54 protein-coding genes and 1 pseudogene (1 of these 55 cut by a window edge) are annotated in these 55,813 nt (G+C 72.3%); 19 read left to right on the top strand and 36 right to left on the bottom strand.

Annotated elements, in window-relative coordinates; all coding sequences use genetic code 11:
* The 5 genes and pseudogenes from ABWI04_RS16395 to sodX form a co-directional block, all read right to left on the bottom strand.
* A pseudogene (locus ABWI04_RS16395) lies at positions 1-430 on the bottom strand (hypothetical protein); the annotation flags it as partial.
* Between the two features lie 80 nt (positions 431-510).
* Positions 511-981, bottom strand: coding sequence for a hypothetical protein (locus ABWI04_RS16400; protein WP_345183260.1), 471 nt, complete (start codon positions 979-981; stop codon positions 511-513).
* Between the two features lie 79 nt (positions 982-1,060).
* Positions 1,061-2,080 (bottom strand): ABC-2 membrane transporter-related protein, encoded by a 1,020-nt coding sequence (locus tag ABWI04_RS16405; RefSeq protein WP_345183262.1) that lies wholly within the window; start codon positions 2,078-2,080, stop codon positions 1,061-1,063.
* A complete protein-coding gene (locus ABWI04_RS16410) occupies positions 2,077-2,967 on the bottom strand; it encodes an ABC transporter ATP-binding protein (RefSeq protein WP_353832922.1) in 891 nt (296 codons plus the stop codon). The genes ABWI04_RS16405 and ABWI04_RS16410 overlap by 4 nt, the downstream gene beginning before the upstream one ends.
* Positions 2,968-3,084: 117 nt before the next feature.
* Positions 3,085-3,471, bottom strand: a complete 387-nt coding sequence (gene sodX, locus ABWI04_RS16415) for a nickel-type superoxide dismutase maturation protease (protein ID WP_353832923.1) — start codon at positions 3,469-3,471, stop codon at positions 3,085-3,087.
* A gap of 180 nt (positions 3,472-3,651) precedes the next feature.
* Here sodX and sodN point away from each other — a divergent pair, with 180 nt between their 5' ends.
* Positions 3,652-4,053 (top strand): superoxide dismutase, Ni, encoded by a 402-nt coding sequence (sodN, locus tag ABWI04_RS16420; protein ID WP_345183267.1) that lies wholly within the window; start codon positions 3,652-3,654, stop codon positions 4,051-4,053.
* A gap of 65 nt (positions 4,054-4,118) precedes the next feature.
* On the opposite strand, the gene ABWI04_RS16425 is transcribed toward sodN, so the two are convergent.
* The 12 genes from ABWI04_RS16425 to ABWI04_RS16480 all read right to left on the bottom strand — a co-directional run bounded on the left by ABWI04_RS16425 (position 4,119) and on the right by ABWI04_RS16480 (position 17,920).
* The gene (locus ABWI04_RS16425) at positions 4,119-4,598 is read right to left on the bottom strand and encodes a GNAT family N-acetyltransferase (protein ID WP_353832924.1); all 480 of its coding nucleotides are present in this window, start codon (positions 4,596-4,598) and stop codon (positions 4,119-4,121) included.
* A gap of 10 nt (positions 4,599-4,608) precedes the next feature.
* Complete coding sequence (locus ABWI04_RS16430) at positions 4,609-5,844, bottom strand: enolase C-terminal domain-like protein (RefSeq protein ID WP_345183271.1); 1,236 nt, start codon at positions 5,842-5,844, stop codon at positions 4,609-4,611.
* Between the two features lie 17 nt (positions 5,845-5,861).
* Positions 5,862-8,948, bottom strand: a complete 3,087-nt coding sequence (locus ABWI04_RS16435) for a glycoside hydrolase family 38 N-terminal domain-containing protein (protein ID WP_353832925.1) — start codon at positions 8,946-8,948, stop codon at positions 5,862-5,864.
* Positions 8,949-8,980: 32 nt separating this feature from the next.
* Entirely contained in the window at positions 8,981-9,811 is an 831-nt protein-coding gene (locus tag ABWI04_RS16440; protein ID WP_345183275.1) for a carbohydrate ABC transporter permease, read from the bottom strand.
* Entirely contained in the window at positions 9,808-10,776 is a 969-nt protein-coding gene (locus ABWI04_RS16445) for a carbohydrate ABC transporter permease (protein WP_353832926.1), read from the bottom strand. The genes ABWI04_RS16440 and ABWI04_RS16445 overlap by 4 nt, the downstream gene beginning before the upstream one ends.
* A 3-nt stretch (positions 10,777-10,779) precedes the next feature.
* The gene (locus ABWI04_RS16450) at positions 10,780-12,039 is read right to left on the bottom strand and encodes an ABC transporter substrate-binding protein (protein ID WP_353832927.1); all 1,260 of its coding nucleotides are present in this window, start codon (positions 12,037-12,039) and stop codon (positions 10,780-10,782) included.
* A 113-nt stretch (positions 12,040-12,152) separates the two neighbouring features.
* Entirely contained in the window at positions 12,153-12,857 is a 705-nt protein-coding gene (locus tag ABWI04_RS16455) for a FadR/GntR family transcriptional regulator (RefSeq protein ID WP_345183281.1), read from the bottom strand.
* 34 nt (positions 12,858-12,891) lie between these two features.
* Positions 12,892-13,821: an alpha/beta hydrolase gene (locus ABWI04_RS16460; protein WP_345183284.1), complete on the bottom strand. Its 930-nt coding sequence runs from the start codon at positions 13,819-13,821 to the stop codon at positions 12,892-12,894.
* 110 nt (positions 13,822-13,931) lie between these two features.
* Entirely contained in the window at positions 13,932-15,236 is a 1,305-nt protein-coding gene (locus ABWI04_RS16465; protein WP_353832928.1) for a DUF5005 domain-containing protein, read from the bottom strand.
* An 82-nt stretch (positions 15,237-15,318) separates the two neighbouring features.
* The gene (locus ABWI04_RS16470; protein ID WP_353832929.1) at positions 15,319-16,119 is read right to left on the bottom strand and encodes an SDR family NAD(P)-dependent oxidoreductase; all 801 of its coding nucleotides are present in this window, start codon (positions 16,117-16,119) and stop codon (positions 15,319-15,321) included.
* Positions 16,116-17,156 carry a DUF4432 family protein gene (locus ABWI04_RS16475; RefSeq protein ID WP_353832930.1) on the bottom strand — a complete coding sequence of 347 codons (1,041 nt, stop codon included), beginning with the start codon at positions 17,154-17,156 and terminating at the stop codon, positions 16,116-16,118. The genes ABWI04_RS16470 and ABWI04_RS16475 overlap by 4 nt, the downstream gene beginning before the upstream one ends.
* Positions 17,156-17,920, bottom strand: coding sequence for a phytanoyl-CoA dioxygenase family protein (locus tag ABWI04_RS16480; protein ID WP_353832931.1), 765 nt, complete (start codon positions 17,918-17,920; stop codon positions 17,156-17,158). Before ABWI04_RS16480 ends, ABWI04_RS16475 begins: the two co-directional genes overlap by 1 nt.
* Positions 17,921-18,003: 83 nt before the next feature.
* On the opposite strand from ABWI04_RS16480, the gene ABWI04_RS16485 reads away from it, so the two are divergent.
* The 3 genes from ABWI04_RS16485 (at position 18,004) to ABWI04_RS16495 (ending at position 20,613) form a co-directional block, all read left to right on the top strand.
* Positions 18,004-18,948 (top strand): sugar kinase, encoded by a 945-nt coding sequence (locus ABWI04_RS16485; RefSeq protein WP_345183295.1) that lies wholly within the window; start codon positions 18,004-18,006, stop codon positions 18,946-18,948.
* 409 nt (positions 18,949-19,357) lie between these two features.
* Complete coding sequence (locus ABWI04_RS16490) at positions 19,358-19,786, top strand: ATP-binding protein (RefSeq protein ID WP_345183298.1); 429 nt, start codon at positions 19,358-19,360, stop codon at positions 19,784-19,786.
* A 116-nt stretch (positions 19,787-19,902) separates the two neighbouring features.
* On the top strand, positions 19,903-20,613 hold the full coding sequence (locus tag ABWI04_RS16495) for an RNA polymerase sigma factor SigF (protein ID WP_345183373.1): 711 nt from the start codon (positions 19,903-19,905) through the stop codon (positions 20,611-20,613).
* A 58-nt stretch (positions 20,614-20,671) separates the two neighbouring features.
* Here the strand turns inward: ABWI04_RS16495 and ABWI04_RS16500 are convergent, their stop codons facing one another.
* Positions 20,672-21,190, bottom strand: a complete 519-nt coding sequence (locus ABWI04_RS16500) for a hypothetical protein (RefSeq protein ID WP_353832932.1) — start codon at positions 21,188-21,190, stop codon at positions 20,672-20,674.
* A gap of 89 nt (positions 21,191-21,279) precedes the next feature.
* Here ABWI04_RS16500 and ABWI04_RS16505 point away from each other — a divergent pair, with 89 nt between their 5' ends.
* Together ABWI04_RS16505 and ABWI04_RS16510 are read left to right on the top strand one after the other, a co-directional pair.
* Complete coding sequence (locus tag ABWI04_RS16505) at positions 21,280-22,221, top strand: diacylglycerol/lipid kinase family protein (RefSeq protein ID WP_345183302.1); 942 nt, start codon at positions 21,280-21,282, stop codon at positions 22,219-22,221.
* Positions 22,222-22,513: 292 nt separating this feature from the next.
* Positions 22,514-22,762, top strand: a complete 249-nt coding sequence (locus tag ABWI04_RS16510) for a WhiB family transcriptional regulator (protein ID WP_345183304.1) — start codon at positions 22,514-22,516, stop codon at positions 22,760-22,762.
* A 200-nt stretch (positions 22,763-22,962) separates the two neighbouring features.
* Here ABWI04_RS16510 and ABWI04_RS16515 read toward each other — a convergent pair whose 3' ends face one another.
* The gene (locus ABWI04_RS16515) at positions 22,963-24,630 is read right to left on the bottom strand and encodes a GAF domain-containing sensor histidine kinase (RefSeq protein WP_353832933.1); all 1,668 of its coding nucleotides are present in this window, start codon (positions 24,628-24,630) and stop codon (positions 22,963-22,965) included.
* A gap of 68 nt (positions 24,631-24,698) precedes the next feature.
* Here ABWI04_RS16515 and ABWI04_RS16520 point away from each other — a divergent pair, with 68 nt between their 5' ends.
* Both ABWI04_RS16520 and ABWI04_RS16525 read left to right on the top strand, forming a co-directional pair.
* Positions 24,699-25,877, top strand: a complete 1,179-nt coding sequence (locus tag ABWI04_RS16520) for an 8-amino-7-oxononanoate synthase (RefSeq protein ID WP_502913132.1) — start codon at positions 24,699-24,701, stop codon at positions 25,875-25,877.
* Positions 25,878-25,973: 96 nt separating this feature from the next.
* Positions 25,974-26,717 carry a GntR family transcriptional regulator gene (locus tag ABWI04_RS16525; RefSeq protein WP_345183375.1) on the top strand — a complete coding sequence of 248 codons (744 nt, stop codon included), beginning with the start codon at positions 25,974-25,976 and terminating at the stop codon, positions 26,715-26,717.
* 19 nt (positions 26,718-26,736) lie between these two features.
* Here the strand turns inward: ABWI04_RS16525 and bioB are convergent, their stop codons facing one another.
* Together bioB and bioD are read right to left on the bottom strand one after the other, a co-directional pair.
* Positions 26,737-27,732 carry a biotin synthase BioB gene (gene bioB / locus ABWI04_RS16530; protein ID WP_345183309.1) on the bottom strand — a complete coding sequence of 332 codons (996 nt, stop codon included), beginning with the start codon at positions 27,730-27,732 and terminating at the stop codon, positions 26,737-26,739.
* Positions 27,729-28,460: a dethiobiotin synthase gene (gene bioD, locus ABWI04_RS16535; RefSeq protein ID WP_345183311.1), complete on the bottom strand. Its 732-nt coding sequence runs from the start codon at positions 28,458-28,460 to the stop codon at positions 27,729-27,731. The genes bioB and bioD overlap by 4 nt, the downstream gene beginning before the upstream one ends.
* A 94-nt stretch (positions 28,461-28,554) precedes the next feature.
* Here bioD and ABWI04_RS16540 point away from each other — a divergent pair, with 94 nt between their 5' ends.
* Complete coding sequence (locus tag ABWI04_RS16540) at positions 28,555-29,334, top strand: hypothetical protein (protein ID WP_353832935.1); 780 nt, start codon at positions 28,555-28,557, stop codon at positions 29,332-29,334.
* A complete protein-coding gene (locus ABWI04_RS16545; protein ID WP_345183316.1) occupies positions 29,331-29,873 on the top strand; it encodes a GNAT family N-acetyltransferase in 543 nt (180 codons plus the stop codon). The genes ABWI04_RS16540 and ABWI04_RS16545 overlap by 4 nt, the downstream gene beginning before the upstream one ends.
* 118 nt (positions 29,874-29,991) lie before the next feature.
* Here the strand turns inward: ABWI04_RS16545 and bsaP are convergent, their stop codons facing one another.
* Positions 29,992-30,180 (bottom strand): biotin synthase auxiliary protein BsaP, encoded by a 189-nt coding sequence (gene bsaP / locus ABWI04_RS16550; RefSeq protein ID WP_345183320.1) that lies wholly within the window; start codon positions 30,178-30,180, stop codon positions 29,992-29,994.
* Positions 30,181-30,213: 33 nt separating this feature from the next.
* The gene (locus tag ABWI04_RS16555; protein WP_353832936.1) at positions 30,214-31,560 is read right to left on the bottom strand and encodes an acetyl-CoA carboxylase biotin carboxylase subunit; all 1,347 of its coding nucleotides are present in this window, start codon (positions 31,558-31,560) and stop codon (positions 30,214-30,216) included.
* 583 nt (positions 31,561-32,143) lie between these two features.
* Between ABWI04_RS16555 and ABWI04_RS42810 the strand changes: the two genes are divergently transcribed.
* Positions 32,144-32,461 (top strand): DoxX family protein, encoded by a 318-nt coding sequence (locus ABWI04_RS42810; protein ID WP_449717840.1) that lies wholly within the window; start codon positions 32,144-32,146, stop codon positions 32,459-32,461.
* 47 nt (positions 32,462-32,508) lie between these two features.
* On the opposite strand, the gene fusA is transcribed toward ABWI04_RS42810, so the two are convergent.
* Both fusA and ABWI04_RS16570 read right to left on the bottom strand, forming a co-directional pair.
* On the bottom strand, positions 32,509-34,557 hold the full coding sequence (fusA, locus tag ABWI04_RS16565) for an elongation factor G (RefSeq protein ID WP_353832937.1): 2,049 nt from the start codon (positions 34,555-34,557) through the stop codon (positions 32,509-32,511).
* Between the two features lie 109 nt (positions 34,558-34,666).
* On the bottom strand, positions 34,667-35,287 hold the full coding sequence (locus tag ABWI04_RS16570; protein ID WP_345183328.1) for a GntR family transcriptional regulator: 621 nt from the start codon (positions 35,285-35,287) through the stop codon (positions 34,667-34,669).
* A gap of 80 nt (positions 35,288-35,367) precedes the next feature.
* Here ABWI04_RS16570 and ABWI04_RS16575 point away from each other — a divergent pair, with 80 nt between their 5' ends.
* Positions 35,368-36,138, top strand: coding sequence for a DUF1932 domain-containing protein (locus tag ABWI04_RS16575; RefSeq protein ID WP_353832938.1), 771 nt, complete (start codon positions 35,368-35,370; stop codon positions 36,136-36,138).
* On the opposite strand, the gene ABWI04_RS16580 is transcribed toward ABWI04_RS16575, so the two are convergent.
* On the bottom strand, positions 36,135-37,196 hold the full coding sequence (locus tag ABWI04_RS16580; RefSeq protein ID WP_353832939.1) for an FUSC family protein: 1,062 nt from the start codon (positions 37,194-37,196) through the stop codon (positions 36,135-36,137). The genes ABWI04_RS16575 and ABWI04_RS16580 overlap by 4 nt on opposite strands.
* Before the next feature lie 202 nt (positions 37,197-37,398).
* Here ABWI04_RS16580 and ABWI04_RS16585 point away from each other — a divergent pair, with 202 nt between their 5' ends.
* Positions 37,399-38,094 carry a TetR/AcrR family transcriptional regulator gene (locus tag ABWI04_RS16585; RefSeq protein WP_345183334.1) on the top strand — a complete coding sequence of 232 codons (696 nt, stop codon included), beginning with the start codon at positions 37,399-37,401 and terminating at the stop codon, positions 38,092-38,094.
* A 16-nt stretch (positions 38,095-38,110) separates the two neighbouring features.
* Here ABWI04_RS16585 and ABWI04_RS16590 read toward each other — a convergent pair whose 3' ends face one another.
* From ABWI04_RS16590 to ABWI04_RS16620, 7 genes are all read right to left on the bottom strand, one after another.
* Positions 38,111-38,917, bottom strand: a complete 807-nt coding sequence (locus ABWI04_RS16590; protein ID WP_353832940.1) for a VOC family protein — start codon at positions 38,915-38,917, stop codon at positions 38,111-38,113.
* A gap of 169 nt (positions 38,918-39,086) precedes the next feature.
* Positions 39,087-39,893, bottom strand: coding sequence for a VOC family protein (locus tag ABWI04_RS16595; protein ID WP_353832941.1), 807 nt, complete (start codon positions 39,891-39,893; stop codon positions 39,087-39,089).
* 75 nt (positions 39,894-39,968) lie between these two features.
* Complete coding sequence (locus ABWI04_RS16600; RefSeq protein ID WP_345183340.1) at positions 39,969-40,565, bottom strand: hypothetical protein; 597 nt, start codon at positions 40,563-40,565, stop codon at positions 39,969-39,971.
* 31 nt (positions 40,566-40,596) lie between these two features.
* Positions 40,597-41,850 carry an alpha/beta hydrolase gene (locus ABWI04_RS16605; RefSeq protein ID WP_345183342.1) on the bottom strand — a complete coding sequence of 418 codons (1,254 nt, stop codon included), beginning with the start codon at positions 41,848-41,850 and terminating at the stop codon, positions 40,597-40,599.
* A 145-nt stretch (positions 41,851-41,995) separates the two neighbouring features.
* Positions 41,996-43,543: an FAD-binding oxidoreductase gene (locus ABWI04_RS16610; protein WP_353832942.1), complete on the bottom strand. Its 1,548-nt coding sequence runs from the start codon at positions 43,541-43,543 to the stop codon at positions 41,996-41,998.
* A gap of 257 nt (positions 43,544-43,800) precedes the next feature.
* Positions 43,801-44,733, bottom strand: coding sequence for a DMT family transporter (locus ABWI04_RS16615; protein WP_345183346.1), 933 nt, complete (start codon positions 44,731-44,733; stop codon positions 43,801-43,803).
* 313 nt (positions 44,734-45,046) lie between these two features.
* The gene (locus tag ABWI04_RS16620) at positions 45,047-45,985 is read right to left on the bottom strand and encodes a helix-turn-helix domain-containing protein (RefSeq protein WP_345183348.1); all 939 of its coding nucleotides are present in this window, start codon (positions 45,983-45,985) and stop codon (positions 45,047-45,049) included.
* 129 nt (positions 45,986-46,114) lie between these two features.
* Here ABWI04_RS16620 and ABWI04_RS16625 point away from each other — a divergent pair, with 129 nt between their 5' ends.
* Positions 46,115-48,391 (top strand): PA domain-containing protein, encoded by a 2,277-nt coding sequence (locus ABWI04_RS16625; protein ID WP_345183350.1) that lies wholly within the window; start codon positions 46,115-46,117, stop codon positions 48,389-48,391.
* Between the two features lie 93 nt (positions 48,392-48,484).
* Here ABWI04_RS16625 and ABWI04_RS16630 read toward each other — a convergent pair whose 3' ends face one another.
* On the bottom strand, positions 48,485-48,976 hold the full coding sequence (locus ABWI04_RS16630; RefSeq protein ID WP_345183352.1) for a PraA/PraB family alkane oxidation protein activator: 492 nt from the start codon (positions 48,974-48,976) through the stop codon (positions 48,485-48,487).
* Positions 48,977-49,680: 704 nt separating this feature from the next.
* Here ABWI04_RS16630 and ABWI04_RS16635 point away from each other — a divergent pair.
* Positions 49,681-50,958, top strand: a complete 1,278-nt coding sequence (locus tag ABWI04_RS16635) for a M14 family metallopeptidase (RefSeq protein ID WP_345183354.1) — start codon at positions 49,681-49,683, stop codon at positions 50,956-50,958.
* 47 nt (positions 50,959-51,005) lie between these two features.
* Here the strand turns inward: ABWI04_RS16635 and ABWI04_RS16640 are convergent, their stop codons facing one another.
* Both ABWI04_RS16640 and ABWI04_RS16645 read right to left on the bottom strand, forming a co-directional pair.
* Positions 51,006-51,974 carry a TIGR03557 family F420-dependent LLM class oxidoreductase gene (locus ABWI04_RS16640; RefSeq protein ID WP_353832943.1) on the bottom strand — a complete coding sequence of 323 codons (969 nt, stop codon included), beginning with the start codon at positions 51,972-51,974 and terminating at the stop codon, positions 51,006-51,008.
* A gap of 1 nt (position 51,975) precedes the next feature.
* The gene (locus ABWI04_RS16645) at positions 51,976-52,512 is read right to left on the bottom strand and encodes a ferritin-like domain-containing protein (protein ID WP_345183358.1); all 537 of its coding nucleotides are present in this window, start codon (positions 52,510-52,512) and stop codon (positions 51,976-51,978) included.
* A gap of 217 nt (positions 52,513-52,729) precedes the next feature.
* On the opposite strand from ABWI04_RS16645, the gene ABWI04_RS16650 reads away from it, so the two are divergent.
* The 4 genes from ABWI04_RS16650 to ABWI04_RS16665 form a co-directional block, all read left to right on the top strand.
* Entirely contained in the window at positions 52,730-53,005 is a 276-nt protein-coding gene (locus ABWI04_RS16650) for a hypothetical protein (protein WP_345183359.1), read from the top strand.
* Between the two features lie 98 nt (positions 53,006-53,103).
* A complete protein-coding gene (locus tag ABWI04_RS16655; RefSeq protein ID WP_345183361.1) occupies positions 53,104-53,358 on the top strand; it encodes a hypothetical protein in 255 nt (84 codons plus the stop codon).
* Positions 53,355-54,671: a hypothetical protein gene (locus tag ABWI04_RS16660; protein ID WP_353832944.1), complete on the top strand. Its 1,317-nt coding sequence runs from the start codon at positions 53,355-53,357 to the stop codon at positions 54,669-54,671. Before ABWI04_RS16655 ends, ABWI04_RS16660 begins: the two co-directional genes overlap by 4 nt.
* A gap of 219 nt (positions 54,672-54,890) precedes the next feature.
* On the top strand, positions 54,891-55,813 hold the 5' portion of the coding sequence (locus tag ABWI04_RS16665; RefSeq protein ID WP_353832945.1) for an alpha/beta hydrolase. Its footprint extends 73 nt past the window's final position; only the first 923 of its 996 coding nucleotides appear in the window; it begins with the start codon at positions 54,891-54,893; the stop codon falls past the right edge of the window.

A 55,813-nucleotide genomic window follows, 5' to 3' on the forward strand; every position in this document is an offset into this window, starting at 1 on the left:
GCTCGATGTTCACCCACGCGCACATGTCGGCGACGGTGCGGCCCGCCTCTTCGGGCCAGGGGAACGCCGACGCGGCCGTGACGGCGGCGGCCGGCGCCGGCGGGAGGTGCCGGAGCGCGGAGCAGGTCAGCACCCCCAGGCCCAGGGCCATCGCCGGGCTCGGCTCGGCGGGGAGGTCGGGACCGGCCGCGCGGACGCCGGCGATGGCCGCCACCGCGAGGCCGAACGCCGCGACCGCCGGCCGGAGCGGCCGGCGCAGCCCCAGCAGCGCCGGGACGCACACCGCCGCCGCGGCGACGCAGCCCGGGACCCAGTACCAGGAACCCCAGCTCCCCGCGATGGCGACGGCCTGCGCGGTGATCGCCGCGAGGAGCACGACGCCCAGCCCGGCCACGGAGGCGCCCCGGCCCCACGCGCCCGGATCGGTCATGCGGGCCAGATTATCGACGCCCCGCCCGGCGGCGCACCCGGACGGATCCGCGCCCGCCCCGCCCTCGTCGCGTCCCATCGCTACCGGACCGGGGCGAACGCGCGGAGCAGCGGCCCGGCCACGAGAGCGCCGGCCACCATCACCGTGGCCAGGGCCAGCGAGGCCGTGGAGGACGTGGGACCCGACACCCATGCGAGCGCGATCACCGCGGCGCCGCCCGCGGCGATGGCGGCGGCCGGCCGCACCGGCAGCGCTCTGAGGGAGGAGCCGATGAGCACGGCGAGGGCCAGGCCCGCCACCGGCGACGGCTCCTGCGGCAGGCCGGCGGCCATGGAGACCCCCACCGCACCGGCCGCCACGGCGACGCCCGCGGCCGCGGGCCAGGCGCGCCTCCGCCGGATCAGCGCCAGCCCGCCCATCACCACCGCGACGGCGGTGGTGTAAAGCCAGTAGGCGCCGCCCCAGCTGCGGATGAGCATGAACGCCGTGAAGGCGATGCCCAGGGCGAAGACCACGCCGAGCCCCGCGTTGACCAGCGCGTCCGGTTTCACCGGAGACCCGCCGGCACCATTTCGATGACTGTTTCCAAGCGACATGAGAGACCTGGTTTCGCTTTCGGGAATGGTCGCTTCACGCGCGCCGGACGCGCCGCAGGGAAACGGCGGTGAGGAGCGCGGAGGCCAGGAGGTAAAGCCCGGTCTCGGCCAGCTGGAAGCCCCAGTAACGGCCGCTGGGCTGGTATTCGACGTCGACGTGCAGATCGAGCGCCGCCAGGCACACCGCGGTGTCGCCGAACGTGCCGCCGGCGCCGGTCTTCGCCGGGGTGTCGAGACAGGCGTTGAACCGCTTCCCCTCGATCGTCCGCCCGTCCGCGGTGCGCAGCGGGCTGGTCCCGCTGATCCACGCGTCCGGCGCGCCGGGCACCTGAAGGCCGCCGATGACGGGGGCGCCGGTGATGCTGCCCAGGCTTCTGGCCTGGTTGATGGTCTGCGCGGTCATCGGCAGGGACGTCTTCTCGGGCGGCATGAGGTGCGGACGCACCAGGTTCGGCACCGCGAACTGGACGACGAGGAAGACGACGCCCGTGACGGCCATGGCCGGAAGCGTCCGGCGGACGAACAGGCCGACGGTGGTGCCGAGGGCGAAGGAGAGGAGGGCGTAGCCGATCGGGGCGATGTGGCGGGCGCCGAACTCGATCGTCCCGAACCGGTCGGCGGCGACCTCGTCGTACGGGGAGGCCGCCCAGGTGAGCAGCAGCGCGGCCAGGCCCGCGAGGATCATCGCGGCCAAGCCGACGAACGCCATCCTGCCGATCAGCCAGCGGCGCCGCGTCACGCTCTGGTTCCACACCAGCCGGTGGGTGCCGAGTTCCAGTTCCCGGGCGATCAGCGGCGCGCCCCAGAACACGCCGATGACGAGGGCGAGCAGCTGGAGTCCGGCGGCGAGGAACAGCAGCGGGTTCATGTAGGCGCCCTGGAACTGGGCGACGGCCTGGGCGCAGGCGGCGGGGTCGGTGCACCGGGACCGGTAGGCGTCGTGCGCGTCCCGGATGTCCATGCCCAGGTACAGCAGATAGGCGGCGATCAGGACGAGCCCGGCCGCACCGGCGATCGCCTGGAGGCGGAACTGCCGCCAGTTCAACCAGATCATCGCGATCCCTCCCGGACCTGGGCGGCGGGCGCGCTCGCCCGCGACATGTACGCGAGCACCAGCTCTTCGAGCGTGACGGGCCCGGCCCGGAACGGAAGCTCCGACGCCGGGAGGCCGGTCCGCACCACCGCGCCGCCGGGCTCCGCCCGGACGACCTCGACGCCCGCGGGCAGGTGGCCGAGGTCGCCGCCGGGCGCGGCCAGCCGGTGGTGGCCGGCGAGCAGGTCCCGGACGTCGCCGGCCACCTGGACCCGCGAGTCGCACAGCACGATGAGGTAGTCGCAGACCTGCTCGATGTCGCCGAGCAGGTGCGAGGACAGCACGGCACTGGCGCCGAGCTCCGCGACGAACTCCATCAGGTTCGCCAGGAACCCCTGGCGCGCCAGCGGGTCCAGCGCGGCGGCCGGCTCGTCGAAGATCAGCAGCTCGGGCCGCTTGGCGGCGGCGACGGTCAGCGCCAGCTGCGCGCGTTGACCGCCCGACAGCCGTCCCGCCTTCTGCTTCGGGTTCAGCCCGACCTGCCCGATGCGCCGCTCGGCCAGCCCCTGGTCCCAGGACGGGTTGAGGCGCGCCCCCATGCGCAGGTGGTCGGCCACGCTGAACGACGGGTACACCGGAGTGTTCTGCGCGACGAACCCGACTCTGGCCAGGTGCGCGGCGCTCGCCGCCGGTCTGGAGCCCAGGACGCGCAGCGAGCCCGACGTCGGCTCCAGCAGCCCGCAGGCCAGGTTCAGCAGCGTCGACTTGCCGGCCCCGTTCGGCCCCACAAGGCCCACGACGCATCCGGCCGGAACGTGCAGATCGACGTCGCTCAACGCCTCCCTGCGCCCGTATCTCTTCGTCAGTCCCTCGGCGTGCAGCATCGGGACCGGGTCTTCAAGTGGCATGAAGGGATCGTCGGCGACGGCGCCGCCTCGGGGCACCGGCGCAAAGGACGGTTCCCACCGGCGGCCGTCGTACTTTCGGCCGGTTCGCCGCCGGCGCTCCGCCGGACGCGGCTCAGGTCACCGCGTCCGCCGCAGGGCCAGGCGCGGGCGAGGCCAGTAGCGGCCCACGACCCGTCCCACGACCAGGTCGTCGGCGACGGGACCGAAATCCCAGCTGTCCCTGCCGCCGGGGGCGCGCTGGTTGTCGCTCTCCAGCCACCACCCGTCCGCCGACCGGTGCGCGACGCGCTTCACGATGAGCAGTCCCTCCCGCTCCGGGTGCTCGGCGACGACCACGGCGCCGGGCGCGGGACGGGCGCCGTCGCGGACGACGAGCCAGTCCCCCGGCCGGAGCCCGGGCAGCATCGAATCTCCGGTGACCTCGACGGTCCGCAGCCTCCGCGCGGCGAGCGCGACCGCCGCCGCCCCCGCCAGGCCGCACAGCAGCGGGGTCCGGATCCGCATGGTCCTCCTCGGCCCGCATACTTCGGCGGGCGGCGGTCACAAACAGTGCTGGAGAGGTTCCGGGCCGGCCGGCCCGGGTCTTAGGCCGAATTACCGAGTGCCCTGCCCGGACGGGCCCCGGTGCACAAGGGTAATGTCGGTGACCTGAGCATGATCCACAACGAGGGAAGGGAATCGCAGGTGTTGCTCAAGCTTCTGCGCCCGAAGACCACGGTGTCTGCGCACTGCGATCTGCCGTGCGGCGTCTACGACCCGGCGCAGGCCCGGATCGAGGCCGAGTCCGTGAAGGCGATCTGTGAGAAGTACGCCGCCAACGAGGACCCGGAGTTCCGCGCCCGGGCGATCCTGATCAAGGAGCAGCGCTCGCAGCTGGTCAAGGAGCACCTGTGGGTGCTGTGGACCGACTACTTCAAGCCGCCGCACTTCGAGAAGTACCCGCAGCTGCACCAGCTGTTCAACGAGGCCACCAAGCTCGCGGGCGCCGCCGGCACCAAGGGCAGCATGGACACCAAGGCCGCCGAGGACCTGCTCGCGAAGATCGCTGAGATCGACAAGATCTTCTGGGAGACCAAGCAGGGCTGAGCGCGTCCAGCTCATCGCGAGGGCCGTCCGCTCCCGGACGGCCCTCGCGGCATGTCAGGGGGCGGTCATCCGGACGAGGGACGAGCCGCCCGGGTGAGGGCGTCGCCGGTGAGGCGGTAGACCGTCCACTCGTCCTGCGGGCGGGCGCCGAGGGCCTTGTAGAACCCGATCGCCGGCTCGTTCCAGTCCAGGACCGACCATTCGACGCGCCCGTAGCCGCGGTCGTCGGCGACGCGGGCCAGCTCGGTGAGCAGCGCCTTGCCGTAGCCGTGGCCGCGGTACTCCGGCTCGACGTACAGGTCCTCCAGGTAGATGCCGTGCGTGCCGTTCCACGTGGAGAACGACAGGAACCACACGGCGAACCCGACGACCCGTCCGTCGTGCTCGGCGACGTGGGCGAAGACCTTGGGGTCGTCGCCGAACAGCCGGTCCCGCAGCTGGTCCTCGGTCGCCTTCACCTCGTGGCGGGCGCGCTCGTACTCGGCCAGTTCGCGGACCAGCCGCAGGATCTCCGGGACGTCGCCGGCCGTCGCGTAACGAATCACACGTGGCAGGTTAATCGAGCGGCGGCAGTGCGGCGTCGGGGTCGGCCCACCGGTCGTTGGGGACGAGCGGGTACCAGCCCGGACGGCCGGGGTCGCGGTCGTAGGGGTAGCCGCCGAGCTCCCTGTACAGCTCCGCGTACTCGGCCAGCTTGTCGCGGTCCAGGCGGACGCCCAGGCCGGGCCCCGACGGAACCGGGATCCTGCCGCCGGAGTACCGCATCGGCCCGCCCTCGATGACGTCGTCGGCGAGGTGGTGGTAGTGCGCGTCGGCGGCGTAGGTGAGGTTGGGCAGGACGGCGCCGAGGTGCAGCATGGTGGCGAGCTGGATGCCGAGCTCCCCGGAGGAGTGGACGGCGACGCCGATCTGGAACGTCTCGCACACCCCGGCGGCCTTCACGCACGCCCGGATGCCGCCCCAGAACGTCGTGTCGAGCAGGACGACGTCCGCGCTGCGGCGCAGCACGTTCGCGGCGAGCTGCTCGAAGTTCACGACGACCGTGTTGGTGGCGAGGGGGACGTTGACGCGCTCGCGGACGAGGCGCAGCCCCTCCAGCCCGAGGACGGGGTCCTCCAGGTAGTCGTTGGGCAGGTCCTCGATGGCCTTCCCGAACCGCAGGCCCTCCTCCAGGCTCAGCACGGAGTTCGGGTCGTAGCGGAAGCGGTCGCCGGGGAACGCCTCGGCGAGCGCCTTGTAGCACTCCAGCTCGTGGGCCGGCGGGAACACCCCGCCCTTCAGCTTGTGGACGGTGAACCCGTGCGCGTCCTTGAGCGCGCGGGCGTGCTCGACGAGCTGCTCGGGGGTGCGGACCTCCGGCGAGCCCCCGGCGCCCGGATAGCGGTAGAACAGGTAGGACGCGAACGGGACGGAGTCGCGGATGCGTCCGCCGAGCAGGTCGTGCACCGGGACGCCGAGATGCTGGCCGACGAGGTCGAGGCAGGCGAACTCGATGGCGGCGAGCATCTGGGTGCGGTTGTTGTACAGGCTCGCCGTCGGGTTCGCGATCTTGAAGCGGAGCGCCTCCAGCTCGAACGGGTCGTGGCCCTCCAGGTGCGGGGCGAGGGCCTGGAAGGCGGCCTCGGCGCTCTGCCCGCCGCCGCCCATCTCGCCGAGCCCGACCAGGCCGTTGTCGGCCTCGACCTCGACGATCGTCCGGACGAAGCGGCCCCAGTGCGCGCCGTTGCTGTGCAGGAGGGGGGCCTCCAGCGGCACGGTGACCGTGGTGGCGCGGATACCTGTGATCTTCATGTGTCCCCGATCCGTACTCAACGCCGAACCGTGACGGTGGCGACGCCGCAGGCGGGCAGCCGCACCGTCATGGTGCCGTCCCGGACGGGCAGCTCCGCCGGGTCACGCTCCAGACCGCCGCTCAGCGAGGCGCCGGTGGCGCCCGGAACGTGCAGGCCCGTCTCCACGGGGCCCGCGGCGAGCGACTGGAGCCGGACGGCCAGCCCGTCGCCGTCGCGGGCGCGGCCCACGGAGGTGACGAGCACGTCCGGGTCGTCCACGCGCAGGAAGGTCCCCGATTCCGCGGCGGGCATGTCGCCGGTGGCGAGGGTGGCGACGAACGGGTCGGTGATCCCGGCGGCCGTGCGGGCGCCGAGCCGCCGGCCCGAGCCCGCCGCGCCGGACGCGAACGCGTACCGGAACGTGGTCTCGCCCTGCTGCTGGGACGGGAAGTTGGTGTCCCAGATGTTGTTCAGCGCCCACGAGTAGACGGTGCCGTCCTCGTTGTCGAGCGTGGGCGGGAACGGCGCGTAGGGCATGTGGATGGAGCCGAACTGGACGAGCGGGGCCTCCAGCGTCGCCCACGCCACGGTCAGCTCGGGGTCCTCGAAAGCGACCCAGTGGCGGATCGGGCGCATGTGCTCGGCCGATCCCGGGACGCTCGGGACGCCGGTGCCGCCGACGCCGCCGGTGAGCTCCCACGCGGCGGGCGGGCCGTCCACCGCGAACGGGAACGCGAAGAAGACCGCCTCCTTGGCCGCGGTGGGCTGCTTGCCGAGCTGGTAGCGGACGTCCACGCGCGGCACGCCCGCGTACAGGTCGATGGTCGTGCGGAGCCAGTCGACGCCCTTGCCGTGCAGTTCGACGACGAGCCGCTCCCCCGCGGGCGTCCGGCTGCACTCGGTGACGGTGGCGTGGGTGGCGACGGCCCGGTCCCCGAGCATCGTCTTGTCGTGCACGAGCATGTGCCCGGACATGTGGTTGAAGTGCGGCGCGGTCGCGTACCGGTCGTAGACGTACTGCCCGAAACCGGCGACGGCGTCGGCGTTCACGAGCTCGCGGCCGGCGGTCTTGTCGAAGACCGAGGCGATGTGCCCTTCCCTCAGGTCGTAGACGACCCGGTAGAACTCGTTCTCGATCGTGCCGCCGGAGCCGAGGTCGACCGGCCCCGGCGCGCCCGCCTCGGCCCGGACGACGTCCACGCGGACGTGACCGTGGCCGGGGACGTCCGGCACGACCGCCTCCAGGTGGCGGCCGATGGGGCGGGTGGGCCACTCGTCCGGGTCGACCTCCTCCTCGCGGTGCGGGACGGGTTCGCCGGTGCGGGCGTCGACCAGCGCGACGGGGACGTCCACGGCGACGACGTCGCGGGGCAGGAACGCGCGGGCCACGTCCGTGCGGGCGGCCGTGCCGGGGTTGACGACGAGGAACGAGGCGAGCGCGTCCGGCGCGGCCCCGAACGTCGCGCCGATCCGCCGCGCGCCGGCCTGGAGCAGGTCGAGGGCGTCGTCGTGGGCCTGGTAGCCGACCTGGGACTTGCGGGTCCACTGCAGGCCGCCGGAGTCGCCGCCCTCCTCCGCGTCCTCCCACGGGTTGGCGGCGCCCCAGGTGTGCTCGTCGAACAGCGCGGCCCGGTCGTAGGCCTCGTCGATCGCCCGGGTGGCCGCGAGGGACGCGCCGGCGCGCTCGCCGCCGCGCTCGTCGGCGAGGGCGTGCAGCGTCTCGGCGGCCCGCAGGACGTTCTGCGCCCGCCGGACGTAGCCGAGCGGCCGGGCGCCGGAGCCGAGGCCGTCGGCCCACCAGTCCGTCCAGTCGCCCTCGTGGGTCTGGAGCCGGTCGCCGTGGTGCTCCTCGACGTACTCGAAGAAGTCGGCGTTGGTCGCCATCCGCAGCCGCGGGTAGGCCCAGGTCTCGTTCCACCGGTGCGCGATGTCGGCGGGGACGATCGACGGCCCGGCGTTGTCGGCGTGCGCGCCCTGCACGCGCAGGTGGACGGCGTCCAGGAAGTCGGGGTCCTTGGCGGCGCCGACCTGGCCGGGCGCGGCGTACCAGCCGAACGTGCCGGGCCCGTAGGGGTAGGGCCGGTCGGCGAGGGACCCGAGGTAGCGGGGCAGCAGGTCCTCGGCGAGGTCGTAGCCGTCGACGAGCCCGACGGTGTTGCCCTCCATGTAGGCCATGCCGTGCGGGGTGTCGGTGAACCAGACGATCAGCTCGCCGCCGCCCGGCGACCGCCACCGGAACGGGCGGGCGAGCCTGTCGCCGCCCGTGATGTACGGGACGGAGCGCCCGGCCCAGTTGTGCGCGGCGGCGAGGTAGCGGACGCCGGCCGCGTTGAGGGCGTCCACGGTCCCGACGACCGCGCCCGGGATGTCGGTGTGCATCGCCGAGCGGACCTCGATGCCGTGCTCGCGGCGCAGCTGCTCGACGAAGCGGAGCTGCCGGTACAGCTCCTCGGTCGAGCACGCCTCGGTGTGCAGCTGCATCGGGAACGCGGTGACCTCGATGTCGCCCGCGCGGGCCCGCTCGGCGAACTCGGCGACCTGGTCCTCGGGGCGGGTCGCGAGCCACCGCAGCGCGGGCATGGACGACTCGACCGACCAGCGGAACCGGGCGTCGTCCGGCCGCCCGTCGGTCTCCCGCGCCAGCCGCAGCGCCGCGTCGAGGTAGTCGAGGTGGTGCCGCAGGACGGTGCCCTGCGTGTCGGTGTAGCCGATGTCGAGGTGCGAGTGGTGGACGACGAAGACGTTCCACTTGCGCTGCGGGGTGACGTCGAGCGGCGCGGCCCCGACGAGGCCGCCGGAGTCGCGCACCTCCAGGGTGAGGCGGCGGGGGGCGTCCACCTCGGGGACGAGTAGCGTGACGCTCCCGCCCTCCGCCGCCGCGGACGCGACCCGGGCGTCGCCGTCCTTGAGGGCGACCTCCACCGGCGCCCCGCCGGACAGCGTCAGCCGGACGGCCTGGCGGAGCGCGCCGTTCTCGTCCCGCCTGAACAGCGGCAGCACGGCGGCGCGCACCGACAGGCCGCGCACGGCGAGCACCTCGGTGGAGGTGTCCTGGCGCAGCGCGTCGCGGATCCCGTCATAGTCGGGCGAGCCGAGGCTCGCCTGAAGCAGGCGACTCGTCATCGTTATGCGTCAATCTCTCTTTCGGGGATCTTTCAGAACTGGGCGAGGGTGAGGCCGCGGGTGAAGAGGCGCTGGGTCGCGAGGAAGATCGCGACGGTCGGCAGGGAGACCACCAGGCCGGCGGCCAGCGCGATCGGCACCGGCGTCCCGGCGTAGACGTCGGTGGTCAGCGCGGACAGCTCGGCCCACACCGGCCGGACGGTCGGCGACTGCGAGAGCGTCAGGCCGAACAGCAGGTCGTTCCAGACGAAGGTGAACTCCAGGATGAACACCGCGGCGAGGGCCGCGGCCGACAGCGGCAGGTAGATCCGCCAGAAGATCCGGAAGGTGGAGGCGCCGTCCAGCCGGGCCGCCTCGAAGATCGACACGGCGACGTTGCCGAAGAAGTTGCGCATCACCAGCGCGGCCAGCGGCACGTTGACCGCCGAGTAGATGATGATCAGCCCGAGGCGGTCGTCGTACAGCGTCACCTTGCTGTAGCCGACGAACAGCGGCACCAGCAGCATCTGGAACGGCACGACCGTCCCGGCGAAGATGACCACGAACCAGGCGAAGCCGTGCCGCAGGCGCAGCACCACGATCGCGTACCCGGCGAGCGCGCCCATCAGGACGGCCAGCGCGGGCGAGACGACGCTGTACAGCAGGGTGCTGAGCAGCGTGTCGCCGACGGCGGTGCGGTCCCAGGCCTGCGCGATGTTGTCGAACAGGCCGATGGAGGACGGCGGGCTCACCGCGTCCGAGGGGTCGTAGTCGCCGGCGGGCCGCAGCGCGTTCGCGACGATCAGGTAGGTGGGGAAGAGCCACACCAGGCCCAGCGCCGCCAGCACGGCGCGGCGCGCGTGGAGGAGTCCCTTTCCGGTCATCGCGTCTCCTCCCTGCTCACCTGGCGGCGCAGGTACACGTACGAGGCCAGGCCCGTGACGGTGGTGAGCAGCACCGCGACCGCCGACCCGTAGCCGTACTCGTTGGCGACGAACACGTCCCGGTACATGGTCACGGCGAGGGTCTCGGACGAGCGCCCGGGACCGCCCTGCGTCATCACCCACACGATGTCGAAGTTCTTCAGGCCGGCGACGAGCGCGAGGCCGAACACCACGGTGGTGATCGGGCGCATCAGCGGCCAGATGACGTGCCGGAACATCGCCCATCCGGACGCGCCGTCGATGCGGGCGGCCTCGATCGGCCCCTTCGGGATCGACTGGAGGCCGACGACGAACAGCAGCATGTTGACGCCGAGCTGCTGCCACGTCCACACCACGATCATGGCGACGGTGTTGCGGGGACCGTCCTGCAGGAACGCGGTGTCGCCGCCGGGCATCCCGAACAGGGTCAGGATCTGGTTCGCCATCCCGTCCGGCTGGAGGATGAAGCCCCAGATCACGCCGTGTCCGGCGCCCGACATGGCGTACGGGAGCAGGAACGGCAGCCGGAACCACGCGCCCCGCTTGAGGTCGTAGGACAGGACGGCGACGAGCAGCCCGAGCCCCACCGGCAGGACGACGGTGCCGGCGACCCACAGCAGCGTGTTGCGGATCGAGGTGACGAGCGCGTCGTCCTCAAGGAGCCGCCGGTAGTTGTCGAGGCCCGTGAACTCGGGTGAGGCGAGCCCGTCGTAGCTGGTGAAGCTCAGGTACGCCGTCCACAGGAACGGCAGGTAGAGCAGGACGGCGACGAACAGCACGGCCGGCGATATGTAGACGTGCCGGAACCGGCCGTGCAGCGCGAACCCCTTGCCGGGGCGGGCGCCGGACGCCTTGCGGCGCCCGCCGCCCGCGGGGGGCACCACCGTCAGCTGGGGACGGTCGGCGGTGGCCTTGTGCGTGCTCATGGGTCAGTGCGACTTCCAGTAGTCTTCGTTGACCTTCTGGATGCCCTTGAGCACGTCCATGTAGGTCTCCGGCTTGTTGAGGAACTTGTCGAAGCCGCTGAGCGCCTCGGTGAGCACCGGCGCCGGGGCCGCCTCGAAGTAGCGCAGGACCAGGCGGTTGCCGCCCGACGCGGCCTCCTTGGTGACCTTGTCCAGCTCGGGGTCGGCGACCTTCACCTTCGGGTTGCCGGAGACGTCGCCGCGCGCGTTCGCCCACTTCTCCTGCGCGGCGGGCGTGACCCACCACTTGAGGTACTTGGTGCTGGCGGCCGCGTCGGGGGCCTTGCGCAGCGAGCACAGCGGGCCGCTCTCGAACACCAGCGACCGCTTGGGCAGCGCCGGGTCCACGTTCGGGATGAAGAAGAACCCGTAGTCCTCGCCCTGCTTGAGGCCGCGCTGGGTCATGCTCGTGTTGAACCAGGTGCCGTTGACGACCATGGCCGCGTCGCCGGACTTGAAGTGGTCGGCGGGGTCGGCCTTGTCGCCCGGCTTGCTGAACCACCCGGCGTCGATCATCGACTTCCAGCGCTCCATCGCCTTCACGACGCCGGGGTCGGTGTAGGACGCCTGGCCCTTCGACAGCCGCTCGTACAGGTCGGGGTCGGTGCCGGCGAGGATCTGCTCGAACCAGGCGAAGGAGAACAGCGACGTCGGGGTGGTCTGGTTGAAGGGGACCTGGCCCTTCGACTTCAGCGTCTGCGCCGTCTTCTCCAGCTCCGCCCACGTCGTGGGCGGCTTCAGGTCGTACTTGTCGAAGATCTTCTTGTTGTAGAACATCCCCCAGTAGGCGGTGTTCAGGGGGACGCAGTACTGCTTGCCGTCCACGGTGTAGTACTTCTTCAGGTCCTCGGTGAGGTCGCCGCTGCCGATGGCGTCCTGCCAGATCTTCGTGGTCTCGGCGACCTGGTTCTGCTTGACGATCTCTTCCAGGCGCCCGCCGGTCGTCCAGGTGAACAGGTCGGGCTTGACGTTCGTGCGAAACGAGGTCTTGATGAACGCGGTGTAGGTCGGCTCGTCGGTGTAGCCGACCGGCGTCATGCCGAGGCCGGTCTGCTGCTTGCCGAGGGCGCCCATCTGCTCGAAGTAGGGCTTCCACGCGCCCTTGTCGTTGTAGAGCTTGAGCTCGGACCTGCTCCCGCCCGAGTCGCCGGACCCGCAGCCGGCGGCGAGCAGCAGCGCGCCCACGGTGAGCGCGGTCACCTGGAGTCGCTTGGACGGCACCATGGTGAGCCTCCTTCATCGGGCGGCGATGCCCGATCGGGGTGGTCGAAGGATGGAATCGGAGAAGGGTGAACCGGCCGCGCGGCGCTCTCGCCGGCGGCGGGGAGGCGGCCCGCTCAGGCGAGCCGCTGCTCGATCACGTGTTTGACGTCGGCGAGGTGGGACCGCATGAGGGACTCGGCGTCCCGCTCCGCGCCCGCCTCGATGGCGGCGAGGATCGCGGCGTGCTCGTCGAAGTCGCGGACGCGGTCGTCGAAGATCCGCTGTATCGCGCGCTGCTCGGAGGCGTGCACCGACAGCAGGGAGTCGATGACCTCGCAGAGCACGGAGTTGCCCGCGACGCCGGCGACCTCCCGGTGGAAGGCCATGTTCGCCTTGTGCAGGCGGGCCTCCGCCTCCGGCTCGTCCGTGCCGAGGTCCGCGCCCGCCTGGTCGAGGAGGGCCCGGAGCAGCTCGATGTCGGCGGGCCGCGACCGCCGCGCCGCCCGTCCGGCCAGCGGCGGCTCGATGAGCAGCCGCGCGTCCAGCAGCTGGAGCAGCCGGTCGGCCTCCAGCTCGCGGACGTTGGGGTTGGGGATCACCACGCGTTCGAGGTCGGCGCCCACGTAGATGCCCGAGCCGTGCCGGAGCTGGATCGCCCCCGTCGCCTCCAGGCGGCGCAGGGCCTCCCGCAGCGTCGGGGTCGTCACCGCGAAGCGCTGGGACAGCTCCCGCGCGGACGGCAGCCGGTCGCCGGCGCGCAGGCCGCCGTCCCTGATCAGGTCCAGCATGCGCTCCGTGAGGGCGTCCGCCAGGCTCGGCCGGGCCACATCCTGTGACATCGCCACCTCGTTCCCAAGACGTAAAGTCATCTAATCACTTAGCGATTGGCGTGTCCACCCTCCCGGAGAGACATCGCCGCAGGACGGCGCGCTCCTCCTCGAACGCGAGCCGCCCGAGCCGCGCCGACATGATGCCGTCGAAACCGTGGCAGGCGCCCGGCACATGGTGCAGCTCCGTGGAAACCCCGGAGACGATCAGCCGGTGCGCGTAGGCGAGTCCCTCGTCCCGCAGCGGGTCGTGCTCGGGGACGAGCACGTACGCGCGCGGCAGGCCGCTCAGGTCCTCGGCCCGCGCCGGGGCGGCGTAGGCGGGGACGTCCGCCCGCCCGCCGAGGTAGTGGCGCCACATGTGCCGCACGTCGCCGCTGTTGAACAGCGGCGGCTCGGTGAACGTCCGCATCGACGGCGTGGCCATCCGGTCGTCCAGGACGGGGTAGAGCAGCATCTGGAACACCAGCGGCGGCCCGCCCTCGTCCCGCGCCCGCAGCGCCACGGCGGCGGCCAGCGCCCCGCCCGCGCTCCCGCCGCCGACCGCGACCCGCTCCGGGTCGCCGCCGAACTCCCCCGCGTGCTCGTGGGCCCACGCGGTCGCGGCGTAGCAGTCCTCGAACCCGGCCGGGAAGGGATGCTCGGGCGCGAGCCGGTAGTCGACGGAGACGACCGCGATCCCGTCCTCCCCGGCGAACTCCAGGCACCGCTCGTGCTCGTTCTCCAGCCCGCCGGTCACGAACCCGCCGCCGTGGAAGTACACGAGCACGGGCGCCGGCGTCTCGCGCGGCCGGTAGATCCGCACCGGGACCCCGCCGGCGACGAGCCGGTCCTCGACGGCCGCCCTCCCGTCGCCCACGGGCCGGGCGAGGGCGCGGACCAGATCGTTCATCGCGGCGCGGGCCCGCGCGGGATCCGCGAGCCCGACGTAGGGCATGCCGTCCAGCGCGGCGGCGAGTTCGGCGTCAAGGGGCATGGTCGCAACCTCCGAGCGGGGGAACGGGACGCGCCCCCGGGCGGGAGGTAACCCGGGGGCGCGGGAAGCGGCACCGCCGTGGACGGGACGACGGCACCGCGGCTTGGGGGCTAGCCGGAGACCGGCAGGTTGATGTAGCGCGCCCGGTAGATGCTGACGTCCCGGTAGTTGTCGTTGGCCGGGCCGGCGGTGGCGTCCAGGCTGTTGACGTTGTAGGAGATGACCAGCGTGCCGCTGGACGAGAGCGCCGCGTGCTGGTGGGCGTTGTAGGTGAAGATGTCAGGGTCGCCGTAGGAGCCGAGGGGCCCGGTCTCGGGCGTCCGGTACACGGTCTGCTCGCCGCTGAACGGCCCGGCCGCCGAGCACGACAGCCAGACGTCGATCTCACCGCCGAAGGCGATGTTCGCGTCCTGGTTGACCATGACGTAGTGCGATCCGCGCTTGGTGACGCTGAACTCGTTCGACACCCCGCTCATCAGCCGCACCGAGTCCGTCTCCGTGGACGACCAGCCGCTCGCGGTGCGGTACTGCCAGGCGCCGCGCAGGTCCGTGCCGATGACCCGCGCGACGCGCAGGTACTTGGTGTTCACCTGCGTCTGGGGGTCGGTGTAGTCCTCGGTGCCGTACACGTAGGTGTAGCCGCCGTCCCTGAGCAGCGCCGACCCCCACTGCACGCCCGACGCCGAGGGCATCGCCTGCACGGTCGGCGCGGCGAGGTTCCCGGTGGAGAACCGGGCGAGGACGTTGTCCTTGAACTTCATGTCCCACCCGGTGCCGTTGCTCGGGTCCGGGTCGTAGTACTCGCGGTAGAGCTGCTGGACCTCCGACCCGCTCTGGGTGAGGTCGCCCGCCCAGTACCAGTGGGCCGGCTGCGCGGGCGGCATGACCGCCTTCGGGGCGGCGGCGGTCCCGCCGTGCACGGTGGTCAGCCCGCCTCCCGTGCCCTGGACGACGAACGAGTTGTTGATGAACGGCGTCGTCCCGCCCTCCTCGACGACGACCGGCCGCGACCCGTCCGCGTTGACCTTGCCGAGGAAGGTGTCGGAGTAGGCGTAGACGATGCGCCCGTCCGCGAGCTTCAGCGAGTACGTCGTGTCCGCGCCGGTCCAGTCGTCCAGGAGCGTGTTGCTGTTGCCGTAGGACGTGAACTTGCCGTTGAGGGCGGTGTTCTGCGAGGCGGTCCCGAAGGTCGGCGCGGCGCTCCCGGAGCACGTGGGGCCGGCGGCCGCGCGACCGAGGGCCTTCCCGCGCCCCTTTCCGGGGCCGTGGCCGTGCGTGTCGGCGCCCGCGGGCACGGCGGGCGCGGCGACGAGCAGCAGGGCGGCCGCGAGGACTCCGGCGCGCCGCCGCCACCCCCCGCGAACGGAGGAGGGGCGATCGGAAGAGAAGGGAGAGGGAGGGACGGACGCCTGCATGGAAACCTCCGCGAGGTCACGATCACACGGTCCTCGTGCGCCCCACATTTTGAGTCATCAAATGACTTGGTGTCTAGGTCTTTTAGGAGATTTCCGGCAGTGCCGTCGGATTGCGGGCCAGCAGCCCGCCGTCCACCCGGTGCTCCGCCCCGGTCACGAACGACGAGCGCGGCCCGGCGAGGAACGCCACCACCTCGGCGACCTCCGCGGGCGCCGCGACCCGCCCGAGCGGATGCGCGCGCCCCCACTCGGCGACCTGCGCGTCCTGCCCCCTGTCGCCGCGGAACAGGTCGGCGGCCCAGCGCAGCATGGGAGTGTCGACCGACCCCGGGCACACGACGTTCGCACGGATGCCGTCGGCCGCGTGGTCCAGCGCCACCGCCCGCGTCAGCGCGTTGATCGCGGCCTTGCTCGCGCTGTAGGCGGCGACCCGATCCTGCGAGACGAACGCCTGCACCGACGACACCGTGACGACGGTGCCCCCGCCCCGGCGCCGCAGCTCGGGCACGGCGGCGCGGCAGGCGAGGAAGACGCCCTTGACGTTGACGCCGAGCACCTCGTCCCACAGCTCCTCGGACGTCTCCTCGACCGTCCCGTACCGCTGCACGCCCGCGCACGTCACCAGCACGTCCAGGCCGCCGTACCGGGACACAGCCTCCCCGACCAGCCCGTCCATCCGCGCGGCGTCGGTCACGTCGGCGACGGCGCCGGCGACCTCCAGCCCCTCGCCCCGCAGGTCCTCCTCCGCCCGGCGGACCTCGTCCTCGCCGATCCCGCAGAACACCACGGCGGCGCCGTCGCGGGCGAGCCGCTCCACCACGGCCCGCCCGATCCCCAGCGACCCGCCGGTCACCACGGCGACCTTGCCCTCGAACTCCCTCACGTGCCCTCCTCGATGACCGCGGCACGCAGCCACAGGCTCCGCCGCGCATGCGGTTCCAGCGTCAACGCGGTGCCGTTCGCGACGGCGGCGGCCAGCCCGTCCGTCGGGTATCCGGCGAACGGCTCCAGGCCCATCACGTACGCGCGGCCCCACCACGGATGCCCCGTGGTCGCCCCGAACTCCTGCCACAGCCACAGATGCGGCAGGACGTCCACGTCCCAGCGCACCCGCATCCCGAAACCGTCCGGGTCGACGACCTCGTAGCGGCCCTCCTCCAACCCGGTGAGATAGACGATCTCACTCGGCACCCCGGCATCGGGCACCACACCAAGGTCGACGATCCCGCCGCCCTCACCCGGCACGCACGGCCACGCATGCGGACCACCGCCCCGCACCCGCCGCCCGCCGGGACCGATCGCCGTCTCGTGCGGAACCACGAGAGCGCCCTCGGCCACCCTGACCCGGTGCCCGGGCCGCAGAAACGGCGCCCCGAACACGATGTGGTGCCCCCACATCGCCTCCAGCGCCACCCCCGACTCGTTGACCAGCTCCTCCTCCACGAGGAGCTCGGCCTCGCCCGCCTTCAACCGCAGCGTCTTGACGACCCGCAGCGGCATCCGCCGCCCCCGGACGGTGAGCCGGACCGCGACCTCCCGAGCGTCGTCGGCCACGATCTCGGAATCCCACGGCAGCCCGGCCACCTCCCCGTGCTGCGCGAACGCCGCCCCCCGGTACGTGCTGGGCGCGCCCCCGTTGGGCAGGACCTCCTGCCACCCGCCCTCGTAACCGTCGAGGAACAGAGCGACATCGTCGCCCGCTCCCCCCGCCACGTCCCGCGGATCGCGCAGCCCGCCAGGCGAGAGCCACACGAAATCCATGTCGCGCGGCTTGAAGCAGAACTCGGCGACATCACCGCCCTTGCCCACGAGGACAGTCACCCGGAGCAGCTCGTTCTCCAGGACCACGGCCCCGATCCCGGCCCAGATGATCTCGTGAACGCGGGCGCCCCAGTTGCGGGACGGCCGGTGCCGGCGCATCAGCTCCAGTTCTCCGCGCCGCTGAAGGCGAAGTGCTCCCCCGCCCGGTACCGGGGCCGCGGCTGGTACTCGTTCACGCCCGGGTCGCCGCGCAGCAGCAGCGCGGACGGGAACGGCAGCGGCTCCGCGGTGATGCGCGTCGAGGTCGGGATGTACCGGATGGTCAGCCCGCACCGCCGGTGCGGCGACTCGTTCGCGTTGCTGCCGTGCATGATGTTCGGGTGGTGGACCTCGACGTCGCCGGGTTCGAGGACGAGGTCCACGGCGCGCGACTCGTCCACGCCCACGGCGCTCTCCACCCCGAAGACGGCTTCCGCGTCCTCCCGCTCCCGCACCTCGTGCAGGACTTCCCTGTGGCTCCCGGGAATGACGCGCAGGCACCCGTTCTCCGGCGTCGACCGGTCGACGGCGAGCCACAGCGTCACCACGCGCATCGGTTCGAGCGGCCAGAACGCCCCGTCCTGGTGCCACAGCACGGCCTTGCCGGTGAAGGGCGGCTTGGAGATGTAGGCGGACGCGAACAGGGCGATGTCGGGCCCGACGAACCGCTCGGCGACGTCGAGGAGCCGCTCGTCGGACACCAGCCGCACCCAGAACGGGTCCCTGGCGACGAGCTCGGTGGAGAGCTCCTCGCCGGTCCGGTCGGGATACCGAGCCTCCAACCAGCGGACATGCTCGTCCGCCTCCGCCACCAGTTCCGGATCCAGCACGTTCCGGAAGATCGCGTACCCGTCCTCGTCGTAACCTCGCAGCGGGTCGTGCATGGGGCGTCCCCTCTCGATGAAGCGCGACACCCCGAAGTCGTAGTCATCAGATCACTTGTTGTCTAGATGTATCGTGGCCCGCCATGCGGAACCGGATCGCCCTGATCGGCGAATGCATGATCGAACTGAGCCATCTCGCCCCCGACCGCCTGGCCGTCGCCTACGCGGGCGACGCCTTCAACGTCGCCGCCTACCTGGCCCGCACCGCCGCCCCCGGCACGGCCGACGTCCAGTTCGTCACCCTCGTCGGCGACGACCCCTACAGCACCCGGATGCGCGAATCCTGGGCCGCCCACGGCGTGAACGCCGACCACACCCGCGCCATCCCCGGCGGACAGGCTGGCCTCTACCTCATCCGCACCGACGAGAACGGCGAGCGGACCTTCCATTACTACAGATCGCAGTCGGCGGCCCGCGGCCTCTTCGGCCCCGCCCACCCCCCGGAGATCGACGACGCGATCGCCGACCACGACCTCGTCTACCTCTCCGGCATCACGCTGTCGATCCTCGGCGCCGACGCCCGCGGAAGGCTCCTCGCCGTCCTGGACGAGACCCGCCGCCGCGGCGGCCGAGTGGCCTTCGACACCAACTACCGCCCCGCCGGCTGGCCCTCCCCCGCGGCCGCCGCCGAAGCCATGTCCGCCGTCCTGACCAGGACGGACATAGCCCTCCCCACCTTCACCGACGACCAGGCCGTCTTCGGCGACCGGACCCCGGCCGACACGATCAGCCGCCTGAGACGAGCCGGGGTGACCGAGATGGCGGTCAAGCGAGGCCCCCAGGGCTGCGTGATCGCCGACACCGTGACGAACCTCAAGATCCCCGCCGTCCCCCACGTCCAGGTGATCGACACCACGGCCGCGGGCGACGCCTTCAACGGCGCCTACCTGGCCACCCGCCTGACCGGCGCCCCCCAGCGACAAGCAGCCGAAGCCGCCACCACCCTGGCCGCCCAGGTGATAACCCACCGAGGCGCCCTACTCCCCCCAGCGCAACCCGCGCAAGCCAAGAGCGAGGCAAGCCACTAGGCACCACCCACGCACGGCACGAGCGAAGCGAGAGCCCCCCGCGAAGCGAGCCGCCAGGCGAGCCGAAGCGCCAGAGCAACCCCCCACAACCCGCGGTAGACCCCAGCAAACGAGCCGAACCGAAACCCCCCGCTCCGCACACATCACCAGCCACCACAGCACCCCGGACCAAGGGTGACTGTCGCGATCGCGTCCGAAGGCAGTTTCGAGCGAAGCAAGAAACTGATCGCGAAGCGAGCCGCCAGGCGAGACGGAGCGATGCCAGCGATCGCACGCGTTGGGTTGGGTTGGGGCGCCCCAGGCGCCCCAACCCAACCCAACGCAAATAAACACAGCGCGCCGAAGTCTCGATGCACGGCTCGTAGGCGGTAGTTTCGATGGCAGCGGGACCATCCTGCGAGGGAGTGACGTGACCGAGGAAACCGCTGCAATGCCGGCCAGTACGAAGTTGTCCGTCCGTGACGTGGTCACGGTGAAGCTGCCTGCCGCGAGTGCCTACCTGTCCGTGCTGCGGACCGCGACCGCGGGCCTGGCGGCCAGGTTGGACTTCACGCTGGACGAGATAGAAGACCTGCGCATCGCCGTTGACGAGGCGTGCGCGATGCTGCTCGCTCAGGCGGTGCCGGGCACCGACCTGACGTGCGAGTTCGAGCTGACCGGGGAGGCGATGCGCATCTCCGTGTCGGTCCTGACGGTGGACGGTGAGGAGCCGAGCCGCGACACGTTCGCCTGGACGGTGCTGTCGTCCCTGGCGGGCGAGGTGGACGCCAGGGCGGGCTCCGACGACCGGGTCACCGTGACGCTGCAGAAGCGGCGCGGTGCGGCGGGGGCCCCGTGACGGAGAAGACGACGACGGAGCAGACGACGGTCGCGGGGGCGAGCACCGAGCGTTCGGACAGCAGCGCGGTCCCTGACCGGGCGCGGGCGCGGGCGCTTTTCGAGCGTCTCGCGCAGCTGCCGGAGGGCGACCCGGAGCGTCAGCGCATCCGCGACCAGCTCGTGGAGCTGCATCTGCCGCTGGTGGAGTATCTCGCCCGGCGCTTCCGCAACCGCGGGGAGTGGCTGGACGATCTGATCCAGGTCGCCACGATCGGTCTGATCAAGTCGATCGACCGGTTCGACCTGGAGCGCGGGGTGGAGTTCTCCACCTATGCCACGCCGACGATCGTCGGCGAGATCAAGCGGCACTTCCGCGACAAGGGCTGGGCGGTGCGCGTGCCGCGCCGGCTGCAGGAGCTGAAGCTGTCGCTGACGAAGGCGATCAGTGATCTCGCGCAGCGGGAGGGCCGCGCCCCGACGGTGAGCGAGCTGGCGGCGCACCTGCAGATGAGCGAGGAGGAGGTGCTGGAGGGGCTGGAGTCGGCGAACGCCTATTCCACGGTGTCCCTCGACGCGCCCGACTCCGGTGACGAGGACGCGCCCGCGGTGGCGGACTCGCTCGGCATGGTGGACGAGTCGCTGGAGGGCGTGGAGTACCGCGAGTCCCTCAAGCCGCTGCTGGAGAAGCTCCCGGCGCGCGAGAAGAAGATCCTTCTGCTGCGCTTCTTCGGGAACATGACGCAGTCGCAGATCGCGGCGGAGCTCGGCATCTCCCAGATGCACGTGTCCCGGCTGCTGGCGCGGACGCTCGCGCAGCTCCGGGACGGGCTGACCGCCGACGAGTAGCGGGTGAAGAGCCGAAAGGGCCCCGAGGACGCGTCCTCAGGGCCCTTTCGGCGTCCGTTCAGTTCTCGCCCTTCTTGACGGGCTGCTCGTTGAGGCGGTCTTTGAGGCGGCGTCCGAGGGAGCGCGGCTCCCCGGTCGGCGGGGCGCCGGCGGCCTTGGCGGGTGCGGGTTCCTTCGGCGCGTCCTCGTCGTCCTCGTCGTGGTCCTCGATGAGCCAGGCGGTGCTCGGCGGGCTGAGGACGGCGATCAGCGCGAGGACGGCGACGAGGCCCAGCGGGACGGCGATCGCGGGCCGGTCGCTCTGCCACAACGAGTAGGCGATCGGCAGGGCGAACAGCTGGGTCAGGACCGTGGGGGCGCGGCTCCACTGGGCGGCGCGCAGCAGCCCGCGGGCGCAGCCCAGCATGCCGAGGCCGCCGGCGAGGGCGAGGACGGTGACCCCGATCGCGCTGGCCGGGTCGACGGCGGCGCCGGCGGCCGTCTCGACGCCGGTGAAGACGCCGAATCCGACGGCGGCGGCACCCTCGGCGGCCTGGAGCGCGGCGGCGGCCTGCACGGTGATGGGACGCTTGGTCACACCCAGAAACCCTACTCGCCCCCTGCGGCGGGCCGCTCCCAGGGGAAACTGCGGGCGAACGCATCCGGAACGATCGATACCCTGACGCCGTGCGCGCCATGCTCATCGCCAACCCCAAGGCGACCTCCACCTCCCGGCGGGCCCGTGACATCCTCGTGCGGGCCTTCACCGGCGACCTCGACCTCGTCCTCGCGGAGACCGGCCACCGCGGCCACGCGACCGAGCTGGCCCGGCAGGCCGCCGTCGAGGGCTACGACGTCGTGGTCGCCCTCGGCGGGGACGGGACGGTGAACGAGACCGTCAACGGGCTGCTGGCGGACGGCCCGTCCCCCGATCTGCCGGCTCTGGCGGTGCTGCCGTGCGGGAGCGCGAACGTGTTCGCCCGCGCGCTCGGTCTGCCGGACGACCCGATCGGCGCGACGCGGTCCGTGCTGGAGGCGCTGCGGGCGGGCCGGCATCGGACGGTCGGGCTCGGCACGGCGTCCCATCCCGGCGCCCCGGAGCGGTATTTCACGTTCTGCGCGGGCGTGGGGCTGGACGCGGAGGTCGTGCGGGAGGTGGAGCGGCGCCGCGAGGCGGGCCTGCGCGCGGACCCTTCGCTGTATGTGCGGACGGCGATACGGCATTTCTTCTCCGGCACCGATCGACGCCACCCGTCGCTCACTTTGGAACAGCCGGGACGGCCGCCGAAATCCGGACTGTTCCTGGCGTTCATCTCCAATACGTCTCCGTGGACTTTCATGGGCCGGGTGCCGGTGAATCCGAGTCCGAAGGCGACCTTCGCGCGCGGGCTGGACGTGTTCGGGATGCGCTCCCTGGAAGTCGGCCCGACGGTGGGGGCGCTGGCCCAGATGCTGACGCCGCGAGCGCGCCCCATTCAGGGGCGGCACGTCCTCAACCTGCACGATGAGGCCGAGGTCACCGTGCGCGCGGACCGTCCCGTGGCGTTCCAGCTGGACGGCGACTACCTGGGCGAGCAGCGGACGGTCACGTTCCGTTCCGTGCCGAAGGCGATCCGCATCGTCATTTGAGACGTGCGAGCACGCATGTGAGAGCCAAGTAACACACCCGACCGATGGGTGTGACACATGCGACACCCATACTTTGAGAATCCTTTCTCAAAGGTCTTGCGTCTGCCCGCACCCTCCTGAAACGCTCAAAGTGCGCCAGCCGACAGGGGCCCCAACGCCGCCGGTCACCTGCTCGCGGCGCCGCCGAACACGCATCCCTGGACCTGGCCACAGCCACCCCGGGCGTTCGCGACATGTGAACCCGTTCACAAAGAGTGGAGCATCTCCACCACCTGACGAAGGAGTGGACCGCATGGACTGGCGCCACCGCGCAGCCTGCCGTGACGTGGACCCCGAACTCTTCTTTCCGATCGGCAACACCGGCCCCGCGATCCTGCAGATCGAGGAGGCCAAGCAGGTCTGCCGCCGCTGCGACGTGAGCGCGGCCTGCCTGCGCTGGGCGCTGGAGTCCGGCCAGGAATCCGGCGTCTGGGGCGGCATGGGCGAAGACGAACGCCGCGCTCTCCGTCGTTCTCGCCGTGCCCTTAGCGTCAGGCGCTGAGCGCCTTCCTTGCGGGCACGGCCGCGATCGCTGGCATCGCTCCGGCTCGCCTTGCGGCTCGCTGCGCGATCAGATTCTTGCTTCGCTCGAATCTGGCTTCGCACGCGATCGCACACCTCCAGCTCTCTGACGGCTGAGGTGCCGGTTGCTCTTGGTGAGGCGCGGCATCTCCGGCCACGGACCGGATCGAATAGCCGTGGTCAGGGGCGGCTGGGGCGGTGGTGGTGGTCTAGGGGGATGTCCACCACTACTTCCGTGCCGCCGCCCTTTCTTGGGCGGAAGTCCAGGTGGCCGCCCAGTTCGCCGACGATGAGGGTGCGGACGATCTGAAGGCCCAGGCTCTCGGTGCTCTCCATGTCGAAGTCGGCGGGCAGGCCGACGCCGTCGTCCGCGACGATCGTGACGAGGCGGCGGCCGGACGGGCGCTCGGGTTCGGCGCCCGGGGCGCGGGGCTCGTCCGCGCCGGGCGCCGTCCACTCGCCCCAGACCGGGACGCCGGCCGGCTCGTGGGAGACCTCCCCCTCGCCGTAGCGGTGCGCCACGACCTCCAGGGTCCCGAACCGGCTGGCCAGGCCGTGCTCCAGAGCGTTCTGCAGCAGCTCGGTGAGCGCCATCGCGAGCGGCGTCGCGACCTCGGCGGGCAGGACACCGAAGCTGCCGGTCCGCTTGGGCGTCACCTTGGTCTCGGGGGTGGAGACCTCCCCCGCCATCGTGATCACCCGGTCGGCGATGTCGTCGAAGTCGATCAGCTCGTCGGGGGTGTGCGACAGGGTCTCGTGCACGATCGCGATGGATCCGACGCGCCGGACGGCCTCGTCCAGCGCGGCCCGTCCCTCCGGGATCCGCAGCCGCCGCGCCTGGAGCCGCAGCAGCGCCGCGACCGTCTGCAGGTTGTTCTTCACCCGGTGGTGGATCTCCCGGATGGTGGCGTCCTTGGTCATCAGCTCCCGGTCGCGCCAGCGCAGCTCCGTCACGTCCCGGCACAGGACGATCGCGCCGATCCGCGTCCCGCCGACGACGAGCGGGATCGTGCGCAGCTGCATGATCGACCCGCGCGACTCGACCTCGACCTCGCGCGGCGCGCGGCCCGACAGCACGACGCTCAGCGCCTCCTCCATCGGCTCGCCGGTGTCGCACAGGTCCGCGGTGATCTTCCCGAGCGCCTCGCCGACCAGGTCCGTCGGGTAGCCGAGCCGCCGGTAGGCGGACTGGGCGTTGGGGCTGGCGTAGGTGACCTTGCCGGAGCGGTCCAGCCGCATCAGGCCGTCGCCGACGCGCGGCGAGCGGACCATGTTCGGCTCCTCGCCCGGCACCGGGAACCGGCCCTCGGAGATCATCGTGGCGAGGTCGCTGGCGCTCTGCAGGTAGGTCAGCTCCAGCCGGGACGGGGTGCGCGCCGAGCTGAGGTTGGTGCTGCGCTGGATCACCCCGAGGATCTTGGCGCCGCGGCGCACCGGGATGGACTCCTCGCGGACGGGGATGCCGCTGCCCCACTCCGGGTCGCCCTCGCGGACGATCCGGCGCTCCCGCCACGCCACGTCGATCAGCCCGCGGCGGCCCGTCCGGACGACCTTGCCGACGAGGTCCTCCGGGTAGGCGGTCGGCCCGGTCGTCGGCCGCATCTGCGCGATCGCGACCCAGCCGGGGACGGCCGCGCCGGTGTCGAGCACGCCCGGCCTGCCCCGGCCCGCGCGGGACGCCCCGTCGGCGGGCAGCGCCTCCGCCGACCGGAGCGGCACCCACAGCAGCAGGTCCGCGAACGACAGGTCGGCCAGCAGCTGCCAGTCCGAGACCAGCGCGTGGAGCCACTCCAGGTCGGTGTCGGTGAGGTCGGTGTGATCGCGGACCAAATCGGTCAAGGTAGGCACGCCACCATCATCGCCGATGGTTTTCGTTCCCGGGGCAGGTGGCCCCGCCGCCGGGGCCACCTGGCAGGATGCCCGGCATGACCGCAGGACGAGACCCCCTGGCCAGGCTCCGGGACGCGGCGGAGCGGCGCGCCGCCGCCGGGCTGCGCCGGTCGCTGCGCCCCCGCCCCCGCCTCGACGGGCTCACCGATCTGGCGTCCAACGACTACCTCGGCCTGGCCGGCGACCCGCGGCTCGTCGAGGGCGCCGTCGCCGCCGCGCGCGAGTGGGGCACCGGCTCCACCGGTTCGCGCCTCGTCACCGGGACGACGGAGCTGCACGCCGAGCTGGACCGGCGGCTCGCCGCGTTCACCGGCAGCGCCGCCGGCCTGGTGTTCTCCTCCGGCTTCCTGGCCAACCTCGGCGCCGTCACCGCGCTCGCCGGGCCCGACACGCTCGTGGTGTCCGACCAGGTCAACCACGCCTCGATCGTGGACGCGTGCCGGCTGTCGCGGTCCCGCGTCGTGATCGTCCCGCACCGGGACGCCGCCGCGGCGGAGCGGGCCCTCGCCGAGCGCGAGGAGGACCACGCCCTCGTCGTCACCGACGCGGTGTTCTCCGTGGACGGCGACCTCGCGCCGCTCGGCGCGCTGCACGCGGCCGCCCGGGCGCACGGAGCGCTGCTCGTCGTCGACGAGGCGCACGCGCTCGGCGTCGTCGGCGACGAGGGCCGGGGCGCCGCGCACGCCGCCGGCCTCGCGGGCGAACCCGACGTGGTCCTCACCCTGACGCTGTCGAAGTCCCTGGCGTCGCAGGGCGGGGCGGTGCTCGGCGCTCCCGAGGTGATCGACGCCCTGGTCGACACGGGGCGGTCGTTCATCTTCGACACCGGGCTGAACCCGCCCGCCGCGGGCGCCGCCCTCGCCGCGCTCGACGTCCTCGGATCCGACCCGGGCCTGCCCGGGCGGGCCCGCGAGCGGGCGCAGGCGATCTCAAACCTGGCGGCCGGTTCCGGCCTGGAAACGGCCAGGCCCGCGGCGGCCGTGGTCCCGGTGTTCCTGGGCGAGCCGCAGGCCGCGGTGCGGGCCGCGGGGATCTGCGCTGAGCACGGTCTCCGCGTCGGCTGCTTCCGTCCGCCGTCGGTCCCGAAGGGCCGCGCGTGCCTGCGCCTCACCGCACGTGCCACGCTGGACGAGTCGGACCTCACACGATTGCGGGCGGCCCTGGCGGAAATCGCGTCTTCTACCGGCCGTAGTCTTCACCCATAACATCGGGGAAACCGGTGATGAACGTGAGGAGACGCCGTGACGGAGGTCAGGGGCGGGCCCCGGCACGGGGGCGGATTCGAGCACGGCTTCGACCGGATCTCGCTCGGCGACCTCGGTAAGCGCCACCCGAACCAGGCGCCGCGGATCCCCAAGTACTACAAGCTCAAGGAGCTGCTGGTCGAGCTGATCCAGTCGCTCCCGGCGGGCAGCCCGCTGCCGCCCGAGCGGACGCTCGCCGAGAAGTACGAGACGTCCCGCACCACCGTCCGGCAGGCCCTCGCCGAGCTGGTCGTCGAGGGGCGCCTCCAGCGCATCCAGGGCAAGGGGACCTTCGTCGCCAAGCCGAAGGTCGCCCAGGAGCTCCAGCTCGTCAGCTACACCGAGGACATGCGGCACCACGGGCTGCGTCCCGAGACCCGCATACTGGAGGCCGGCTACGTCAGCGCCGACGAGCGCCTCGCGACCCTGCTGTGCATCCGCCCCGGCGGCCGGGTGCTGCGGATCCACCGCCTCCGGCTGGCCGACGGCGAGCCGATGTCGATCGACACGTCCCACCTCCCGGCCCGCCGCTTCCCCGGCCTGCGCCGCGAGCTGCCGCGCCACCACTCCCTGTACGAGACGCTCGCGACCGCCTACGACGTCCACCTCACCGAGGCCGAGGAGACGATCGAGACCGTCCTCGCCACCCCGCACGACGCGCAGCTCCTGGGCGTGGACGTGGGCCTGCCGATGCTGCTGCTGTCCCGCCACGCCTTCGACACGACGGGGCAGCCGGTCGAGTGGGCCCAGTCCCTGTACCGGGGCGACCGCTACAAGTTCATCACCCGGCTCAGCCGCTGACCCGCCGCGCGGGCGCGTCTCAGAGCGTCCGGCCGAGGGCCTTGATCGGCATCTGGAGCTCGGTGAGCAGCTCCAGGTCCTGCCGCGCCGGGCGGCCGAGGGTGGTGAGGTAGTTGCCGACGATGACGGCGTTGATGCCGCCGAGCATGCCCTCGCGGGTGCCGAGGTCGCCGAGGGTGAGCTCGCGGCCGCCGGCGTACCGCAGGATGGTGCGGGGCAGGGCGAGCCGGAACGCGGCGATCGTCTTCAGCGCCTCGGTGCCCTCCACCAGCGGGTAGTCGGCGAACGGCGTGCCGGGGCGCGGCGCGAGGAAGTTCAGCGGGACCTCGTCGGGCTCCAGCTCCGCGAGCTGCGCGGCGAACTCGGCGCGCTGCTCGACGCTCTCGCCCATGCCGACGATGCCGCCGCAACACACCTCCATCCCGGCGTCCTTGACCATGCGGAGGGTGTCCCAGCGCTCCTCCCACGAATGCGTGGTGACGACGTTCGGGAAGTGGGAGCGGGCCGTCTCCAGGTTGTGGTTGTAGCGGTGGACGCCCATCGCGGCCAGCTCGTCGACCTGCTCCTGGGTGAGCATGCCGAGCGAGCACGCGATGTTGATCTCGACGGCGTCGTTGATGGCCTTGACGCCGTCGCGGACCTGCGCCATCAGCCGCTCGTCCGGTCCGCGCACGGCGGCGACGATGCAGAACTCGGTGGCGCCGGTCGCGGCGGTCTCCTTCGCCGCCTCGACCAGCTCGGGGATGTTCAGCCACACCGACCGGACGGGCGACTCGAACTTGCCGGACTGCGAGCAGAAGTGGCAGTCCTCCGGGCAGCCGCCGGTCTTCAGCGACACGATCCCCTCGACCTCGACCTCCGGCCCGCACCACCGCATCCGGACGTCGTGGGCGAGCGCGAGCAGGTCCTGGAGCCGGTCGTCCGGCAGGTTCAGCACCTCCAGCACCTGTCCCCGCGACAGGCCCTCGCCCTCGTCCAGGACCTGGCGGCGCGCGATGTCGAGGATGTCCGTCACGTGTTCTCCTTGTCGGGGCCGAAGGCGGCGCGGAAGACGGCGGGGTCGAAGCCGCCGCCGAACGAGGGGGCCAGGCCGCGGTGCGCGGCCACGAGGAACTCCGCCGGGTCCATGGCCCCGGCGCCGGCGGGCAGCGCGCCCGACAGCGGGCGTGCCGCGATGGTCTCCAGGTCGCGGATGTTGCTGCGCATGGCGAGGTCCGGCTCGTCCGGCCAGGCGCCGATCACCACCCCGGCGAGCTGCACGCCGCGGTGCGCCATCGCCTCCAGGGTGAGCGCTGTGTGGTTGAGCGTGCCGAGGTCGGGCCGGGCCACCACCACGACCGCGGCGCCGAGCCAGCGCGCGAGGTCGGCGATCGTGGTCCCCTCCTCGTCGTAGCGGACGAGGAGCCCGCCCGCCCCCTCGACCAGCACCAGCCGCCGCCCGGACGCCAGGTCCCGGACGCGTTCGGCGACGTCCGGCATCCGGACGGGCGGCATCCCGGCGCGGCGGGCCGCGGCGGCCGGGGAGAGGGGGTCGGGAAAGCGCGCGTACTCGTGCACGTCGTCGATCCCGGCGAGCCTGCGGACCTCGTCGAGGTCGCCCGGCTCCCCGCCGCCGACGCCCGTCTGGCCGGGTTTGACGACGGCGACCGACGCGCCGCGCGCGGCGGCGACCGCGGCCAGCGCCGCGGTGACGACGGTCTTCCCCACACCCGTGCAGGTCCCGGTCACAACGAGCACACTCACAGACCGGCACACTAGCGCGGGCCCGGAACCGGCCCGTCGCCGGGTGTTCCCGGAACCGGCGGAACCCGGGCGGGCCGCCGAGCGTCCAACCGTCATGGCCGGTCCGTACACACGCTCCCGCCGGGCGCCGGCACTCGCCTGCGTCGCCCTGACCGCCGGCGCCGCGCTGGCCGCCTGCGGCGACGGCTCCGGCACCGCCGAGCCCTCCTCCCCCGCGCCCTCTCCGTCCTCGTCCTCGCCGGGCGGCGCCCCCGCGGGCGAGACGCTCGTCCTGCGGTGGCGCAAGACCGGCGGCATCGCCGGTCTCGGCGGCCCGGGGAGCCTCCCCGACTTCTCGCTCTACTCCACGGGCCGCGCGGTCGCCTCGGCCCAGGGCGGGCCGACGGAGTACCGCCTGAAGCCCGACGCCCTGCGGCGCCTCCTCGACGGGGCCCGCGCGGCCGGCCTCGCCCGCTCCCACTCGGTCGGGCCCGGCGGCGTCGCCGACGCGATCACGATCGTGGTCGCCATGGACGGCGCGACGACCCGGATCGTCCAGCCCGAGGCCCAGTCGGGCCCGGAGGCCCGCTTCCTCCAGCGCCTCGACCCGGCCGCCTGGCCCCCGTCCGACCTGACCAGGAAGCCCGCCCCGTACAGGCCGGAGAAGACCGCCGTCCTCGCCGGGCCGACCACGGGAAGCGCCACCGTCAAGGCGTGGCCGCTGGAGCCGCTCGGCAAGGGCGTCCCGGTCGCCGGTGCGATCTGCACGGTGGCCCCGGCCGCGAAGGTTCCCGCCACGAACCCCGGCACCGCGTGGCGCAGCGGCGGCCAGGCCTACTCCGTCCGCCTGCGCCCCCTCCTCCCCGCCGAGTCGTCCTGCCAGGACGTCAAGTGATCGTTCGGACGGCGCGCCCGGACGAGTACGACCTCGTCGGCGAGCTGACGGTGGAGGTCTACGTGCGCGGCGGCCTGGTCAGCCCGGAGTCCCCGTACGTGCGTAAGCTGCGCGACGCCGCCGACCGGGCGGCGAAAGCCGAACTGCTCGTCGCCGAAGACGCCGGGCGGATCGCCGGTGCCGTCGCGTACTGCCCGCCGGGCACCCCCTACGCGGATCTGGCCGGACCGGACGAGGCCGAGTTCCGCATGCTCGCCGTTCTGGAGGACGCCCGCGGCAGGGGCGCGGGCCGGGCCATGGTGCGCGCCTGCATCGAACGGGCCCGCGCGGCCGGCCTGTCCGGCCTGCGCCTGTCGACGCAGCGCAACATGGAGTCCGCGCAGCGCATGTACGAGAAGATGGGGTTCGTCCGCACCCCCGACCACGACTGGGCCCCGGCCCCCGGCGTGGGCCTCATCACCTACGCCATGTCGTTCCGCGACGCGGATTCGCCTCCCCGTACCTCTGAAGGTGGCGATGAGCATCCCCCGCGCCGGTGATGCTGGCGGAGACCGCCTACCTGTTCAAGAGCCCTGAGAACGCCCGGCGGCTCATGGCCGCCATCGGCCGGCCGGAACGCGGAGGCGGAATCGAGCGGTCTCTCGCCGAAGAGAAGCGCTAGGGGGCCTGGTCCGCGGGTTCGAGGGGGCCGTGCTGGGAGCATTCGGCCGTCCAGGCGGTCGGGGTGACCTGCACGATCAGGCGGCGGCGGCAGTCGGGGCAGTAGCGGGGCGGTTCCATCCGGCGGGCGGTCCGGCAGGAAGCGTGGTCGCCCTCGGCGGGCTCGCCGCAGCGGTCGCAGTACACGGCGTCACTCTACGACGGGCGCGGAGGCGGTGCTCAGGGGGCCTGGTGGCCGCGCATGCGCGCGACCAGCCCGGTGTCGTAGGTTCCGTCGGCGAACTCGGGCCGGTCGAGCAGTTCGCGCAGGAAGGGCAGGTTCGTCGGCGGGCCCTCGATGTGGAACGCCTCCAGGGCGGCGCGGGCGCGGGCCAGGGCGTGGGCGCGGTCGTCGCCGTGGACGCAGAGCTTGGCCAGCAGCGAGTCGTAGTGGCGGGTGACGGTGGTGCCCTCGGCGTAGCCGGCGTCGATGCGGATGCCGTCGCCGACGGGCTCCTCCCACACCGTGATCTCGCCCGTCCCGGGCAGGAAGCTCCGCGGGTCCTCGGCCTGGACGCGGAACTCGACGGCGTGCCCGTGGGGGACGGTGGAGGTGAACGAGACGGGTTCGCCCGCGGCGATGCGGAACTGCTGCTCGACGAGGTCGATGCCGGTGACCATCTCGGTCACCGGGTGCTCGATCTGGAGGCGGGTGTCCATCTCCAGGAAGGTGAACTCCTGCGCGGCGGGGTCGACCAGGCATTCGACGGTGCCGGCGCCGCGGTAGCCGACGGCCTCGCCCGCGCGGACGGCGGCCGCCAGCATCCGCTCGCGCAGCGCCGGGCTGACGCCGGGTGACGGGGACTCCTCCACGACCTTCTGGTAGCGGCGCTGGACGGAGCAGTCGCGGTCGCCCAGCGCGACCACCGTGCCGTCGGCGAGCCCGAGGATCTGGACCTCGACGTGCCGGGCGCCCTCGACGTACCGCTCCAGCAGGATGTCGCCCTGGCCGAAGAGCTGCTCGGCGGCGGCGCGGGTCTCCTCGAACGCCTTGCGCAGCGACGCCTCGTCGTGGACGGCGGCCAGGCCCATGCCGCCGCCGCCCGCGGCGGGCTTCACCATGACGGGGTAGCCGATGCGCTCGGCCTCCTCGGCCGCCGTCGCCGCGTCGGGCACCGGCTCCCAGACGCCGGGCGCGACGGGGACGCCCGCCTCCTTCATCAGGTTCCGGGCGTTGATCTTGTCGCCCATCCGGGCGATGGCGAGCGGCGGCGGGCCGACCCAGACCAGGCCGCGCTCGGCCACCCGCCGGGCGAACGCGGCGCTCTCGGCGAGGAACCCGTGGCCGGGGTGGACGGCCTGCGCGTTGGTCCGGTGCGCGGCCTCCAGGATCGCGGCGGCGTTGAGGTAGCTGCCGGACGGCTCGGCGGGCCCGATCAGGACGGCCTCGTCCGCCTCGGCGACGAAGGGGAGGCCCTCGTCGGCCGCGGAGTACACCGCGATCGCCTTGAGCCCCATCGCGCGGGCGGTGTGCACGATCCGCCCGGCGATCTCGCCGCGGTTGGCCACGAGCACCGACTCGAACACCTGGGGGCTCCTCCTCGCGGACCGGCGGGACCCCGTGTCCCGCCCCGGCAGAGACTAGTGGGGCCGCCGGGTCCGCGACCGACGATTCCCGGGTCCGCGCCCCGTACACGCCGTGTGGCGAACGTCTCGGCGAGGGTGTCGGCGAAATCGCCGGTCTCCATTCCGGCGGGTCGGGCGGGGGCCCTGCTCATCCCCCTGATCGGCACGGTTGTGTCCCGGCACAATTGACTTGGCGCCGGGCGGCGTTCACTGTGTGGGCGTCGCGGACGGCCTTTCCCGCAAGGGCGCGGAATCCATTCTCTCTGGGCCTGGCCGCCGCGCAGGCCGCACCGGCCGCGCCGGCCGCGCAGCCGCAGACCGTCACCCTCCGGTACGGCCCCTACACCATTCCGAAGGCGGCGAACGGCGAGCACGGCGAGCTGCCGAACCAGATAGCCGTCGACGTGGCGAAACCGTGCGAGAGCTGCTTCGTCACGGGATTCAAGCCGAATCTCGTGTACGCCGACGGAAGCAACGCCAACATCAATACCGGGCCGATGCTGCACCACGCCGTCATCTTCAATTCGGCGGCGCGGGACATCGTGTGCGGCGGGCCGCGGCGCGTTCTGGCGTCCGGCAACGAGCGGATGGAGAGCGTCTTCCCGGCCGTACCGACTGGGCGAACCTGTGCTCGGGCTGTTCCGCGCCGTCGTGGGCCTGCTGTTCCTGTGCCACTGCGTACGCGTACTTCACCGTCCACCAGCCGCACGCGCTGCTGCCGCTGCGCAACGGCGGCGAGAGCGCGGCGATGTTCTGCTGGGCGTTCCTGCTGATCGCGGTGCTCGGACCGGGCGCCTGGGCGCTGGACGCCCTGCTGGCGGGCCGCCGCCGGGAACCGGCGGCGGCGCCGTCCGGATCCTGAGCCGGGCGCGGGAAAGGGGGCCCGGCGAGAGCCGGGCCCCCTTCACGTCAGCCCGAGACGAGCGTCCGGGCGACCGCGTCCGGGACCTCCGCGTAGGACGCGAACCGCATGGTGAACACCCCGCGGCCCGACGTCATGCCGCGCAGGTGCCCGACGTAGCCGAACATCTCCGACAGCGGGACGAGGGCGTGCACGATCCGGGCGCCGGCGCGCTCGCCGGTCCCCTCGATCCGCCCGCGGCGGGCGTTCAGGTCGCCGATCACCGGGCCCAGGTGCTCCTCGGGGGCGGTGACCTCGACGGTCATCACCGGTTCGAGCAGCACGGGCGACGCGCGCCGGACCGCCTCCCCGAACGCCAGCGAACCGGCGATCTTGAAGGCGAGCTCGGACGAGTCGACGGGATGGAAGTCGCCGTCCAGCAGCGTGACCCGCACGCCCGTCATCTCGTACCCGGCGAGGACGCCGAAGCGCATCGCCTCCTGGCAGCCCGCGTCCACCGAGGGGACGAACTCCTTCGGGATCCGCCCGCCGGTGACCCGGTTGACGAACTCGTACCCGTCCTCGATCGGCTCGACGGCGATCTGCACCTTCGCGTACTGTCCCTTGCCTCCCGTCTGCTTGCGGTGGGTCAGGTCGACCCGGTCCACGGCCCTGCGGATCGTCTCGCGGTAGGCCACGCGCGGCCGGCCGACGTTGGCCTCGACGTGGAAATCCTCCCGCATGCGGTCGATGAGGATCTCCAGGTGGAGCTCGCCCATGCCGCCGATGACGGTCTGCCCCTCCTCGTCGTGGACCTGGAACGACGGGTCCTCCTCCGAGAGCCGCTGGATCGCGGCGCCCAGCTTCTCCCGGTCGGCCTTGGACCGCGGCTCGATCGCGACCTCGATGACCGGCGCCGGGAAGTCCATGGACTCCAGGACCACCGGGCGCGCCTCGTCGCAGAGCGTCTCGCCGGTGGTGGTCTGCTTGAGCCCCATCACCGCGACGATGTCGCCCGCGCCGGCCGAGGCGATCTCCTCGCGCACGTCGGCGTGCATGCGGTAGAGCTTGCCGATCCGCTCCTTGCGCGCCTTGACGCTGTTGAGGACGCTCGCGCCCGCCGTCAGCCGCCCGGTGTAGATCCGGACGAAGGTGAGCCGCCCCAGGTACCGGTCACTCACGATCTTGAACGCGAGCGCGGAGAGCGGGGTTCGCTCCAGGGCGTCCCCGGCCTCCGGCGGCGCGACGTCGAGCGGCGACGGCAGGTACCGCACCACCGCGTCCAGCAGGGGCTCGACGCCCTTGTTGCGGAACGCGCTGCCGCACAGCACCGGGGTCGCCTCGGAGGCGACCGTGAGCCGGCGGATCGCCGCGTGCAGCTGCTCCGGCGACGGCTCCGCACCGCCCACGTACAGCTCCATGAGCCGCTCGTCGCGCTCGGCGACCGTCTCGACGAGCCTGCCGCGCCATCGGCGGACGTCCTCGGCCATGCCGGACGGGACGTCCACGACGGCGTGCCGGCCCTCCGGCCAGACGTGCGCCCGCCCGGAGACGAGGTCGACGACGCCCGCGAATTCGGACTCCGCGCCGATCGGCAGCTGCACGACCAGCGGGACGGCGCCCAGCCGCTCACCGATCATGTCGGCGCAGCGGAGGAAGTCGGCCCCGGCGCGGTCGAGCTTGTTGACGAAGCAGATCCGCGGCACGCCGTAGCGGTCGGCCTGGCGCCACACCGTCTCCGACTGCGGCTCGACGCCCGCCACGCCGTCGAACACGGCCACGGCGCCGTCGAGGACGCGCAGGCACCGTTCGACCTCGATCGTGAAGTCGACGTGGCCCGGCGTGTCGATCAGGTTGATCGTATGCTCGGCGCCGCCGGCGGCGTCCTCGACGGTCCAGCGGCAGGTCGTCGCCGCCGAGGTGATGGTGATGCCCCGGACGCGCTCCTGCTTGGTGTAGTCCAGCGCGGTGTTGCCGTCGTGGACCTCGCCGATCCGGTTCGACACACCGGTGGTGAACAGGATCCGCTCGGCGGTCGTCGTCTTGCCGGCGTCGATGTGCGCCATGATCCCGATGTTGCGAACCTTGGTCAGAGCGAAGGCTGTGGTTGTTGTCATCGGGAATCCTCCTGGTTCTCTCTGATGACGACCGCCGCCGGACAAGATCGTGCCGTGCGGCAGGCCGACCGTAACGGCGGAGGGAGGACCGGCGCGACGGGTTTTCCGGCTAGGACGCGATCTCGCCGAGGGTCTCGATGACGCTGCGCAGGTGCGCGCGGGCGGCCTGCTCGGCGGCGGCCGGGTCGTGGGCGGCGATCGCGTCGATGATGGCGAGGTGCTGCGGGAGGGAGACCTGGGGGCGTCCCGGGTGCATGGCCAGCTTGAACTGGTGCCGGACGTTCTGGGCGCGCAGGCGCTCCAGGACGCCCGAGGCGGTCCTCTGCCCGCTGATCTCGCGGACGCGGCCGTGGAGGCGCTCGTTCAGCCGGGAGTAGCCGAGCACGTCCCCGGACGCGACGGCGGCGCGCATCTCCTCGCCGATCGTCCGCAGCTCGGAGACCTCGGCGGGGGCCGCGCGCTCGGCGGCCTTCGCCGCGCACAGCCCCTCGATCACCATCCGGACCTCGGAGATCTCGACGGCCTCCGCCACCGAGACGGCGCGCACCCGGGCGCCGCGGTTCTGGACGCGCTCGACCAGCCCCTCGCCCGCGAGCACGGCGAGCGCCGCGCGGACCCCGGCGCGGCTCGCCGCGAACTGCTCCGACAGGTCCGCCTCGACCAGCCGCTGGTTCGGCACGAACTCGCCGCCGAGGATCGCCTCGCGGATCGCGGCCGTCACGTCGCTCACGGAGTCTCCGGGATTGTCGCCAATTTTGGTGTGATCTAGGGTAGCGGTTCGCGGGACATCCCGGCCGCGGAGGAGGACGCATGACGGTGATCGCCGTACTGGGGCTCGGTGAGGCGGGCGGCGCGATCGCGCGCGACCTCGTGGCGGCGGGGGCGGTGGTGCGGGGGTACGACCCGGCCGTCGCCGCGTCCGGCGGGATCGTCCAGGCCCGGAGCGAGGCCGACGCCGCCGCCGGGGCCGATCTGGTGCTGAGCGTCAACAGCGCGCACGACGCGATCGCGGCGCTCCGGGCGGGGGTCGGCGCCGCCCGTGGCGCCGTGTGGGCCGACCTGAACACCGGCTCGCCCGGGTTGAAGCGGGAGCTGGACGCGCTCGCGCGGCGGGCCGGCGCCCGGTTCGCCGATGTCGCGATCATGGCTCCGGTTCCGGGCCGCGGGCTCGGCACGCCGATGCTGGCCTGCGCGGAGGGGGCCCGGGCGGTCGCCGCGGCCCTCACCCCGCTCGGCGCCGCGGTCGAGGTGATGGACGCGGAGGCGGGCGCGGCGGCCGGGCGCAAGCTGCTGCGCAGCGTGTTCTTCAAGGGGCTGGCCGGGTCGGTGGTCGAGGCACTGGAGGCGGCGCGGGCGGCCGGCTGCGAGGACTGGCTGCGCGAGGACATCGTCGCGGAGCTGGCGGCGGCCGGGGAGCACACCGTGGACCGGCTCGTCGCCGGGACGTACCGGCACGCCGACCGCCGCGCCGCCGAGATGGAGGCCGCGGCGGCCATGCTGGACGAGCTGGGCGTCCCCCCGGCGATGGCCGCCGGGAGCCGCGACCTGCTGAGACGGCTGTCCGCCCGCGGCGCGCGCTAGGCGCGGCCGTCGCGCAGGTCGTCGAGCAGCAGGCGGCTGAGCCGCAGCAGCTCCTTGTGCGGGTCCCACAGACCGGGGGCGTCGGTCCGCGGGCCGAGGTGGGGGCGCTCCATCTCGTCCTGCATCTTCTCGGCCTCCGCGAGCGCCGCGCCGTCCGGCACGTCGGGCAGTTCCCGGACGAGGCCGCCGAGGGTGCGGAGCACCTCCGCGTACCCGCGCAGGAAGTCCTCTCCCGGCACCACCGCCTCGTCGGCGTCCGCGAGCCGGCGCAGCGTCGCCGCGATCGACCGGCTGTAGGCCGTCGCGTGGTCGAGCATCGTCATCAGCCGCGGCGCCGGCCACTGCCCGGGGACGTCCCGCCAGCGCAGCCGGTAGCCGCGCAGCTTCGCGCGGGGATTGGCGCGCAGGCTGGCCTCCCCCTGCTCGACCGCGTACCGCGCCTGCTCCTGGACGCTCACCAGCCGGGACTCGCGCTCCTGCCACAGCGAGCTCCACTCGGCGGGCTCGACGACGTCGTCGGCGAGCGTCCCGAGCGCGTCGGCGAGGGTCTCGCGCATCTCCCGGACCGCGTACTCGCCGCGCCGCAGGTACAGCGGCGGGAAGACGGCCGCGTTCACGCCGAGCCCGACCACGAGCCCGACCGCGACGTCGGCCAGGCGCGGCAGCGTGTAGCCGACGACCCCGTGCCCGCCCAGCAGCAGCGCGAACACCGCCGTGAACGGGACCTGGGACGCCTGCGCGCCGAGCCGCCGCCATCCCGACGCCATCATGGCGAGGACGACGACGATGGCGATGCCGGCGACGTTCGGGCCGACGAGCAGCCCGACGGGGATCGCGAGCGCCGCGCCGATCACGAATCCGCCCCCGTAGGCCAGGCTCTCCCGCACGGAACGCACGACCGTCGGGTACACCCCGAGCAGCGCGGCCAGGGGGGCGAAGTACGGCTGCGGTTCGCCGAACACGTACTTCGCGACCAGCCATGCCGTGACCGCCGCCAGGACGGCCTTGAGCGTCAGCTTCGCGCGCTCGTCCCAGTAACGGCGTCCCGCAAAAGGCATCAAATGCCGTCGAATCCACCCAAAAATCACCGCTTCGCGGTTCCCTCCCACCGCGCTTCGAATCATGGCCGGGCGCACGGGGAGGCTCGGGCGGGGCCCGTCCCGGGCGGTCCCGGTGAGCGAGACCACAGGGGGGTGATGTATGACACAAGACCGGTTTGCGGAAAGATGCCGGACGAGTGAGCGGAGGGAGGGGGGTCACGTGGCGGGCAGGCGCGCGACACCGACCGGCAGGTACGGCGGCCGGTCCGCGGCCGAGCGGCGCGCCGAGCGGCGCCGCCGGTTCCTGGACGCCGGGCTGGAGATGTTCGGCCGCGGCCCCGGCTACCGCGGCACCACGGTCGCGGCGCTCAGCGAGGCGGCCGGGCTGTCCACCCGCCAGTTCTACGAGGAGTTCAGCACGCTGGAGGACCTCCTCGCCGAACTGCACCTGGAGGTCAACGACGCGGCCGAGCGGGACGTCCTGGCCGCGCTGCCGTCCGTCGCGGGCCTCGGGCTCGCCGAGCGCACGGCGCACCTGTTCCGCGCCTACGCCGCAAGCATCACCGCCGACCGGGCCCGCATCCGCATCGCGTTCGTCGAGATCATCGGCGTCAGCCCCCGGCTCGACCGCCAGCGCCTCACCCGCCGCGCCCGCTGGGTCCAGTTCATCTGCGCCGAGGCCGCCGCCGCGGCCGAGCGCGGCGAGATCACCGACCGCGACTACCGGATCGCCGCGACGGCGTTCATCGGCAGCATCAACGGCCTCCTGCACGACTGGACCGCCGGCTGGGTCGAGGCCACCCTCGACGAGGTCATCGACGAGCTCGTCCTGATGCTCCTCGGCCGCCTGCACCTCCAGGACGCCCTGCCCGCGCCCGGATCGGCCTCCCTCGACCCCGGGCCGCCCGACCGGTGACCGGTCGGCCGGGCCGTCAGGGGCGTGCGCGCTCGGCCCGGACGTCCGTCGTGGGGGTGACCAGGCCCAGGCGGGCCCCGGTCGGGTCGGTGACCACGGAGAACCGGCCGGGTTTGAGGTCGGTGGGCGGGATGCGGACGTGGGCGCCGAGCTCGGAGGCCAGGGCCGCGGACTCGTCGCAGTCGGAGACCCAGAAGAACGGCGTCCAGTGCGAGGGGTGGCCGGGCGGCCAGTGCTCGTCCATGGAGACCATGCCGGCCACCGCCCAGTCGCCGACCTTCCAGTGGGTGTAGACGGAGTCGTAGTAGTCCCGGTCGACGGCCCTCCAGCCGAAGACCTCGCCGTAGAAGCGGCGGGCGCGCTCGATGTCGCGGGCGGCGAGCTCCACCCAGACCATCGCGGACGGCTCGTCGACGACGCCCGCGCCCTTGAGGTCGTAGGGGTACCAGAGCCCGAAGTCGGCGCCCTCCGGATCGGAGCACAGGGCCATCCGCCCCAGGTTGGCGATGTCGGTGGGCTCCACCGTCTCCAGACCGCCCGCCCCGCGCACGGCGGCGAGCGTGGCCGGGATGTCGTCGGTCCGGAAGTAGCACGTCCAGGAGGCGGCCTCCGAGTCGTCGGCGAGCGCCTGCATCCCGGCGACCTCGGGCCCCTGGACGCCGCCCAGCGTGAACATCTCGTAGTCGCCGAGGTCGCCCACGGTCAGCGTGTAGGAGTACCAGCCGAACAGCTCGCGGTAGAACCGCTTGGACCCCTCCGGGTCCGGGCTCGCGAGTTCGGCCCACGACGGGTGGCCGGGGGGGAACGCGGTCACCTCGGGCATCGGATCACCTCCGGCATCGGATCACCTCCGGCATCGCCGCGCCCTGGCGGCACGCCCTGCGGCGCGCGTTCCTCCAGGCTAGGGACGCCCGCGCAATCCCCGCCGACACGAATCCCCAAGATCACCCCAATGTTCGCGTCTCCGTCCGGGCGGGGCGGCGGGGCCGCGGTCATCCGTGCGGACGGAAGGTGAGGCGCGAGCCGGCCGCCGGGGTGAGGACGGCGAGGCGCGCCCCGCACGGATCGGTCATGACGGCGAAGCGGCCGGCCTTGATGTCGGTCGGCGGGACATGGACGACCGCCCCCAGCACGGCCGCCCGCGCCGCCGCGGCATCGCAGTCGGAGACCCAGAAGTAGGGGATCCAGTGGGGTTCCGAGTGGGCGGGCCACCACTCGGCCAGCGGCACCATGCCCGCCACGGACCACTCTCCGACCTTCCAGTTGGTGTAGTCGGGCGCGAGGTAGGAGCGGTCGACGGCCCTCCAGCCGAAGACCTCCCCGTAGAAGCGCCGGGCGCCCTCGACGTCGCGGACGGCCAGCTCCATCCAGCACATCGCGGACGGCTCGTCCACGACGCCCGCCCCCTGGAAGTCGTAGGGGTACCAGAGCGCGAAGTCGGCGCCCTCGGGGTCGGCGCAGTGGGCCATCCGCCCGAGATTGGAGATGTCGGTGGGCTCGCTCAGCTCCTGCCCGCCCATGGCGAGCACCCGGTCGAGGGCGGCCTGGACGTCGTCGGTCCGGAAGTAGCACGTCCACGTCGGCTCCATCGAGTCGTCCGCGAGCGGCTCCATGCCGGCGACCTCCGGGCCCTGGACGCCGCCGAGGGTGAAGATCGAGTAGTCGTTGAGGTCGCCCGCCAGCGTGTAGACGTCCCAGCCGAACAGGTCGCGGTAGAACCGCTGGGAGGCGCGCACGTCCGGGGTGACCAGTTCGACCCAGGCGGGATATCCGGGGGCGTATGCGGTTACTTCGGGCATCGCCGACCCGCAAAAGTTCGCATATCCCCACGTTACGGACCGCCGCGCAATTTCCAGGGCCGCGAAGACCCAAGATCACCCCAACGTCGGCGGTGCGCCCGGCCACGGCTCGTTTCCGACGCTCTCGACGGTCTGGAGGAGCCCCCAGACGAAGTGCGCGACGAGGACGGCGCCGTCCGGGCCCGTGATCGTCGCGTGCCACCGGCTCGGGACCTCGCCGTCCTGGTGCGCGACGGCGCCGAAGCGCGCGTCCACGTCGCCGGCGACGCAGGACCACGGGACGAGGTCGTCCACGGTGTCCAGCCGCGGGACGGGCACGCCCTCGTCCCGGACGAGCCACTCCTGCATGACGGAGCCGTCCGGCCCCATCATGATCTCGAAGCGCAGGCCCGGCCACAAGGGGAACGGCGGCCACCAGGCCACCGCGCAGGCGACGTCGCCGATCGGGCGCTCCTCGACCGCGGCGGGCGGGCCGAGGACGGCCTCGTAGCGGCGGCGGCCGCGCGGGAACGTCCGCGACCGCAGGACGCGCTGCCACCGGGCGTTGACCTCGCGCATCTCCGTGCGCGAAGCGCCGAGCGACCGGATCGCGTCCTCGACGAGGCCCGGCTGGTAGTCGGCCATGCGCCGCAGCAGCACGAGCTGGAACTCCCGCCGGGCGAACCCCTTCACCGTGCCGCTCCCCGAACCGGCGGGCGGGCGGTCAGGACTTGCGGGCGCCGATGGACTTGGCGATGGTCGGCCAGCTGCGGACCAGCTCGATGCGCCAGTACTTCCAGTTGTGCATGCCGGGCCCGTACAGGTGGGAGGTGACCGGCACCCCCGCCTTCCGCGCGGCGGCGACGAAGTTCTCGTTCATCGTGCCGGCGAGCTGCTCGCCGATGCGCCCCGCGTCGTGGGGCGGGGTGTCGGCCTTGTCGTAGGGGCCGGGCTGCCCGTTGCCGGACGAGACGTAGACGCCGACGCCCTTGAGCCTGGACACCATGACGGTCGCGTCGTGCGCCCGCCAGTTCGCCCGCGCGGTGATCGGGTCGCCCCAGATGGCGGTGCCGGCCTCGCGGTTCATGGACGTCAGGATGACCGGCATGCCGGGCGCCGTGATGTTGAGGGCGCCGCTGTAGGAGGCGGCGTACTTGAACATGCGGTGCCGCTCGGCGTAGGTGATGGCGCCCTGCCCGCCGGACGACAGGCCGATCGCGGCGCGCACCGACCCGGCGTGGAAGTTGCGCTCCATCAGCGGGATGACCTCGCCGATGTGGAAGGTCTCCCACTCGGGGATGCCGCCCTTCCCGCCGTTGTACCAGTTGGTGTAGGACCCGTTCCAGCCGCCCTCGGGCATCACGACCATCGCGTCGTAGGGACCGATGACCTGCTCGATGTTGGAGTCCTTGGTCCAGGACAGGTAGTTGTTGTTGCCGCCGTGGTAGGCGTACACGACGGGCCACGACCTGGTGGCGCCGGCCTTCCAGCCCTTGGGGACCATCACGCGGGTCTTCACGGCGGCGCCCAGCGCCGGCGAGGCGATCGTGACGTCGAAGATCCGCGAGTTGATCTTCTTGACGCCCGTGATCGAGGCCCCGTCGGGGGCCTTGGCGTACTTGCCCGGCGAGGTGCCCGACGGCATCTGCGGCTTCTTGCCGCGGTTGCCCGCGTTGCTGTCGGGGTCGGTGGGGCTCGGCGTCCCTCCCCCGGTGCGGAACGGGTTGCTGTTCAGCGGGATGCTGGGCAGCTTCGCCGCACCCGGCGACTTCGTCGGGGAGGCGGACGCGCCGCCGGGGACCGACGGCTGCGTGGCGGGGCCGAACGAGGGGATCGGCTTGGAGTTCCCGCTGGCCTCCGACCTGCCCTTCGGGACCCCCACGCCGGCCTGCGCGAGGCCGACCATGACGGCGGGCAGCAGCACGGCCGCCGCCGCGGTGCCCGCGATGGCGATCTTCCTGTCGGTACGCTTCTTCATGACTCCCCAGCCGCTCGGGCCACGCCAGGCCCGACGCTCCGCTCGCCCGACGAAACTACTGTCCCCGCCGTCACAGCCGCAAGTATTGGCAGCGGATGCAATAAAGGCGAGATGATCCGTGACGCTGCGCCACCGGCCCGTGCCGCTACCCCCGCTTCCCCGGACGGATGGACTGGGCGTGCCGGAACACGTTTCCCGGATCCCAGTGCCGTTTGACCTCCTGGAGTTTCGCGTAGGCGTCCTTGTAGTAGAGGGTCTCCCACGTCTGGGACGACTCGTTCCAGCGCCCGTCGTTCAGATCCGCGTCGGGATAGCCGATGTAGCAGCCGTCCGTGGTCTCGCCGTCCGCGACGGGGACGCCGCCGGTCGCGGCGAACGTCGCCTTGTAGACGTCCCGGATCCACGCGATGTGCGTGTCCTCGTAGGCGTCATTCTGCGTCCAGTACACCTGGTACTGCAGTTTCATAATGGAATCGCGCTGCCGCGCCGCCGTCTTGTGCAGCGGCCGGTTGATGGCGCCGCCGTACGAGTCGACCTGGATGAGCGCCTGCTTGTTCACGTAGTCGGTGTACTTCTCCTTGCCGAGATAGGCCCACATCGCGTCGATCTGTTGGCGGGTAAACGGTTTGCGCATGTAGGCCGACTTGTACTTTCCGCAGCGGTTCTCGCCGCTGGCGTTCAGCGCCTGGGTGGCGGTCAGCCACGGCATCACGCGCGGGATCTCCAGGTGCACGAAGTGCTCGCCCATCATCGTGCGCATCGGTCTCGCCGACGGGCCGATCCGCCCGTCGAGGGCCACGATGAAGTCGGTCATCGCCCTCGCCCCGTCGGGGTCGTCCACGTCCACCTGGGCCAGCAGCCCGATCTGGCCGTTGCTGACATGGTTGAGCTTCAGCATCGCGAAGAGCTTCCCCGCCGCCGAGGACGGGTCCTGGTGGTCGCGGAAGTACTCGCCGTACGCCCCCAGCAGGGCGGCGAAATCGTCCTTGGTGAAGTCCTTCCAGTCCCACGCGAGCGCCGTAAGCAGCACCTGCTTCGGCGGCTGCGGGAGCCCCCGGAACCAGAACCGCGTGACCACGCCGAAGTTCCCGCCCCCTCCCCCGGTGTGGGCCCACAGCAGGTCGCGGAGCCACCGGTCGCCGTCGTCGCGCCGGGCCACGACCAGCTCGACGTTCTGGCGCTCGTCCACCACCGCCACCTCCACCGCGTAGAGGTAGTCGACGGTGAGGCCGTGCTGCCGCGACAGCAGCCCGAACCCGCCCGCCGGGATGTGACCGCCGAGCCCGACCGAGTAGCACGACCCGCCGGGCAGCGCCTTGCCGCTGATCGGGTACAGGTGGCTGTAGACGTGCCAGTTCGTCGCCCCGGCCTCCACGCAGTACGCCTGCATCGCGGGGTCGTAGGACACCCCGCACATCGGGCTCACGTCCAGGATGACCCGCACGTCGGAGCCGCAGACGAAGTCCTCGTAGCAGTGGCCTCCGGCCTTCACCGTGATCCGCGTCCGCCGCGGGTCGGCCGGCCGCTCGCGCACCGCCTCGGCGAGCGCCGTCCGCGCCTCCTCGGGAGAGCGCACCAGCCGCACGTACTCGGGCTCTCCGATCCACCGCTGGTTGAACCCGCGGCTGAGCGCCGGGTACCGCCGGTCGCCGGGCCGGACGGTCGTGCTGGGCAGGGTCGGGGTCTCACTCATCGGGGCATCGCCTCCGCGCACCTCGGATATGGGATGCGGGGACACCTTCCCCACCATGTCATAAAGTAGTCGATCAGTAACGAACAGTTAGCATCTTGGTCAGGTTTTCGCTCGGCGCATCCCACTCGCCCGCAAGTCGCGGTGCAACGGCGGAAAGGGGGGCCCTCTCCGCCGTTGCGGATCAGCGGAGGCGTCGGCCGCCGCTGGGTTGGGTCAGCGGAGGCGTGCGCCGCCGCTGGGTTGGATCAGCGGAGGCGTCAGCCGCCGCTGGATTGCGTACCGACCCGCACGGCGCCGCCGGCGGGTTCCTTGAGCAAGGAGACCGCGAAGGCGGCCACGGTGATCAGGATGATGCCCGCCCACTCCGGGAAGAGGGCGAGCCGCTGGTCGGAGTCGATCCAGCCGAGCGCGGCGCCGGCCATCCCCACCAGGGCATGGACCGGCGACGAGAACGACTGCATGATTCCCACGTCCTGCGTCGAGGAGCGGCGCAGGGCGGCGTTGACGCACACGACCGGCAGCACCAGCGTGAGCAGACCCGCCGGACCGGCCGCGTAGAACAGGTCCAGGGAGATCCACCCGTTGCCCCGCGCCTTGAACACCAGCGCGAGGAGCAGAACCGCCGCGATCAGGTTGGCGACGGCGGCGCCCTGGTCCTCCAGTCCGTGCTTCTTCATCTGCCCCAGCATGGTGACCGTGTTCCAGACGCAGAGCGCACTGATCAGGGCCCACAGCATCCCCACGGACTCGCCCGGCGAGGGCCGGTTGAGCATGACGACTCCGAACCCCACGAGCACGCGCCCGCAGATGTGCTGGAGTCCGTACGCGGTGGTCCGGTAGGGCCAGATCTTCTCGATGCCCACCAGCAGGTAACCGATCACCACGACGGCGGCGACGGTGCCCAGCGTCAGGTGGTCCACGGCGTACGGGTAGCTGTACGCGACGGCCGCGTTCCCTCCGGCGAGGAGGGAGATCCACAGCCACATGACAGCGGGGTAACGCCTGAACGGATTCCGTCCGGTGAACAGCATCACCGCGCAGAGCGCGACGGCGCCGACGGCTTGCATCGGCGCCGCCACCACCAGTGCCGAGTGGCCCGTCGTGAAGGCGTAGCCGACGGCCGACGACACCAGGGCGGCGATGACGAGACCCCGGCCGGCGAGCCGGCTGAGGTCGGGCGTAAAGGACATAAGCTCGTGCCCCTCTGGGTTGTGAGAGGCCGAGCGCTCCGCGAGCGGCAAGCCACCGGTTCGCGAACCGGTGGCCTGGGCTCACAGAGCGTTCGACCACCGGCTTCGGAAACCGGCAAGAGGGACCGTGCGGGATGGTGCCGATTTATCAACTACACCGGTCGATAAACCATGAAATGGTGCTGGGCGGGCGGCGAACCGGGCATGGCCTCACAGTGAGCGACCCGCGTCAGGATCCAGGATGCGACGGCGGAGGCGGCTCGTCAGCCGGACTGCCGATGCGCTCCCGCTCGCGACTCCGGACCGAGGCGTGTCATCGCTCCAGGTGGTGGGCGTAGAGGGCGCCTGCCTGGAAGCGGGTGCGGGCGCCGAGGCGGTCGCAGAGGTCGCGGACGCGGCGCTGGACGGTGCGGGTGCTGATGGAGAGTCGGCGCGCGATGGCGTCGTCGGTGAGGCCCGCGGCGAGGAGGGCGAGGACGGCGTCGTCCGGGGCGTCCTCGCCGGGGAGCGGGACGGCGGAGCGCCACAGGGCCTCGAAAAGGGAGACCAGCGCGTCCAGCAGGGCGGACGGGTGGACGATCAGGGAGCTGTCGACCGAGCTGGCGTGCTGGGAGGTGAGCGGCAGCATCGCGGTGCGGCGGTCGGCGACGGCGAGCTTGATGGGCACGGCGCCGAGGCGGGCCTGCTCGCCGGACGCGACGGCGCGGCGGACGTACTCCAGGGCGCGGGGCTCGTCGAGCGCTTCGGGGCCGTAGATGCCGCGCACCGTGATGCCGCGGCGCATGGTGCGCTCCTGCTCGTCGCTCGACACGGCGGCGTCGGTCGCGAACGGCGGCTGGACGAGGACGAGCAGCTCCTCGCGGGCGCCGTTCATGAGTTGCAGGTAGCGGCGGGACACCGCCGCCCGGCCGCTGACGACCTCGACGAGCTCCTCCGGGTGCGGGGCGGCCTCGGCCAGGAGCGGGCCGATGGCGGCACGGCTGCGGGCGATCTCCTCCTGGCGGCTGGCGACGAGGGCCTCCACCGCGACGTGGGGCGGGGTGGCGAGGAGCCGCAGCGGGCGGCCGGCCAGGCGGGTCACGAGTCCGAGTTCCTCCAGGCGCGGCAGGAGGCGGCGCAGGGCCGCGACGGACGCGCCGTGGCGCGCGGCGAGGTCGGCGAGGGTGGACGGGCCCTCCCGCAGCAGGGCGCGGTACGCCCCCTCCTCGGCGGCGGTGACCCCGAGCCCCTCCAGGAGCGGCGAATCGGACACGTCCTAAATCTACGGTGTCCCGGTCCGTTTGACGGGTTCCCGCCATGGCGGAAGCCGCCAGCGCCTTCCCTGGATCGGCCGCGGCGGCCGGCCCGACAATCAAGATCCACTTTTTGGGGAGGGATGGCCATGTGGTCGAGAACCGCGGCGGCCCTGGGGATCGGCGCGCTGGCGCTCGCCGCGCCCGCGGCGGCGGACGCCGGGCCCGCGTCCGCGTTGCGTGCGGAGGCCGGAGCATTCGACGTCACGCTGCCCACCGGTGACACGGTGCACGTCGCGGGGGGCGGCACGACCGTGACGCCCGCGCCGGGACGCGACCCGGCGTTCTCCGTCCGGCACAGCGGAGGCGACCTGTACGTCGTCCCCGCCGACCGGCTCGGTGACGATCCGGAACGGTACAACGTGACGGCGCTGCACGAGCGGCGGCCGGCCGCGCCGGAGCCGAAGGCGAAGGCGTCCGGCGAGCTGGTCACCGTCCGGGTGAGGAGCATCGCGCGGGACGGGCGGCCCGGCCCCGGCGCGGTCGGCTTCCTGAACGTGAAGGACGCCTCGCTCGGCAACGCCCACCGGCCGCTGCCCGGCGACCCGGACGGCCCCTGCACCGACGAGGGCTGGAACGACTCGAACTGCGTCCGGCTGGCGCCGGGGACGTACTCCGTCATGGGCGTCGTGAAGACGATGCCGTCGTGGGCGCCGAGCACCGACGGCGGCAAGCCGCTCGACTACAGCCTCGTCGGCTACCCGGAGATCGAGATCACCGGGGACACCGAGATCGTGCTGGACGCGCGCAAGGCGCGGGAGGTGACGGTCCGCACGCCCGAGCACGCCACCGCGCCCGGACCGGGGGCGGTCAGCCACCTGATGTGGACGCGCGGCACCGCGAACGGTCAGGCCGTGGACGAGGGCGTCTACCTGGGCGACGGATCGATGCTGGAGGAGCGGGTGTTCCTCCAGCCGACCGAGCGGGTCCGCACCGGGACGTTCGAGGCCTACACGCGGTGGCGGCTGGAGGCGCCCGCGATCACGATGCGGGCGGGGAGCCGGGCGCTGCGCCCGCAGTACTATCCCGCGGCCTACTTCAGCGACACCTCGGACCAGTTCCCACGCCTCGACGGCAGCGCGGAGATGCGGGTCGCGGACGGGGACAGGCCGGGCGCCGACCTGCGCGGCCGGCTCGCCCTCGTCCAGCGCAGGGACGGCGTGCCCGTCGCCGAGCAGGTCGAGAGGGCCGCCAGGGCGGGTGCGCGCATGGTCGCCGTCTACAACGACGCTCCCGGCGTGAACGACGACCCGGGCGGCTACGGGAGGCCGCTGAAGGTGCCCGCGGTCCGCCTGTCCCACGAGGAGGGACGCGCTCTCCTGCGGGAGCGGGCGACGGTCACGGCCAAGGGCATCGTGGACAGCCCCTACCAGTACGACCTCGTGTTCCCGGAGGAGGGGCGGATTCCCGAGAACCTGGACTACGTCGCTCGCACAAGGGATCTGGCGCGGATCGACAGCGCCTACCACGGCGATGGCGCCATGACCGCCGCGCGCTACAGCAAGCGCCCCTGGGAAGAATTCGCCCTCGCGTACGCCCACCCGGTCACCGGAACTCCGAGAACGCGCGTGGAGTACGTTTCAGCCGATCCGAAAACGCAGTGGTCCGCAATGGCGGTCACTCCGGAGCAGCCTTACAACAACGCTTTCCCCGGCCCGGAGACACCGCACGTCGTGCTCGGCGAAACGAAATGGTCGTCGTACAGGGCGGGGCAGCGCGACGCGCACAGCTGGAACAAGGGACCGCTCACCGGCGGCGTCAGCGCGCAGTCACCGATCGTCCGCACCGGCGACCTGATCCGGCTCCGCGTCGGCCTGGCGGACGCGGCACGCAATTTCTCCGACGTCTACTCCAGCTCCTTTCCGAATGGCTTCGCCACCGACTTCCGCGTCCACCGGGACGGCGAACTGATCGCGCAGACGGCCTACAAGCCGAACGGCACCCTGATGACGACCCCGGAGGACGCCGAGTACCGGGTCGAATTCGACTTCGCCAACAGCGCCCCCTGGGCCCGGCTGTCCACGCGCTCCAGAACGTCGTGGACGTTCCGTTCCGCGCGCACGGCCGATCTCACCGTCCTTCCGCTGCTCCAGGTGGGTTACGACGCGGCTCTCGACCCGCAGAACAGGACGCGCTCCAGGACGTTGAAGCTCACGGTCGCCCACCAGGACGGCTCGCCGGCGCCGCTGCGCCGCCTGTCCCTCCAGACATCGTTCGACGACGGCGGGACCTGGACGGACGTCCCGGTGCGGGACGGCGTCGCGCGCCTCCACGGGAAGGGGGCGGTGTCCCTGAGGGTCACCGCCGAGGACGGCCGGGGCAGCTCGATCACCCAGGAGACCATCCGCGCCTACGAACTGCACTGACGGCCGAGCGCCGTGACCCCGGCGGAGGGCCGGGGTCACGGTGCGGGGGCGGGTCCGGCCGACGTCAGGACCGGGCTCCCGCCCTGCCGGGGATCAGGGCTGCTTGTAGTCGTACTTGGCCGTGATCTTGGCCGAGGACGGGCAGAGGATGCCGCTCGTCTTGGGGACGACCTGGTTGGTGAAGGTGGCGGTGAACGGGAAGTTCGTGGCCGAGGCGGTGCCGGTCAGGGTCCCGCCGTAGGTGCAGCCGATCGCGCTCATCGAGAAGTTGTTGATCTTGACGGTGGTGCCGCTGAAGGTGCCGCTCCAGGGCAGGGCCCCGGGAGTGACGGTGACCCCGCAGCCGCCGGCGCTCGCGGACGTGTAGGACGCGTTGACGCCGCCCGACAGGACCGTGCCCTTCAGCACGGAGCTGGTGCAGCTGGCCGGGACTCCCGCGTCGATCACCATGGTGCCGTTGAGGGTGGCGGTGAACGACCCGGTGTTGACGGCCAGAGCGGGGGAGGCCGTCAGGGCGACGGTGGCGGTGGCGGCGGCCGCGACCGCGGCCGAGGCGATCGCGGCGGTCTTCGTGGTGCGAGACAAGGGGGGTCCTCATTTCGAACGGTGGGCGTCGCGCCTGCACCCGAAGGGGTGGGGTGGGAGGTCCGTCGATTCGTGCGCGGCTCCGCCCATGGCCGGTGGGGAGGCCGCCGCGAATCGGGGACCGGGCCGGGGAACCGCCCTGTCGCCCTCGACACGGGTTCCAACCGGAGTAGAACGCGTTCTAACAGAGACCATAGACAAGGGCGGTTGGGTGGTCAATACCTGGACGACACTCTGTCATTATCTGAAGATGACACTGTTCATAAAATGCCGTCGCGCATGTCCGTAAGTGGGTATCCATGCAGGATACAGACGTATTTGTGATCAGCGGCCTTCTTCGGCTCCCGTGCCGCAGCCTCCCTCACGCCGAAACCCCGAGAAGAGAGGCAAGGCCGGTAAGAACCGGTTACAGAGCGCCAACACGGCATCGGGTTTACGAGGGAGCGTCCAGGTGCCTGTGAAATTTCAGATTCGCTCTGATCGGCATTGAAAACTCGGTTCCGTCTCGATGGCGCGGCATCGGTGAGCTGGCGTTTCGCCCGTGGCTCCAGTTCCCGTAACGCCCGCCTGGACCGGTCTCCCGGCCATTGTCAGGCGGGCGGTTCCGGTCCATCGTGACGGGATCGCGAGCGTCCGTGAGCGTCCGCAGGAGACCCCGCCGCGCGACGAGCGGGCGCGCAGAGCCGAACGGCAGGTACCCCGTCATGAGAAGCTCCCGCCGATTGCGTTCCCTGCTCGCCGTCCCGTGGGCGCTGGCGCTGGCCCTCGCCGGGCTCGCGGCGCCGTCCGCCGCCTCGGCGCCCGGCCCCGAGACCGCGGGCCAGTACGTCGTGACCGGTCCCCGGACCGGCCAGCAGCGCAGCCAGGTCGCCCGGACCGGAGCGGCGATCGGCGCCGTCCGGGCGGGCGGGCTGGAGGTCAGCGCCCTCCCGTCGGAGGTCAGGGCCATCCGGCGGCTCGGCTTCACCGTGAAGCCGGCCCCCGCGCGGACCGCGGACCCGAGCGCGGCCCCGAGCACCGCGGCGACGTCGTACCACACGTTCGCCGAGATGCGGCAGGAGGTCGACTCCGTCGTCGCCGCCCACCCGCAGATCGCCCGCCAGTTCGTCGTCGGCAAGTCCTACCAGGGCCGCGACATCGTCGGCGTGAAGATCAGCGACAACGTGGCGACGGACGAGAACGAGCCCGAAGTGATGATCATCGCCAACATCCACGCGCGCGAGCGGCTCACCGCCGAGCAGGCGCTCGACTACATCGGGCAGCTCACCAGCGGGTACGGGTCCGACAGCCGGATCACGAACCTGGTGAACACGCGCGAGATCTACGTGATGCCGATGGTCAACCCCGACGGCCAGGTCTACGACATGACCAGCGACACGCAGCCGGGGCGGATGTGGCGCAAGAACCGCCAGCCCAACCCCACGTCCACGGGCACGGACCTGAACCGCAACTTCGCCTACAAGTGGGGCTGCTGCGGCGGCTCGTCCGGCAACGGCTCCAGCGAGACCTACCGGGGCACCGGCCCCGAGTCCGCCGTCGAGACGAAGGTCCTCGCCGACTTCGTGCGCAGCCGGGTCGTGGGCGGCAGGCAGCAGCTCGGGATGTTCCTGGACATCCACTCGGACGCGGAGCTGGTGCTGTGGCCGTTCGGCTACACCTACAACAACACCGTGCCGGGCTCGATGTCCGCCGACGAGGAGGCCGCCCACCGCACCATCGGCCGGGAACTCGCCTCGACGAACGGCTTCGCCCCCGAGCAGTCCAGCGACCTCTACATCACCGACGGCACCACCGACGACTACACGTGGGGGCAGCAGCGCATCTTCTCGTTCACGTTCGAGCTGGCCGGAGGCAGCTTCTACCCGCCGCCGTCCGCGATCGCCGGTGAGGTCCAGCGCAGCCGCGAGGCCCTGCTGCGGCTGGCCGAATACGCCGACTGCCCCTACCGGGCCATCGGCAAGCAGAGCCAGTACTGCGCCTAGCGGCGGACGGCACGCCGGTCCGGCCCGCGACGGGGCGGACCGGCGCGTCAGCCGAAGCGTTCGCGCAGGGCCGGCAGGAGGTCCGCCTCCGCCCAGGTCCGGAAGTCCTTCTGGTGCTCCGGCCCGGACTGGCAGAACGAGATGTGGGTGAAGCCCGCGTCGGCCCACTCCTGGACCGCCTCGACGTAGTCGTCCACGTCGTCGCCGCACGGGACCGACTCCACGACGTCCTCCGGGCGGACGGTCTTCGTGACGGCCTCGAAGTTCGCCGGACCCGGCAGCTCGGCCATCACCTTCCACGCCGGGGCGGAGAACTTCCACGTGCTGTGGGCGCGTTGCCTGCACTCCTCATAGTCGTGCCCGAAGGCCACGGGGATCTGCCCGTAGACGGGCTTGCCCGCGCCGCCCTCATTGCGGAAGAGCTCCACGACCTCCGGCACGGGCTGGTCGGAGATGAGAAGGTCCGCGTGCTCGGCGGCGAGCCGGCCGGCGCGCTTCCCGAAGGCCGCCATGCCGATCCGGACGGGCTCGTCGGGCAGGTCGTACAGCTTCGCGGAGTCGACGGTGAAGTGGCGGCCACGGTAGTTGACGTAGTCGCCGCCGAACAGCGCCCGGATGATCTCCACGGCCTCGGCGAACATCTCGTGCCGGACGTCCACCGAGGGCCATCCGCGCCCCACGACGTGCTCGTTGAGGTTCTCCCCCGCGCCGAGGCCGAGCGTGAACCGGCCGTCCGACAGCACGCCCATCGTGGCGGCCTTCTGCGCCACCACGGCCGGGTGGTACCGCATGATCGGGCAGGTCACGAAGGTCATCAGCGGGATGTGGCGGGTGGCCTGGGCGAGCGCGCCGAGCACCGACCAGGCGTAGGCGGAGTGGCCCTGGCTCTCCAGCCACGGGAAGTAGTGGTCGGAGATCACCGAGTAGGCGAACCCCGCCTCCTCGGCCTCCACGAGGTCGGTGACCAGCTGCTTGGGCGGCGTCTGCTCGCAGAGCAGTGTGTATCCGAATTCCATGTCAGATCCCCAGCAGGTCCGTCAGATCGTCGGCATGCTCTTCCTCTTCGGCGAGGATGTGCTCCATCAGCCGCCGGGTCGTCACGTCGCCGTCGCCGAGCCAGCGGATGATCTCCTGGTAGGACTCGATGACGATCCGCTCGGCGACGAGGTTCTCCTCCAGCATGCTCCTGAGGTCGTTCTCGTCGAAGGTCTTGTAGGTGGTGTGCGAGCGCTCGGCCAGCGTCTTCGGGTCGAAGTCCGGCTGCCCGCCGAGCTGGCTGATGCGCTCCGCGGCCCGCATCGCGTGGCCGCGCTCCTCGTCGGCGTGCTCGCTGAACTCCGCCGCCACCTGCGCCCGGTCGATCCCGGTCGCGCTGATCGCGTGCTGCGCATAGCGCATCCAGCACACGATCTCGGTGGCGAGGACGTCGTTGAGGACGCCGATGACCTCCTCGGCGCGTCGGCCGTACCCCGCGGTCACGGGCCCGTCGGTCATCTTCGCGCGGGCGCGTTCCCGGATCGCCGCGACGTCGATGCTGAAGCTGCTCTCGGCCATGCACTCCTCCTGATCAGCGCGAATGTGGGGTCCCTACCCATCACGGGCCACTCATGCCTGTGCGCCGGCGCGAGGCACCCGCTCCCCGGAGGGTCACTTGGCCACCGTCCGTCACATCTGCTATACGTAGAGCTACCTCGCTCCGACCTGGGGCGAGGGAAGGGACATCCGGTATCCACCTTGAGATCCGGGCGTGACAAGGAAGAAAAGGAACCACATGAAGTCCTTCAGCTACACCGAGCTGGACAAGCTCGCCGGTGAGGTCCTGCCGGAGCGCGCCGTGCTGTCCACCCTTCTCGTCGGGGGCGGCGAGAACGAGAACGTCAACATCAACCACGGCGGCGGCAACGGCGGCACGACCGCCATCGTGAACGCCTGCCAGAGCCAGCAGACCCGTCCCGACAGCGGCCTGCTGCAGCTCGTCGGCCTGCACGCGCAGACCGACGCCAGCTCGCAGTCCTGCGTGCCGGGCGCCGCGATCTCCGGCCACTGAGCCGAGCGCGTGTAACCGCGGGCTTCTGCCCGCACTCGGAAGGGCTGGCGGCTTCCGCCAGCCCTTCCCCCTTCCCACAGCGATGCGAAAGCGATTCCATGAGCTCTTCCAACCCTCAGCGGCTCACCTACGCGGTACTGGACCGGTTGACCGCCGAGGTCCTGCCGCGACGGCTCGCGCTGTCCGCCGGGACCGGCGGCGGCCACCACGGCGGCGACACCGAGGTCTTCTACGCCTGCCAGGCCACCCAGTCCGCCGGCACGTCCGGCCTGCTCGGCACCGGTCTGCTCGCCGAGGCTCCGACCTCCACGGTGTCCTGCATCCCCGCCGTCGTGGTGCACGACAACCGATGAGCGCGCCCGCCGCCCTCGCCCTGCCCGCCCTGGTGGACGGCGCCGAACTCGTCGGCGAGTTCAAGAACTCCGGATACCGGGAGCCGCCGCAGCTGGTCCGGCTGCCGAACCGGCAGCTCGTCCGGCTGCCTCCGCTGCTGTTCCTGGTCGCCAAGGCGCTGCACGAGCACCGCCACCTGGCGGGCGAGGGCGACGTGGCCGCCTCTCTCGCCACGGTGGCCGACTCGGTCAGCCGGGAGGCGGGCGCACGGCTGTCCGCCGAGCAGATCGTCTACCTGGTGGACCGCAAGCTCGCCCCGCTCGGCGTCACCACCTTCAGCGACGGCACCGCGCCGCGGAGCGTGCGGTCCGACCCGTTCCTGGCGCTCAAGTTCAAGATCGCCGTGTTCCCCGAGTCGGTGACCTGGGTCATCGGAGGCCTGTTCGCCTGGCTGTTCCGCCCCTGGGTGATGGCCCCGGTGCTCGCCGCGTTCGTTGCGGGCGAGTACTGGATGCTCACATCCAAATCGATCGCCGACGCCATGTCGACGGCGATCCTCAAGCCGGTCAGCATCCTGCTGGTGATCGCGCTCGGGATCGCCTCGTGCGCGTTCCACGAGGTCGGGCACGCCTCGGCCTGCCGGTACGGCGGCGTCCGCCCGGGCGTCATGGGCTGCGGCATCTACCTGGTGTGGCCCGCGTTCTACACCGACATCACGGAGTCGTACCGGCTCGGCCGCGGGGGTCGGCTCCGCACCGACCTCGCCGGCGTCTACTTCAACGCCATCTTCGTCATCGGGCTGACCCTGCTGTACGCGCAGACGGGATTCGCGCCGCTGCTCGTCGCCATCGTCTACGTCAACCTGGAGATCGTGCAGCAGCTGCTGCCGACGCTCCGGTTCGACGGGTACTACATCATGTCGGACCTCATCGGCATCCCCGACCTGTTCCGGTACATCGGGCCGATCCTGCGCCGGACGCTCCTGCGGCGCCCCGCCGACGCCCGGCTCGAAGACCTCAAGCGCTGGCCCCAGATCTTCGTCACGGTCTGGGTGCTGACGGTGATCCCCATGCTGGCGTTCCAGATCGTGCTGATCATCACCCAGGTCCCCCGGCTGGTGGCCCAGGACTGGGGCATGATGCGCCGGCTCGCGCACGCCGCCGCCGACGGCGCGGACCCCCTCACGCTGCTCACCTCCGGGCTCCAGATCGTCCTGCTCGTCCTGCCGCTGGTCGGTGTGGCGTTCATCCTGTACAGCCTGGTCCGCGGGGTGGTGCGGTGGGCCGTCCGGTACGTGAACGCACCCGTCGCCGAGGCGGCCTCCGGGACCTGACAGACCCCTCTCGCCAACGCGCCGGGTGCCGCCAGGGGGGCACCCGGCGCGTTCTTTTCCCGTTCCGGGGAAAAGCATTTTATAAGCTTTTCCGGTCGCGCTTCGGACCGTGAGGGCCCGGGAATCCCCGGGGACGGGGAGAGAAACTCCACGCAAAGGATCTCTTCCTTTCCCAAGGCCGGCCCCTCCTCGCCGCCGGTGTCTCCGGAAGGCCCCGCGTTGCTCCGTCGCCCTGCCCCCGCCGCGTGGCTGGGGGCCTTCGCGCTCCTCCTGCCCCTCGCGCTCGCGGACCGGTCCGCGGCGGCCGCCCCGCCCCGCGCCGAGGTCGTCGCCGAGACGGCCGTCGCGCCCCGCACCCTGGACCTGACCATCGCCTCTCCCGCCATGGAGGGCCGCCAGAAGGTGCGGCTCCTGCTCCCGCCGGGCTGGTCGCGGGACGCGGGGCGCACCTGGCCCGCGCTGTGGCTGCTGCACGGCGGCGTCGACGACCACACCGCCTGGACGCGCGACACCGACGTCGCGGAACTCACCGCCGGCGCCGGGATCATCGTCGTCATGCCGAACGGCGGCCGCTGCGGCAATTACTCCGACTGGTGGAATTACGGGAAGGGCGGCCCGCCGCGCTGGGAGACGTTCCACATGACCGAGCTGCGCGGCATCCTCGAACGCGACTACCGCGCGGGGACGCGACGCGTGATCGCCGGGAATTCCATGGGCGGCCTCGGCGCCCTGCTGTACGCGGCGCGGTTCCCCGGCGCGTTCGCGGCCGCGGCGGCGTTCAGCGGCTACCTCGACACCCTGTACGGCCACGAGCCGGGCGACGACTCGACCGGCTGGGGACCGTCCCTGGCCTGCCCCGGCACCGACTGGCGGCGGGTGTGGGGCGACCCCGACGGCCAGGCCGGGATCTGGCACGCCCACAACCCGGCCGACCTCGCGGGGCGGCTGCGCGGCGTCCGGCTCTGGGTGGCGAGCGGCAACGGGAGGGCCGGGTCGCTCGGCGGGCTGCCGTTCACCGACCCGGTGGAGGCCGGCGCGAACGACCACGCGCGCGCGTTCGTCGACCGGCTGCGGGCACTCGGCGTCCCGGTGACCGCCCGCTTCTTCGACGGCCAGCACGACTGGCCGTACTGGCAGCGCGA

Source organism: Actinomadura sp. NPDC000929, from assembly GCF_040492065.1.
Taxonomy (GTDB): domain Bacteria; phylum Actinomycetota; class Actinomycetes; order Streptosporangiales; family Streptosporangiaceae; genus Spirillospora; species Spirillospora verrucosospora.

Excerpts from the sequence above, each read along its gene's own strand:
- ABWI04_RS16405 (WP_345183262.1), bottom strand. The coding sequence starts at position 2,080 with ATGATCTGGTTGAACTGGCGGCAGTTCCGCCTCCAGGCGATCGCCGGT.
- ABWI04_RS16410 (WP_353832922.1), bottom strand. The coding sequence starts at position 2,967 with ATGCCACTTGAAGACCCGGTCCCGATGCTGCACGCCGAGGGACTGACG.
- sodX (WP_353832923.1), bottom strand. The coding sequence starts at position 3,471 with ATGCGGATCCGGACCCCGCTGCTGTGCGGCCTGGCGGGGGCGGCGGCG.
- ABWI04_RS16430 (WP_345183271.1), bottom strand. The coding sequence starts at position 5,844 with ATGAAGATCACAGGTATCCGCGCCACCACGGTCACCGTGCCGCTGGAG.
- ABWI04_RS16435 (WP_353832925.1), bottom strand. The coding sequence starts at position 8,948 with ATGACGAGTCGCCTGCTTCAGGCGAGCCTCGGCTCGCCCGACTATGAC.
- ABWI04_RS16440 (WP_345183275.1), bottom strand. The coding sequence starts at position 9,811 with ATGACCGGAAAGGGACTCCTCCACGCGCGCCGCGCCGTGCTGGCGGCG.
- ABWI04_RS16445 (WP_353832926.1), bottom strand. The coding sequence starts at position 10,776 with ATGAGCACGCACAAGGCCACCGCCGACCGTCCCCAGCTGACGGTGGTG.
- ABWI04_RS16450 (WP_353832927.1), bottom strand. The coding sequence starts at position 12,039 with ATGGTGCCGTCCAAGCGACTCCAGGTGACCGCGCTCACCGTGGGCGCG.
- ABWI04_RS16455 (WP_345183281.1), bottom strand. The coding sequence starts at position 12,857 with ATGTCACAGGATGTGGCCCGGCCGAGCCTGGCGGACGCCCTCACGGAG.
- ABWI04_RS16460 (WP_345183284.1), bottom strand. The coding sequence starts at position 13,821 with ATGCCCCTTGACGCCGAACTCGCCGCCGCGCTGGACGGCATGCCCTAC.
- ABWI04_RS16465 (WP_353832928.1), bottom strand. The coding sequence starts at position 15,236 with ATGCAGGCGTCCGTCCCTCCCTCTCCCTTCTCTTCCGATCGCCCCTCC.
- ABWI04_RS16475 (WP_353832930.1), bottom strand. The coding sequence starts at position 17,156 with ATGCGCCGGCACCGGCCGTCCCGCAACTGGGGCGCCCGCGTTCACGAG.
- ABWI04_RS16480 (WP_353832931.1), bottom strand. The coding sequence starts at position 17,920 with ATGCACGACCCGCTGCGAGGTTACGACGAGGACGGGTACGCGATCTTC.
- ABWI04_RS16485 (WP_345183295.1), top strand. The coding sequence starts at position 18,004 with ATGCGGAACCGGATCGCCCTGATCGGCGAATGCATGATCGAACTGAGC.
- ABWI04_RS16510 (WP_345183304.1), top strand. The coding sequence starts at position 22,514 with ATGGACTGGCGCCACCGCGCAGCCTGCCGTGACGTGGACCCCGAACTC.
- ABWI04_RS16520 (WP_502913132.1), top strand. The coding sequence starts at position 24,699 with ATGCCCGGCATGACCGCAGGACGAGACCCCCTGGCCAGGCTCCGGGAC.
- ABWI04_RS16540 (WP_353832935.1), top strand. The coding sequence starts at position 28,555 with ATGGCCGGTCCGTACACACGCTCCCGCCGGGCGCCGGCACTCGCCTGC.
- fusA (WP_353832937.1), bottom strand. The coding sequence starts at position 34,557 with ATGACAACAACCACAGCCTTCGCTCTGACCAAGGTTCGCAACATCGGG.
- ABWI04_RS16575 (WP_353832938.1), top strand. The coding sequence starts at position 35,368 with ATGACGGTGATCGCCGTACTGGGGCTCGGTGAGGCGGGCGGCGCGATC.
- ABWI04_RS16580 (WP_353832939.1), bottom strand. The coding sequence starts at position 37,196 with ATGCCTTTTGCGGGACGCCGTTACTGGGACGAGCGCGCGAAGCTGACG.
- ABWI04_RS16590 (WP_353832940.1), bottom strand. The coding sequence starts at position 38,917 with ATGCCCGAGGTGACCGCGTTCCCCCCCGGCCACCCGTCGTGGGCCGAA.
- ABWI04_RS16595 (WP_353832941.1), bottom strand. The coding sequence starts at position 39,893 with ATGCCCGAAGTAACCGCATACGCCCCCGGATATCCCGCCTGGGTCGAA.
- ABWI04_RS16605 (WP_345183342.1), bottom strand. The coding sequence starts at position 41,850 with ATGAAGAAGCGTACCGACAGGAAGATCGCCATCGCGGGCACCGCGGCG.
- ABWI04_RS16610 (WP_353832942.1), bottom strand. The coding sequence starts at position 43,543 with ATGAGTGAGACCCCGACCCTGCCCAGCACGACCGTCCGGCCCGGCGAC.
- ABWI04_RS16615 (WP_345183346.1), bottom strand. The coding sequence starts at position 44,733 with ATGTCCTTTACGCCCGACCTCAGCCGGCTCGCCGGCCGGGGTCTCGTC.
- ABWI04_RS16625 (WP_345183350.1), top strand. The coding sequence starts at position 46,115 with ATGTGGTCGAGAACCGCGGCGGCCCTGGGGATCGGCGCGCTGGCGCTC.
- ABWI04_RS16635 (WP_345183354.1), top strand. The coding sequence starts at position 49,681 with ATGAGAAGCTCCCGCCGATTGCGTTCCCTGCTCGCCGTCCCGTGGGCG.
- ABWI04_RS16640 (WP_353832943.1), bottom strand. The coding sequence starts at position 51,974 with ATGGAATTCGGATACACACTGCTCTGCGAGCAGACGCCGCCCAAGCAG.
- ABWI04_RS16645 (WP_345183358.1), bottom strand. The coding sequence starts at position 52,512 with ATGGCCGAGAGCAGCTTCAGCATCGACGTCGCGGCGATCCGGGAACGC.
- ABWI04_RS16650 (WP_345183359.1), top strand. The coding sequence starts at position 52,730 with ATGAAGTCCTTCAGCTACACCGAGCTGGACAAGCTCGCCGGTGAGGTC.
- ABWI04_RS16655 (WP_345183361.1), top strand. The coding sequence starts at position 53,104 with ATGAGCTCTTCCAACCCTCAGCGGCTCACCTACGCGGTACTGGACCGG.
- ABWI04_RS16660 (WP_353832944.1), top strand. The coding sequence starts at position 53,355 with ATGAGCGCGCCCGCCGCCCTCGCCCTGCCCGCCCTGGTGGACGGCGCC.